Annotated in this window: 62 protein-coding genes; 33 read left to right on the top strand and 29 right to left on the bottom strand. The window is 68.8% G+C overall.

Annotated features, from left to right (window positions below; genetic code table 11):
- Positions 1–97 precede the first annotated feature (97 nt).
- From ABZU72_RS24810 to ABZU72_RS24800, 3 genes are all read right to left on the bottom strand, one after another.
- Positions 98–1,036 (bottom strand): MetQ/NlpA family ABC transporter substrate-binding protein, encoded by a 939-nt coding sequence (locus tag ABZU72_RS24810; protein ID WP_355021454.1) that lies wholly within the window; start codon positions 1,034–1,036, stop codon positions 98–100.
- A gap of 150 nt (positions 1,037–1,186) precedes the next feature.
- On the bottom strand, positions 1,187–2,032 hold the full coding sequence (locus ABZU72_RS24805; protein ID WP_355021453.1) for an ABC transporter permease: 846 nt from the start codon (positions 2,030–2,032) through the stop codon (positions 1,187–1,189).
- Positions 2,029–2,937, bottom strand: a complete 909-nt coding sequence (locus tag ABZU72_RS24800) for an ABC transporter ATP-binding protein (protein WP_355021452.1) — start codon at positions 2,935–2,937, stop codon at positions 2,029–2,031. The genes ABZU72_RS24805 and ABZU72_RS24800 overlap by 4 nt, the downstream gene beginning before the upstream one ends.
- Positions 2,938–3,069: 132 nt before the next feature.
- On the opposite strand from ABZU72_RS24800, the gene ABZU72_RS24795 reads away from it, so the two are divergent.
- The gene (locus tag ABZU72_RS24795; RefSeq protein ID WP_355021451.1) at positions 3,070–4,254 is read left to right on the top strand and encodes a histidine kinase; all 1,185 of its coding nucleotides are present in this window, start codon (positions 3,070–3,072) and stop codon (positions 4,252–4,254) included.
- Positions 4,251–4,922: a response regulator transcription factor gene (locus ABZU72_RS24790; protein ID WP_355021450.1), complete on the top strand. Its 672-nt coding sequence runs from the start codon at positions 4,251–4,253 to the stop codon at positions 4,920–4,922. The genes ABZU72_RS24795 and ABZU72_RS24790 overlap by 4 nt, the downstream gene beginning before the upstream one ends.
- Here ABZU72_RS24790 and ABZU72_RS24785 read toward each other — a convergent pair.
- On the bottom strand, positions 4,919–5,089 hold the full coding sequence (locus ABZU72_RS24785) for a hypothetical protein (RefSeq protein ID WP_355021449.1): 171 nt from the start codon (positions 5,087–5,089) through the stop codon (positions 4,919–4,921). The genes ABZU72_RS24790 and ABZU72_RS24785 overlap by 4 nt on opposite strands.
- 112 nt (positions 5,090–5,201) lie before the next feature.
- Here ABZU72_RS24785 and ABZU72_RS24780 point away from each other — a divergent pair, with 112 nt between their 5' ends.
- From ABZU72_RS24780 to ABZU72_RS24755, 6 genes are all read left to right on the top strand, one after another.
- On the top strand, positions 5,202–5,666 hold the full coding sequence (locus tag ABZU72_RS24780; protein ID WP_355021448.1) for a helix-turn-helix transcriptional regulator: 465 nt from the start codon (positions 5,202–5,204) through the stop codon (positions 5,664–5,666).
- A 5-nt stretch (positions 5,667–5,671) separates the two neighbouring features.
- Positions 5,672–6,094 (top strand): VOC family protein, encoded by a 423-nt coding sequence (locus ABZU72_RS24775; protein ID WP_355021447.1) that lies wholly within the window; start codon positions 5,672–5,674, stop codon positions 6,092–6,094.
- 49 nt (positions 6,095–6,143) lie between these two features.
- On the top strand, positions 6,144–8,510 hold the full coding sequence (locus tag ABZU72_RS24770) for an excinuclease ABC subunit UvrA (protein ID WP_355021446.1): 2,367 nt from the start codon (positions 6,144–6,146) through the stop codon (positions 8,508–8,510).
- Between the two features lie 114 nt (positions 8,511–8,624).
- The gene (locus tag ABZU72_RS24765) at positions 8,625–9,107 is read left to right on the top strand and encodes a DUF6069 family protein (RefSeq protein WP_355021445.1); all 483 of its coding nucleotides are present in this window, start codon (positions 8,625–8,627) and stop codon (positions 9,105–9,107) included.
- 39 nt (positions 9,108–9,146) lie between these two features.
- Entirely contained in the window at positions 9,147–9,617 is a 471-nt protein-coding gene (locus tag ABZU72_RS24760; RefSeq protein ID WP_355021444.1) for a VOC family protein, read from the top strand.
- A 21-nt stretch (positions 9,618–9,638) separates the two neighbouring features.
- Complete coding sequence (locus ABZU72_RS24755) at positions 9,639–9,806, top strand: hypothetical protein (RefSeq protein WP_355021443.1); 168 nt, start codon at positions 9,639–9,641, stop codon at positions 9,804–9,806.
- Positions 9,807–9,839: 33 nt separating this feature from the next.
- Here the strand turns inward: ABZU72_RS24755 and ABZU72_RS24750 are convergent, their stop codons facing one another.
- Complete coding sequence (locus tag ABZU72_RS24750) at positions 9,840–10,472, bottom strand: class I SAM-dependent methyltransferase (protein WP_355021442.1); 633 nt, start codon at positions 10,470–10,472, stop codon at positions 9,840–9,842.
- 73 nt (positions 10,473–10,545) lie between these two features.
- Here ABZU72_RS24750 and ABZU72_RS24745 point away from each other — a divergent pair, with 73 nt between their 5' ends.
- Entirely contained in the window at positions 10,546–11,040 is a 495-nt protein-coding gene (locus ABZU72_RS24745) for a GNAT family N-acetyltransferase (protein WP_355021441.1), read from the top strand.
- Between the two features lie 13 nt (positions 11,041–11,053).
- Positions 11,054–11,824: a dimethylargininase gene (gene ddaH / locus ABZU72_RS24740; RefSeq protein ID WP_355021440.1), complete on the top strand. Its 771-nt coding sequence runs from the start codon at positions 11,054–11,056 to the stop codon at positions 11,822–11,824.
- On the opposite strand, the gene ABZU72_RS24735 is transcribed toward ddaH, so the two are convergent.
- Together ABZU72_RS24735 and ABZU72_RS24730 are read right to left on the bottom strand one after the other, a co-directional pair.
- The gene (locus ABZU72_RS24735) at positions 11,815–13,188 is read right to left on the bottom strand and encodes a lipase family protein (protein WP_355021439.1); all 1,374 of its coding nucleotides are present in this window, start codon (positions 13,186–13,188) and stop codon (positions 11,815–11,817) included. The genes ddaH and ABZU72_RS24735 overlap by 10 nt on opposite strands.
- 116 nt (positions 13,189–13,304) lie before the next feature.
- Entirely contained in the window at positions 13,305–13,919 is a 615-nt protein-coding gene (locus ABZU72_RS24730; RefSeq protein WP_355021438.1) for a GyrI-like domain-containing protein, read from the bottom strand.
- 81 nt (positions 13,920–14,000) lie between these two features.
- On the opposite strand from ABZU72_RS24730, the gene ABZU72_RS24725 reads away from it, so the two are divergent.
- Complete coding sequence (locus ABZU72_RS24725) at positions 14,001–14,402, top strand: hypothetical protein (RefSeq protein WP_355021437.1); 402 nt, start codon at positions 14,001–14,003, stop codon at positions 14,400–14,402.
- Complete coding sequence (locus ABZU72_RS24720; protein WP_355021436.1) at positions 14,399–14,911, top strand: putative immunity protein; 513 nt, start codon at positions 14,399–14,401, stop codon at positions 14,909–14,911. The genes ABZU72_RS24725 and ABZU72_RS24720 overlap by 4 nt, the downstream gene beginning before the upstream one ends.
- A 7-nt stretch (positions 14,912–14,918) precedes the next feature.
- Here ABZU72_RS24720 and ABZU72_RS24715 read toward each other — a convergent pair whose 3' ends face one another.
- The gene (locus ABZU72_RS24715) at positions 14,919–16,151 is read right to left on the bottom strand and encodes a low temperature requirement protein A (RefSeq protein ID WP_355021435.1); all 1,233 of its coding nucleotides are present in this window, start codon (positions 16,149–16,151) and stop codon (positions 14,919–14,921) included.
- A gap of 40 nt (positions 16,152–16,191) precedes the next feature.
- Complete coding sequence (locus ABZU72_RS24710; RefSeq protein ID WP_355021434.1) at positions 16,192–16,701, bottom strand: DUF1772 domain-containing protein; 510 nt, start codon at positions 16,699–16,701, stop codon at positions 16,192–16,194.
- Positions 16,702–16,755: 54 nt separating this feature from the next.
- On the opposite strand from ABZU72_RS24710, the gene ABZU72_RS24705 reads away from it, so the two are divergent.
- Positions 16,756–17,112, top strand: a complete 357-nt coding sequence (locus ABZU72_RS24705) for a TraR/DksA C4-type zinc finger protein (protein ID WP_355021433.1) — start codon at positions 16,756–16,758, stop codon at positions 17,110–17,112.
- Here ABZU72_RS24705 and ABZU72_RS24700 read toward each other — a convergent pair.
- Entirely contained in the window at positions 17,109–17,315 is a 207-nt protein-coding gene (locus ABZU72_RS24700; RefSeq protein ID WP_355021432.1) for a hypothetical protein, read from the bottom strand. The genes ABZU72_RS24705 and ABZU72_RS24700 overlap by 4 nt on opposite strands.
- Positions 17,316–17,347: 32 nt before the next feature.
- Between ABZU72_RS24700 and ABZU72_RS24695 the strand changes: the two genes are divergently transcribed.
- Positions 17,348–17,770 carry a DUF1304 domain-containing protein gene (locus ABZU72_RS24695; protein WP_355021431.1) on the top strand — a complete coding sequence of 141 codons (423 nt, stop codon included), beginning with the start codon at positions 17,348–17,350 and terminating at the stop codon, positions 17,768–17,770.
- Here ABZU72_RS24695 and ABZU72_RS24690 read toward each other — a convergent pair.
- On the bottom strand, positions 17,751–18,749 hold the full coding sequence (locus tag ABZU72_RS24690) for an alpha/beta hydrolase (protein ID WP_355021430.1): 999 nt from the start codon (positions 18,747–18,749) through the stop codon (positions 17,751–17,753). The two genes, ABZU72_RS24695 and ABZU72_RS24690, sit on opposite strands and share 20 nt — an antisense overlap.
- Positions 18,750–18,833: 84 nt before the next feature.
- Here ABZU72_RS24690 and ABZU72_RS24685 point away from each other — a divergent pair, with 84 nt between their 5' ends.
- Positions 18,834–19,847: a tyrosine-type recombinase/integrase gene (locus tag ABZU72_RS24685; protein WP_355021429.1), complete on the top strand. Its 1,014-nt coding sequence runs from the start codon at positions 18,834–18,836 to the stop codon at positions 19,845–19,847.
- Between the two features lie 10 nt (positions 19,848–19,857).
- Here the strand turns inward: ABZU72_RS24685 and ABZU72_RS24680 are convergent, their stop codons facing one another.
- Complete coding sequence (locus tag ABZU72_RS24680; RefSeq protein WP_355021428.1) at positions 19,858–20,640, bottom strand: class I SAM-dependent methyltransferase; 783 nt, start codon at positions 20,638–20,640, stop codon at positions 19,858–19,860.
- A gap of 173 nt (positions 20,641–20,813) precedes the next feature.
- Here ABZU72_RS24680 and ABZU72_RS24675 point away from each other — a divergent pair, with 173 nt between their 5' ends.
- Entirely contained in the window at positions 20,814–22,175 is a 1,362-nt protein-coding gene (locus ABZU72_RS24675; RefSeq protein ID WP_355021427.1) for an FAD-binding oxidoreductase, read from the top strand.
- Positions 22,176–22,251: 76 nt separating this feature from the next.
- Here ABZU72_RS24675 and ABZU72_RS24670 read toward each other — a convergent pair whose 3' ends face one another.
- Positions 22,252–23,073: an alpha/beta hydrolase gene (locus ABZU72_RS24670; RefSeq protein WP_355021426.1), complete on the bottom strand. Its 822-nt coding sequence runs from the start codon at positions 23,071–23,073 to the stop codon at positions 22,252–22,254.
- Positions 23,074–23,177: 104 nt separating this feature from the next.
- Positions 23,178–23,738: a TetR/AcrR family transcriptional regulator gene (locus ABZU72_RS24665; protein WP_355021425.1), complete on the bottom strand. Its 561-nt coding sequence runs from the start codon at positions 23,736–23,738 to the stop codon at positions 23,178–23,180.
- Positions 23,739–23,807: 69 nt separating this feature from the next.
- Between ABZU72_RS24665 and ABZU72_RS24660 the strand changes: the two genes are divergently transcribed.
- On the top strand, positions 23,808–24,854 hold the full coding sequence (locus ABZU72_RS24660; RefSeq protein ID WP_355021424.1) for a DJ-1/PfpI family protein: 1,047 nt from the start codon (positions 23,808–23,810) through the stop codon (positions 24,852–24,854).
- Here the strand turns inward: ABZU72_RS24660 and ABZU72_RS24655 are convergent.
- Positions 24,777–25,148, bottom strand: coding sequence for a hypothetical protein (locus ABZU72_RS24655; protein WP_355021423.1), 372 nt, complete (start codon positions 25,146–25,148; stop codon positions 24,777–24,779). The two genes, ABZU72_RS24660 and ABZU72_RS24655, sit on opposite strands and share 78 nt — an antisense overlap.
- Positions 25,149–25,266: 118 nt before the next feature.
- Here ABZU72_RS24655 and ABZU72_RS24650 point away from each other — a divergent pair, with 118 nt between their 5' ends.
- Both ABZU72_RS24650 and ABZU72_RS24645 read left to right on the top strand, forming a co-directional pair.
- Positions 25,267–25,785 (top strand): pyridoxamine 5'-phosphate oxidase family protein, encoded by a 519-nt coding sequence (locus ABZU72_RS24650; protein WP_355021422.1) that lies wholly within the window; start codon positions 25,267–25,269, stop codon positions 25,783–25,785.
- Positions 25,786–25,833: 48 nt separating this feature from the next.
- Positions 25,834–26,283, top strand: a complete 450-nt coding sequence (locus tag ABZU72_RS24645) for a DUF3592 domain-containing protein (RefSeq protein ID WP_355021421.1) — start codon at positions 25,834–25,836, stop codon at positions 26,281–26,283.
- A 21-nt stretch (positions 26,284–26,304) separates the two neighbouring features.
- On the opposite strand, the gene ABZU72_RS24640 is transcribed toward ABZU72_RS24645, so the two are convergent.
- The 5 genes from ABZU72_RS24640 to ABZU72_RS24620 form a co-directional block, all read right to left on the bottom strand.
- Positions 26,305–26,835, bottom strand: coding sequence for a hypothetical protein (locus tag ABZU72_RS24640; RefSeq protein WP_355021420.1), 531 nt, complete (start codon positions 26,833–26,835; stop codon positions 26,305–26,307).
- 41 nt (positions 26,836–26,876) lie between these two features.
- Positions 26,877–27,152, bottom strand: a complete 276-nt coding sequence (locus ABZU72_RS24635; RefSeq protein ID WP_355021419.1) for a DUF202 domain-containing protein — start codon at positions 27,150–27,152, stop codon at positions 26,877–26,879.
- On the bottom strand, positions 27,149–27,517 hold the full coding sequence (locus ABZU72_RS24630; protein ID WP_355021418.1) for a DUF202 domain-containing protein: 369 nt from the start codon (positions 27,515–27,517) through the stop codon (positions 27,149–27,151). Before ABZU72_RS24630 ends, ABZU72_RS24635 begins: the two co-directional genes overlap by 4 nt.
- Positions 27,514–28,839 (bottom strand): MFS transporter, encoded by a 1,326-nt coding sequence (locus ABZU72_RS24625; protein ID WP_355021417.1) that lies wholly within the window; start codon positions 28,837–28,839, stop codon positions 27,514–27,516. Before ABZU72_RS24625 ends, ABZU72_RS24630 begins: the two co-directional genes overlap by 4 nt.
- A gap of 114 nt (positions 28,840–28,953) precedes the next feature.
- A complete protein-coding gene (locus ABZU72_RS24620) occupies positions 28,954–29,559 on the bottom strand; it encodes a TetR/AcrR family transcriptional regulator (RefSeq protein ID WP_355021416.1) in 606 nt (201 codons plus the stop codon).
- A gap of 109 nt (positions 29,560–29,668) precedes the next feature.
- On the opposite strand from ABZU72_RS24620, the gene ABZU72_RS24615 reads away from it, so the two are divergent.
- The 4 genes from ABZU72_RS24615 to ABZU72_RS24600 all read left to right on the top strand — a co-directional run bounded on the left by ABZU72_RS24615 (position 29,669) and on the right by ABZU72_RS24600 (position 35,807).
- Positions 29,669–31,225, top strand: coding sequence for an AMP-binding protein (locus ABZU72_RS24615; protein WP_355021415.1), 1,557 nt, complete (start codon positions 29,669–29,671; stop codon positions 31,223–31,225).
- A gap of 1 nt (position 31,226) precedes the next feature.
- Positions 31,227–32,411 carry an acyl-CoA dehydrogenase family protein gene (locus ABZU72_RS24610; RefSeq protein ID WP_355021414.1) on the top strand — a complete coding sequence of 395 codons (1,185 nt, stop codon included), beginning with the start codon at positions 31,227–31,229 and terminating at the stop codon, positions 32,409–32,411.
- 82 nt (positions 32,412–32,493) lie between these two features.
- Positions 32,494–34,314, top strand: coding sequence for an alkyl sulfatase dimerization domain-containing protein (locus ABZU72_RS24605; protein WP_355021413.1), 1,821 nt, complete (start codon positions 32,494–32,496; stop codon positions 34,312–34,314).
- Positions 34,311–35,807 carry a carboxyl transferase domain-containing protein gene (locus ABZU72_RS24600; RefSeq protein ID WP_355021412.1) on the top strand — a complete coding sequence of 499 codons (1,497 nt, stop codon included), beginning with the start codon at positions 34,311–34,313 and terminating at the stop codon, positions 35,805–35,807. Before ABZU72_RS24605 ends, ABZU72_RS24600 begins: the two co-directional genes overlap by 4 nt.
- Here ABZU72_RS24600 and ABZU72_RS24595 read toward each other — a convergent pair.
- The 4 genes from ABZU72_RS24595 to ABZU72_RS24580 all read right to left on the bottom strand — a co-directional run bounded on the left by ABZU72_RS24595 (position 35,804) and on the right by ABZU72_RS24580 (position 38,954).
- Complete coding sequence (locus tag ABZU72_RS24595; protein WP_355021411.1) at positions 35,804–36,307, bottom strand: DUF5994 family protein; 504 nt, start codon at positions 36,305–36,307, stop codon at positions 35,804–35,806. The two genes, ABZU72_RS24600 and ABZU72_RS24595, sit on opposite strands and share 4 nt — an antisense overlap.
- A 95-nt stretch (positions 36,308–36,402) precedes the next feature.
- Entirely contained in the window at positions 36,403–37,281 is an 879-nt protein-coding gene (locus tag ABZU72_RS24590; RefSeq protein ID WP_355021410.1) for an LLM class F420-dependent oxidoreductase, read from the bottom strand.
- A 42-nt stretch (positions 37,282–37,323) separates the two neighbouring features.
- A complete protein-coding gene (locus ABZU72_RS24585; RefSeq protein WP_355021409.1) occupies positions 37,324–38,550 on the bottom strand; it encodes an MFS transporter in 1,227 nt (408 codons plus the stop codon).
- A 44-nt stretch (positions 38,551–38,594) separates the two neighbouring features.
- Complete coding sequence (locus ABZU72_RS24580) at positions 38,595–38,954, bottom strand: helix-turn-helix domain-containing protein (RefSeq protein WP_355021408.1); 360 nt, start codon at positions 38,952–38,954, stop codon at positions 38,595–38,597.
- Positions 38,955–39,082: 128 nt separating this feature from the next.
- Between ABZU72_RS24580 and ABZU72_RS24575 the strand changes: the two genes are divergently transcribed.
- Entirely contained in the window at positions 39,083–39,433 is a 351-nt protein-coding gene (locus tag ABZU72_RS24575) for a DoxX family protein (RefSeq protein WP_355021407.1), read from the top strand.
- Positions 39,434–39,454: 21 nt separating this feature from the next.
- On the opposite strand, the gene ABZU72_RS24570 is transcribed toward ABZU72_RS24575, so the two are convergent.
- Positions 39,455–40,873, bottom strand: a complete 1,419-nt coding sequence (locus tag ABZU72_RS24570) for an aminopeptidase (RefSeq protein ID WP_355021406.1) — start codon at positions 40,871–40,873, stop codon at positions 39,455–39,457.
- A 150-nt stretch (positions 40,874–41,023) separates the two neighbouring features.
- Here ABZU72_RS24570 and ABZU72_RS24565 point away from each other — a divergent pair, with 150 nt between their 5' ends.
- Positions 41,024–41,446, top strand: coding sequence for a PPOX class F420-dependent oxidoreductase (locus ABZU72_RS24565; protein ID WP_355021405.1), 423 nt, complete (start codon positions 41,024–41,026; stop codon positions 41,444–41,446).
- Between the two features lie 65 nt (positions 41,447–41,511).
- Here ABZU72_RS24565 and ABZU72_RS24560 read toward each other — a convergent pair whose 3' ends face one another.
- A complete protein-coding gene (locus ABZU72_RS24560) occupies positions 41,512–41,946 on the bottom strand; it encodes an SPW repeat protein (protein WP_355021404.1) in 435 nt (144 codons plus the stop codon).
- Positions 41,947–42,058: 112 nt separating this feature from the next.
- Here ABZU72_RS24560 and ABZU72_RS24555 point away from each other — a divergent pair, with 112 nt between their 5' ends.
- Positions 42,059–42,412, top strand: a complete 354-nt coding sequence (locus tag ABZU72_RS24555; RefSeq protein ID WP_355021403.1) for an MmcQ/YjbR family DNA-binding protein — start codon at positions 42,059–42,061, stop codon at positions 42,410–42,412.
- Positions 42,413–42,424: 12 nt separating this feature from the next.
- Here ABZU72_RS24555 and ABZU72_RS24550 read toward each other — a convergent pair whose 3' ends face one another.
- On the bottom strand, positions 42,425–42,733 hold the full coding sequence (locus ABZU72_RS24550; protein ID WP_355021402.1) for a DUF1048 domain-containing protein: 309 nt from the start codon (positions 42,731–42,733) through the stop codon (positions 42,425–42,427).
- 1 nt (position 42,734) lies between these two features.
- Complete coding sequence (locus ABZU72_RS24545) at positions 42,735–43,091, bottom strand: DUF1048 domain-containing protein (protein WP_355021401.1); 357 nt, start codon at positions 43,089–43,091, stop codon at positions 42,735–42,737.
- Positions 43,092–43,302: 211 nt separating this feature from the next.
- Here ABZU72_RS24545 and ABZU72_RS24540 point away from each other — a divergent pair, with 211 nt between their 5' ends.
- From ABZU72_RS24540 to ABZU72_RS24515, 6 genes are all read left to right on the top strand, one after another.
- Positions 43,303–43,578 carry a Fe-S cluster assembly protein HesB gene (locus ABZU72_RS24540; RefSeq protein ID WP_355021400.1) on the top strand — a complete coding sequence of 92 codons (276 nt, stop codon included), beginning with the start codon at positions 43,303–43,305 and terminating at the stop codon, positions 43,576–43,578.
- Positions 43,579–43,674: 96 nt separating this feature from the next.
- Positions 43,675–44,424, top strand: a complete 750-nt coding sequence (locus tag ABZU72_RS24535; protein WP_355021399.1) for a VOC family protein — start codon at positions 43,675–43,677, stop codon at positions 44,422–44,424.
- A gap of 9 nt (positions 44,425–44,433) precedes the next feature.
- Positions 44,434–45,558 carry an endonuclease/exonuclease/phosphatase family protein gene (locus ABZU72_RS24530; protein ID WP_355021398.1) on the top strand — a complete coding sequence of 375 codons (1,125 nt, stop codon included), beginning with the start codon at positions 44,434–44,436 and terminating at the stop codon, positions 45,556–45,558.
- A gap of 89 nt (positions 45,559–45,647) precedes the next feature.
- Entirely contained in the window at positions 45,648–46,928 is a 1,281-nt protein-coding gene (locus tag ABZU72_RS24525) for a CehA/McbA family metallohydrolase (RefSeq protein WP_355021397.1), read from the top strand.
- A gap of 95 nt (positions 46,929–47,023) precedes the next feature.
- Positions 47,024–47,215 carry a hypothetical protein gene (locus ABZU72_RS24520; RefSeq protein WP_355021396.1) on the top strand — a complete coding sequence of 64 codons (192 nt, stop codon included), beginning with the start codon at positions 47,024–47,026 and terminating at the stop codon, positions 47,213–47,215.
- Positions 47,212–47,739, top strand: coding sequence for a MauE/DoxX family redox-associated membrane protein (locus ABZU72_RS24515; protein ID WP_355021395.1), 528 nt, complete (start codon positions 47,212–47,214; stop codon positions 47,737–47,739). Before ABZU72_RS24520 ends, ABZU72_RS24515 begins: the two co-directional genes overlap by 4 nt.
- Here the strand turns inward: ABZU72_RS24515 and ABZU72_RS24510 are convergent.
- Entirely contained in the window at positions 47,694–48,164 is a 471-nt protein-coding gene (locus ABZU72_RS24510) for a GNAT family N-acetyltransferase (RefSeq protein WP_355021394.1), read from the bottom strand. The two genes, ABZU72_RS24515 and ABZU72_RS24510, sit on opposite strands and share 46 nt — an antisense overlap.
- A 185-nt stretch (positions 48,165–48,349) precedes the next feature.
- Here ABZU72_RS24510 and ABZU72_RS24505 point away from each other — a divergent pair, with 185 nt between their 5' ends.
- The gene (locus ABZU72_RS24505) at positions 48,350–49,078 is read left to right on the top strand and encodes a peptidylprolyl isomerase (RefSeq protein ID WP_355021393.1); all 729 of its coding nucleotides are present in this window, start codon (positions 48,350–48,352) and stop codon (positions 49,076–49,078) included.
- Positions 49,079–49,157: the final 79 nt, after the last annotated feature.

The following is a 49,157-nucleotide window of genomic DNA, read 5'->3' as shown; positions in this document are numbered from 1 at the left end:
GGTCGGGAGGTTCTGCGCCCGAAGCTGCTCCACGATTCCTTAAGGAATTGCTGCCGGGGGAGCCGCACCAGCGGCTCCGCAACGTTGGCCGAGTGCGTCACTGACGCTCCTCCACCTGCTTCTCGGTGTCATCGAGCGACTTCTGCAGGTCCTCGACCGGGATCTTCACCAGCTCGGCGGTGTTGCCGGAGGTCTCGTAGACCCCCTGCTGCACGTCCTCGTTGGTCTGGAAGATCTCGACGAGCTTCTTGTAGGTCGCGTTGTCCTTGTCCTCGGCGCGTACGGCGAAGATGTTGACGTAGGGGAGCGCCTTGGGGTCGGAGGGGTCGTCGGTTGCGAGCGCGTCCTCGAACTTCAGGCCGGCGTCCTCGACGAAGTCGTTGTTGATGATCGCCGCGGCGACGTCGGGGAGCGAGGAGGCGGTGATCGAGGCCTGGACCGCCCTGACCTTCACCTTGGACGCGGCCGTGTCGACCTCCTTGACGGTGCTGAACGGGGTGCCACCGTCGGTCAGCTCGATCAGGCCCTTGGACTGCAGCAGCACCAGGCCGCGGGCCTGGTTGGTCTCGTCGTCGGGGACGATCACGGTCTCGCCGGCCTTGATGTCGTCGAGCGAGGTGTACTTCGAGGAGTAGAGACCCAGGGGATAGGTCGCGGTCGAACCGAGCGCCACCAGGTCGTCGTCGTTCTGGACGTTGTAGTCGGCCAAGAAGATGATGTGCTGGAACTGGTTGAGGTCGAGCTCGCCCTCCGACAGCGCCGGGTTGGGCTGGTTGTAGTCACCGAAGTTCTTGACCTCGAGATCGATGCCCTCTTCGCGAGCGGCGTCCTGGAAGGTGTTCCAGTAGGGGTCGTCGGCGCCGACGACGCCGATGGACACCTTGGTCAGCTCGCTGCCGGCGTCGTCGTCGCGGGTGAGGAAGAAGGCGAGGCCGCCGATCACGATGGCGGCGGCGACGACGATCCCGATGATCAGCGGGAGCTTGGACTTGGGGGCCTCGATGAGCGGGGTGGGCTCAGGCGTGTTGGAGGACACGGGTGGGAACCTCTTCTGGACGTTGAGAAATGCTGGGACAACGCGGTTGTTGTCCACCAACACAGTAGACTTAACGAAGATCACACCCGCGTACGCGGCCACACCCCGAGATCATGTCATCGACATGCCTCGAGGTGTGTTAGGCGCCGTTCACGCGAGGTCGCGTCGCCTCATCACGACCACCGCCGCGATCGCGGCGACCAGGACGTACGCCGCCACGGTGACCAGCGCCCGCTCGCCGGAGATCGCGTCGAGGACGCCCGGGGTGCCGTTGGGCCCGCCGATGATCGCGCCTGCCAACGAGCCTCCGGCGGTGCCCGGGAGGGCGTCGGTGACGGTCTCGATGCCCGGGAGCAGGCTGCCGACGCCACGGAGCAGGTTCTCCACCACCAGCGACCAGACCAGCCCCAGTCCGACGGCGAGCGCCGGCCCCTTGGCGAGCACGCCGACGAGGAACCCGAGCAGCGCCCACATCTCCAGCACCAGGAACCCGGAGCCGAAGGACTGCGCCAGGTCGCTCATGGCCGGCATGGTGATCGACTGGCCCTCGCTCGCCGCGATCGCCACCGAGACACCCGCGCACAGACCCAGGGTCGCGGTCATCATCGCGAAGATGAAGATCGTCACCGCGGTCAGAGAGCCGCCGACGGCGGCGAACCGGCTCGGCCCCTGGGTGAAGACGGTCTTCCAGGTGCCCCAGCCGAACCCGTTGCCGGCCACCAACGCACCGACCACCATCGCCAGGGCACCACCGAACATCGGCAGGCCGCTGACGATGACGTCGGGGATCGCGCTCGGCATCAGCTCGGAGAGCAGCTGGGCGTTGCTGGCGCCGTCGCCGGCGAAGTTGTCGTCGCCGGTCTTGTAGGCGACGTAGTTGAAGACGTACCCGAAGGAGAGCGACAGAGCCAGCCAGGCGCCGACGATCACCCAGATCGCCGACCACTTGCGCAGTCGCAGCAGCTCGGCGGAGGTGCTGTTCACAAAGGCGTTCATGACACGAGCTCCTTGTTGCTGGTCATCTCGAAGAAGGCGTCCTCCAGGGAACGCTCCGCGACAGTGACCTCGTGGACATCGATGGAGTGGGCGACCAGATGACGTACGACATCGGGGGCCGCGGTGACAGGAAGGTCGACCTCGAGCGTCTCGTTGCCGATGCGGCGTACGCCCTCGTCGCCGGCCATCCGCATCAGAGCCGCCAGGGCGGCGTCTTCGGGGGTGGCCCGGACGCGTAGGGTCGCGCCACCGCGCAGGTCGGCGACGGTGGACTCGCGCAGCAGGCGGCCGTTGTTGATCACACCGACGCGATCGCAGATCTCCTGCACCTCCGCGAGGATGTGGCTGGAGAGGATCACCGTCTGGCCGGCCTCGGCGAGCGAGACGACGAGGGCCCGCATGTCGGCCATGCCGGCCGGGTCGAGCCCGTTGGTGGGCTCGTCGAGGACCAGCAGGTCCGGTGAGCCGAGCATCGCGGCGGCGACGCCGAGGCGCTGCTTCATCCCGAGCGAGTAGCCCTTGAAGGCGTCCTTCGCCCGGTCGGCGAGGTCGACCATCTCGAGCACCCGGTCGACCTCGGTGTTCGGCAGCCCCTGGTAGCGCGCCAACGTGCGCAGGTTGTCGCGGCCGTTCAGGTAGGGGTAGAAGCCGGGGCCCTCGATCAGGGCGCCGATGCGGGCAGTGACCTCGGGTCGTCCGGCGGGACGACCCAGGACGCTGGCCGTTCCGGCGGTGGGCCGGATCAGGCCGAGCATCATCCGCAAGGTGGTCGTCTTGCCGGCCCCGTTGGGGCCGAGGAAGCCGTACACCTCGCCACGCATGACGGTCATGCTGACCCGGTCGACGGCGAGCCTGTCGCCGTACCGCTTGGTCAGCCCGTCGGTCTCAACCACGAGTTCGTTCATGCCTCTCACGCTCTCGTGACCGCCCCTGGGTCGCATCGGCGTCGGCGATGCTCCCGGTTACGCAGATCTGCGTAGGCGGCTGGCCGCATTTGTCGTACGCCTCGCGCGGCCGCGCGAACTAGGGTCAGGTCCATGTCCCGGATCCGTCGCCACTGGCTGCCGTGGCTGGTCGTCGTGGTGGAGCTGGTCGGCTCACTGGGCAGCAACGCCCGCACCGACACCCGGGGCCCGGCGCTCCTCGGGGCACTGCTCGCCCTCGTCGCCATCCTCCCGGTGCTCCTGCAGCGGCCTCGCGGCTGGATGCTCGCGGTCAGCGGGCTGTGCGCCGGGGCCTACTTCACCGCGGGCTATGCCGAGGGACCGATCTTCACGGCGGTGCCCGTGGTCACCTTCGCGGTGGCACTGTCGCTGCCGCCGCGACGCTGGATCGGGTGGGCGGCCGTGGCCGCGGCGCTGGTCGCCACCGGGATGGTGCTGAGTCCCGAGAGCCCCCAGTTCGACGGCGGTACCGGACGAGGGCCCTGGGGACAGGGTGGCGGCCCGGAGAGTGACCTCTCGCTGTGGCAGGCCTTCGGGCAGGTGGCGCTCATCGCCGCCTGCGGTGCGATCGCGAGTGCGCTGCGCTCGCGCAACGAGGCCCGGGCCCAACGGCAACGACGGGTGGTCAGCGAGGAACGGGTGCGGATGGCCGCCGACCTGCACGACGGCGTCGGACACGGGCTCGCGGTGATCGCGATGCAGGCCGGTGCCGCGCTGCACGTTCTCGACCGCGATCCCGAGGCGGCCCGCCGCAACCTGGAGGCGATCCGTGCCGAGAGCAAGGAGTCGCTCGACCTGCTGCGCCGGCAGCTGGCCCGGCTGACCGACACCGAGACCGGCGCCGGTCCGGCCCCGCGGGCACCGGAGCACGGGCTCGCCGACCTGCCTGCTCTCGTCGAGCGGGTGCGTACCGGGGGACTGGAGGTCTCCCTCCGCCTCGAGGTGGATTCGGCGTCGGCGGAGGCGGAGCGGGCCGCGTACGCAGTGGTCCAGGAGGGGCTCACCAACGTGCTGCGGCATGCCGCAGCGACGCGAGCCGAGGTGTCGATCGTCTCGACCCCCGCGGCCGAGATGGTCGTGACAGTCGACGACGACGGGCGGGGATCGGACATGTTGAGCGGGGAAAGGCGTCCCGGGATGGGAATTGTGGGAATGCGGTCGCGCGTGGAGGCACTTGGGGGCACCCTAGAGGCGGGGCCGGAGGTACGGGGCTTCCGGCTGCGGGCTTCCCTCCCGCTTTCAGGGTCCTCGGCGGGTGGCGCGGAGGGGCTGGCATGAGCATCACCGATCACACGCTGATCAGGGTTGCTCTGGTCGATGACCAGCCCCTCGTGCGCATGGGTCTGGCGACGATGATCGGCGCCGAACCCGACCTGGAGGTCGTCGGCGAGGCCTCCGACGGCAGCGCGGCGCTGCCGATGCTGCGCCGCACCCACCCCGACGTGGTCCTGTGCGACATCCGGATGCCGGTCCTCGACGGCCTCGGCCTGCTGGAGCAGGTCACCCGCGACCCCTCGTTGAAGGACGTACGGGTGGTGATGCTGACGACCTTCGAGCTCGATGAGTACGTCTTCGAGGCGTTGCGGCTGGGAGCGAGCGGGTTCCTGCTCAAGGACGCCGAGCCGGTCGCGCTGCTCGACGCGATCCGGGTCGTCGCCGACGGTGGCTCGCTGCTCGCCCCGACGGTGACCAAGCGGGTCATCGAGGAGTTCGGCTCCTCACGCCGGGCGGCGAACCCGCATCCGCGTCTGGGTGATCTGACCGAGCGTGAGCGGGAGATGGTCGCCTGGGTGGCCACCGGCCGCTCGAACGCCGAGATCGCCGCCGAGCTCGTGGTCAGCCCGGACACGGTCCGTACGCATGTCTCGCGCGCGATGGTGAAGCTGCATGCCCGTGACCGCGCCCAGCTCGTCGTCTTCGCGATCGAGTCCGGGCTCAAGATCTAGGCGGCGAGCGAGACGCTGCCGGGCATCACGACCGGGGCGCACGAGCACGTGTCGCTGCAGGCCAGGTAGGTGTGCACCTCGTGGCCGCATCGCGGGCACGGCAGGAAGTGCGACATCGGGAAGCTGTGTACGTTGGTGCTCTCGGGGTTCTGAACTGTGTCCCACATGACTTTCTCCTATCCGCGTTTTGTGCCTTCACCTACTCCACGAGTGTGCGCGCCCGAATTCGACACTTTTACTTCGACACGCGGCAGATTCATCAAATGGGAGGATCGGAGGGTGACGACGAAACCCGATCAGGAGCAGCGACTACGCGACCTGAAGCTGCTTCGGAAGGTCAAGGACCGGGTCGACCGGGAGTACGCGCAGCCGCTGGATGTAGAGGCTCTCGCTGCCGGCGTACACATGTCGGCCGGCCATCTGAGCAGGGAGTTCAAGAAGGCCTACGGTGAGCCGCCGTACTCCTATCTGATGACCCGCCGCGTGGAGCGGGCGATGACGCTGCTGCGGCGCGGTGATCTCAGCGTCACCGACATCTGCTTCGAGGTCGGGTTCTCCTCGCTGGGCACCTTCTCCACCCGGTTCAGCGAGCTCGTCGGAATGTCGCCGAGCGTCTACCGGGAGAGGGCCGTCGCCGGAGAGGCCGGGATCCCTCCGTGCGTGTCCAAGCAGGTCACCCGTCCGATCAGACGGAGTTCGATCAGGAATAGAGAAGCGCCAAGGCCCGATCCTTACCTAGCGTGAGCGCCATGGACATCAACATCTGCCACAGCTACCTGCCGCACACCGACCCCGAGGCCTCGCTGAGGTTCTACCGCGACCTGCTGGGGTTCGAGGTGAGGAAGGACGTCGGGTACGAGGCGATGCGCTGGCTCACGATCGGGCCGCCGGCGCAGCCCGCCGTGAGCGTCGTGCTCTACCCGCCGCTGGCCGACCCGAACATCAGCGAGGAGGAAGGCCGGGTGATCCAGGAGATGATGGCCAAGGGCACCTTCGCCAGCCTGATGCTCTCCTCCACCGACGTCGACGCCGCGTTCGAGAAGATCCAGGCCGGTATCGAGGCGAGCGGCGGCGAGATCATGTCGGAGCCGACCGACCAGGACTGGGGCATGCGGGACTGCTCCTTCCGTGACCCGGCCGGCAACACCATCCGGCTGCAGCAGGTCAAGTGAGTCGGAAATGTGCAGGCCTGGATTCACGCCTCCGACTAGCCTGATCGCCATGACCGACCCCCGCTCGAACGAGCACAGCGCAGACACTCACGACCTGATCCGTGTCCAGGGGGCCCGGCAGAACAACCTCAAGGACGTCTCGGTCGAGATTCCCAAGCGCCGGCTCTCGGTGTTCACCGGGGTGTCGGGGTCGGGGAAGTCCTCGCTGGTCTTCGGCACGATCGCGGCAGAGTCGCGGCGACTGATCGACGAGACGTACTCGACGTTCATCCAGGGGTTCATGCCCAGCCTGCCGCGGCCCGAGGTCGACGCGATGGAGGGGCTGACCACCGCCATCCTTGTCGACCAGGAGCGGCTCGGCGCCAACCCGCGCTCGACGCTCGGCACGGTCACCGACGGCCACGCGATGCTTCGCCAGCTCTTCTCACGCCTGGGGGATCCCTACATCGGCGGGGCGACAGCGTTCTCGTTCAACATCCCGACCACCAAGGTCGGTGGTGTCTCGGTCACGGAGTCGGGCAAGAAGAACGTCATCAAGCAGGAGATCTACCTCGGCGGCATGTGCCCGAAGTGTGAGGGCCGCGGCGTCGTCTCCGACCTGGATCTCGCTGCCATCGTCGACGAGTCCAAGTCGCTCAACGAGGGCGCGATCCTCGTGCCCGGCTACAAGGCCGACGGCTGGATGGTGAAGGGTTTCGCCGAGACGGGCCTGCTCGACGGGGACAAGCCGATCAAGGACTACACAGAGACCGAGCGCCACGACTTCCTCTACAAGGAGAAGGGCAAGATCAAGGCGCTCGGGATGAACATGACGTACCAGGGGCTCATCCCCAAGCTGCGCGAGTCGGTCTTCAGCAAGGACCCCGAGCAACTGCAGCCGCACATCAAGGCGTTCGTGGAGCGTGCGGCCGTCTTCGCGTCGTGCCCGACCTGCGGCGGCACCCGTCTGAACGAGTCAGCCCGCTCCTCGAAGATCAGGGGCCTCGACATCGGCGAGGTCGCCGCCATGCAGATCACCGACCTCGCCGAATGGCTGCGCGGGATCGACGAGCCGGGCGTCGCCCCGCTGATCCGGTCGCTGCTCCACCTGTGCGACTCGATGACCGAGATCGGGCTGGGCTATCTCTCCTTCGACCGGCCTTCGGGGACCCTGAGCGGCGGTGAGGCGCAGCGTACGAAGATGGTGCGGCACCTGGGGTCAGCCCTGACCGATGTGACCTACGTCTTCGACGAGCCCACCGTGGGGCTGCACCCGCACGACATCGAGCGGATGAACAAGCTGCTGCTGGACCTACGCGACAAGGGCAACACCGTGCTCGTGGTCGAGCACAAGCCGGAGACGATCGCGATCGCCGACCGCGTGTTCGACCTCGGACCGGGGGCCGGCAGCGACGGCGGGACGATCTGCTTCGAGGGGACGTTCGACGACCTGGCGAAGGCGGACACCCTCACCGGACGTCATCTGGGACATCGGGCCTCGCTGAAGGACAGCGTGCGCAAGCCGACCGGCCATCTGGAGATCCGTGGGGCGACCTCGCACAACCTGAAGAACGTCGACGTCGACATCCCGCTCGGAGTGTTGACCGTGGTCACCGGTGTCGCAGGCTCGGGCAAGTCCTCGCTCATCCACGACTCGATCCCGCGCGGAACCGATGTGGAGTTCGTCGACCAGAGTGCGATCAAGGGCTCGCGACGGAGCAACCCGGCGACGTACACAGGCCTTCTGGAGCCCATCCGCAAGGCGTTCGCGAAGGCGAACGGTGTGAAGCCGGCGCTCTTCTCCGCCAACTCGGAGGGAGCGTGTCCGACCTGTAAGGGCAACGGGATGATCTTCACCGAGCTGGGGTTCATGGAGACCGTCTCGAGCCCGTGCGAGGACTGTGGCGGGAAGCGGTTCCAGCCGCTGGTGCTGGAGTATCGCCTCGGCGAGCTCAACATCGCCGAGGTGCTCGACCTCTCCGTCGCCAAGGCGCACGACTTCTTCTCCGCGGGAGAGTCGAAGGTGCCGCCGGCGGCGAACATCCTCGGACGGATGCAGGACGTCGGGCTGGGCTACCTCAAGCTCGGCCAGCCACTCAACACCCTCTCCGGCGGCGAGCGGCAGAGGATCAAGCTGGCCATGCACCTGGGGGAGAAGGGCGGGACGTACGTCCTGGACGAGCCGACCACCGGTCTCCACCTCGCCGACGTCGACAACCTGCTGGCGCTGCTCGACAAGCTGGTCGACGCCGGCAAGTCGGTGATCGTGATCGAGCACCACCAGGCGGTCATGGCTCACGCCGACTGGATCATCGACCTCGGCCCGGGTGCCGGTCACGACGGCGGCCTGGTCGTCTTCGAAGGTACGCCCGCCGAGCTCGTCGCCAAGAAGTCGACCCTCACCGGCGAGCACCTGGCGGCGTACGTCGGGGCCTGACCTGACGCGCCGGGTGGCGCGAATCACGCCCGGTTGCGGCCGTCTGGATGCGGTCGAGGTAGTGGGTCTCTCTTAGTGTGAATTGGTTTCAGCATCAATCAAGGAGCACCCGAGATGACCCTCTACCTTCCCGAGCACAGGCGGACCACGGCGGCGGAGATGGCTCCGGTGCGGGAGCGGCCGGCGCGGGTATGGCCACGCGGGCTGGTGGCCACCGCCATCGCCGCGGTCGCCACCAGCCTGATGGCCGTGATCGCCAAGGCGGCCGGGATCGACTTCGGCAGCAGCGTGGGCGACGTGCCGCTCGCGGCGTTCCCGATGCTCACCGTCTACTGCTCGCTGATCGGCATCATCATCGCCGAGGTGATGATCCGGGTGGCAACGATGCCCCGCTCGACCTTCCAGATCACCATGATCGTGCTCACCGGGCTCTCGTTGGTCCCCGACGTGCTGCCGTTCTTCGAGTTCGATCTGGCCTTCGTCGGCGTCCTGTGCCTGACCCACATCGTCGCCGCCGCGATCGTGGTCCCCATGATCGCCGGGCGGATGGAGGAGCGCCGCGGCCTCGGTCTGCCCGCTCCTGCTCATCGTCGATAGCGGACGCCGACCGTCCTGATTCGGTGTCATGGTGGAGCCATGGCACTCGAGACCCGCACCTTCCAGGTCACCTTCGACGCGCACGACCCACGCGCGCTCTCCACGTTCTGGCGGGACGTCCTCGGCTACGTCCATCCGGGTCCACCGGGGGTCGAGGTCGCCGAGGGCAGCGAGCCGCTGGATGCGTGGGACGAGTTCCTCGCTCGTGTCGGGGTACCGGAAGACCAGCGCAACAACGCTTCGGCGATCGAGGATCCGGCAGGCGCCGGTCCGCGCGTCTTCTTTCAGCGCGTGCCGGAGTCGAAGACCGCCAAGAACCGCGTCCACCTCGACGTCCGGGCCGCTCCCGGGCTGCAGGGTGAGGACCGGATGGCCGCACTCGAGGCGGAGTGCGAGCGCGTCGTCGCGCTGGGAGCCACCCGCGTCCGCCGCTTCGAGCCCGACCCGCCGATGAGCCTCGGCTTCATCGTCATGCAGGACCCCGAGGGAAACGAGTGGTGCCTCGACTGAGCTTCTCCCTATCCGCCGGGCATGAAGATCAGGGCGGCTGTCGTCGATGACGCCGAGGCGTTGACCGACCTCCATCTCGACGTGTGGGAGGAGGCGTACGCCGGTCTGATGCCCGACCGGATCTTCGCCGAGCGGAGATCTCTGCGGTCGGTGAGGGTCGGCATCGAGCGCAGGATGGTCCGCGGCTGAGGACCTACCCTCGGCGTGAAAAGAATTTTTCTTTCACGCCGGTAGGGCACGGCGGGCGAGCAGGGTCGAATCGTCGATCTGGACCGGGACGCCGTCGCGGATGGTCAAGCGCGGGCGCTGCTCGACGACGACCGGCTCGAAGCCGCCGGGGAGGCCGGGGACCAGGTCGGAGGCGAGGAACATCGCGTTGTGGTGGCCGTGGCGCGCGAAGACCTCGGAGGGCGCGTGGCCGACGACGAGGAGGTGGCCCCCGGGCGCGACCGCGGTGGCCAGGCGGCCGGCGACCTCGACCATGCTCCCGTCGGGGGTGTGCAGGAAGTGGCACGTGACCAGGTCGAACTCGCGGCCCTCGGCGTCGAAGGTGCGCGCGTCGACCTGCCACCAGGACGTACGGTCCGCGACCCCGGCGCCCTCGGCATGCCGCCTCGCCCGGGCCAGCCCGTTGGCCGAGAAGTCGGCGCCGGTGACCGTCCAGCCCTGCTGCGCGAGCCAGATGACGTCGCCGCCCTCGCCGCAGCCGACATCGAGCGCCGTGCCGGGCGTCAGTTCGGAGATCTCGGCGACGAGCTGCGGGTTCGGGTTGCCGCTCCAGACCTTCTCCTCGCCGGCGTAGCGCTCCTCCCATGACTCCGGCTCGAACATCCTGCGTCCCTCGTCCTCGCTCATGGGCTCAATCTAGCCTCCGCCCCCGTCAAAACCTGGTGCGTTCGGAGCATGCAGTGTGGTTGCCTGACCGGCGATGATCACGCTGAGCGAACCACCCCGCCTGGTCCGTCCGACGACGGCCGTACGCACCTCCTATCTCACGGGCGAACAGGCCGACTGTCTCCTGCGCGGTACCGACACCGACTGGCTCGGGCCGGCCAGCAAGGACTTCGACGCGTTCGTCGCTGCCCGGGACCATGACAAGGAGCGCTGGGACGTGATGTCGACGGTCTACTGGTACGTCTCCGAGGAGCACTATCTCGGCACCCTCGTCGTGCGCCACACGCTGACCCCCGAGCTCGCCGTCGACGGCGGTCACATCGGCTACCACGTCGTCGCGCCGTGGCGGCGCCAGGGCCACGCGACCCGCATGCTCGAGCTCGGTCTGGAGAAGGCCCGCGAGCACGGCGTCTCGCGTGCCCTGCTCACCTGCGTCCCCTCCAACGAGCCGTCCCGGCGGGTGATCGAGAAGAACGGGGGCGTGCTCGACGAGCAGCTCGGCAACGAGCTCCGGTTCTGGATCGGGTAGGGATACTTCACCCATGCACGCTCTCGTACGCCGCCCCTCGCCCCGCCTCGCCGAGGGGCTCGTCACCCACATCGAGCGGAGCCCGGTCGACGTCGGCCTCGCCCAGGAGCAGTGGGAGACGTACATCGCGGCGATGCGCTCCGCCGGCTGGACCACCCACGAGGTCGATCCCGCCGACGACTGCCCGGACTCGGTCTTCGTCGAGGACACGATGGTCGTCTTCGCGGACCTGGCGGTGATCAGCCGGCCGGGTGCCCTGGAACGGCGCCCGGAGATCGACGCGGCCGAGCACGCGGTCCGCTCGCGGGGCTACCGGATCGCCCACATCGAGGCGCCCGGAACTCTCGACGGCGGCGACGTGCTCAAGCATGGCGACACCGTGTGGGTGGGGGAGGGCGGGCGTACGAACGCCGAGGGGGTCGCTCAGCTCCGGGCACTGCTCGGACCGCTGGACGCCGAGGTCGTCGCCGTCCCCCTCACGAAGGTGCTCCATCTGAAGTCGGCCGTCACCGCGCTGCCCGACGGCACCGTCATCGGCCACGAGCCGCTGGTCGACGACCCGAGCGTGTGGGGAGCCCGGTTCCTGCCGGTCCCGGAGGAATCGGGCTCCCACGTGGTCGTCCTCGACTACCGCACGCTGCTGATGGCCGCCTCGGCACCGCTGAGCAGAGCGATGTTCGAGGAGCGCGGCTACACGGTCGTGCCGGTCGACATCTCCGAGTTCGAGAAGCTCGAAGGCTGCGTCACCTGCCTGTCCGTGCGGCTACGCACGGCTCAGGGCTGAACGGGCATCGACGCGCAGTTGGACCCGGCGGCGACACCCTTGACCCGGTCGGTGACCCAGTTGATCGCGGCGGTCTGGTCGACGAGCAGCGGGGTGACGTGGTTGGTGACCAGCCCGTCGCCGAGGTTGGGCAGGATGACCGCCTGGTAGGTCACCTTCGCTCCCCGACCACACCAGTCGACGGCCAGCTGCCGAGACTGCTCGTGCGGGACGATGTCGTCCTGGGTGCCGGTGGCCAGGCGTACCGGGATCCGCGGGGCCACGTGCCCGAGCTTCTGCTCGGAGATGATCGACCGCACCGCCGGCTCGCGCTCGATGATGTCGTCGAGGCTCTCGCCGGTCTTGGTCCAGCTGGTGCTCCGCTGGAACGGGTAGCCGAAGATCCCGTCCGCGACGCACGCCGTCGAGAGGTCCTCCAGCGCCGCCTGACCTGCCTCGTTGAGGTTCTCGTCCAGGATCGGCCGCAGCTCCGGGTTGGACTGGGCGAGACCGTTGATGGTCCAGGCCAGCGCCGCCACCAGCGCCGAACCGTCGATGCCGACCGCGGTCGCGCGCAGGTCGGCGGGCGGAGCGCCGACGTAGGCGCCCACGAGGTTGATCTCGGGAGCGTACGTCGAGGCGAGCTCGGAGGCCGACCCGGTCGCACCGCCGCCCTGGCTGTAGCCATAGAGCGCGACCCGAGACCCGGCGGTCACCGATGCGTCCGGGACCTCTCGCGCTGCGCGCGCGGCGTCGAGGACGGCATGACCCCCTTCGACCCGGTCGACATAGGTGTGGAGCCGGTCGGTGGCGCCCAGGCCGACGTAGTCGGTGACCATCACCGCCACGCCGCGCGCCAGGAGACGGTAGATCCCGATGTCCTCGTAGCCCACCGAGACGGTCTTGCCGTTGAAGAGGATCGGGCGCTCCAGGCCGAGCGAGGCCGAGCACTGGTCGCCCTGGCCCATGGTGCCGGGCGCGACGACCACGAGCGGCCGGTCGCCGGCACCGCTCCAGGCCGCGAACGGCTCGATGTAGGCGCCGGTCACCGCGGCCGGGGCGCCGTTGTTGTCGGTCGTCTTGTACATGACCCGGGTCGCGGTGCCGGGCAGCGAGCCGATGCCCGGGATCGAGAGGCCGACGCCGAGGGGGAGGGGCTCGGTGCGTACGAGCGCACCGTCGGCGTCAGGAAGCGTTGCCGGTGGGTTGTAGAACTCCGGGATCTCGACGCCGCGGGAGACGACGGCGGTGCTCTGGTCGGCGGCCTCGGCCGGCGAGGCCAGGGCGGCGGGCATGACGGCGGCGACGGCCAGAGCCGTCACCAGGGTGCGTACGGCGTGCTTGCCGGGACGCTTCACGAACAGCCTCGATGCGTGCTGAGCCATGGGGGACTCTCCTCACGTGAGCGGGACCGCTGCGTCCCGAGTTACTGAAGAGTAATGTGAGCACGGTCACGCTGACAAGAGTTTCAGTCCACACTTGTACACCGAGATTCGCGGGCCTACGAGACGACCGGCTGGCGCAGGATCGTCCGGAGCTTCGCGGGCTCCACCCGCCGCGGGTCACCCAGATAGATCTCGTGGTGCTTCCCTGTCATCCGCAGCCCGTTCTCGGGGATGAACCGCTCGTGCAGCTCCTCGAGCACCGGGCCCTCGTCGTCGTAGGACCCGATGTGCAGCGTCTGCACGCAGGTGCCTTCCGCGAGCGTCTCCAGGCGCACCTTGCCCAGGCTCGCCGGGCGGTCCTTGGCGCCGACCTTCGCGACCGCCTCGTCGAACATCTGTGCGGTCACCCAGTCGGGCGTCATGATCATCGCTGTCCAGTCCCATTGCGACTTGTCCCGTTCCCGGGTGAACACGTCCATGTCCTCGGCCCACCACAGCGCCTCCAGCGGCGGCACCACATAGTCGCGGCCATCGTTCTTGCTGGTGAACTTCAGCTTGTACGCCACCGGGTAGAGCGCCGCGAGCGCATCGGCGTACTCCTGGGAGGTGTTGGGATCACCGTGCCCGTCGACCATCAGGTAGGGGAGTGGCGGCACCTCGAGCACCCGGAACTCACCCTGACGTGCCCGATAGCTGTCGAGCGTCTTCTTCAGATCCACCTTCGCCGCCATGGGGCCATGATGTCGCGCCACGGACGCCGACGGACGCGAAACTCGCGTGCCGCCGCCGACGTCTGCGCCTACGCTCCGGACATGGCAACCGTGGCGGACGTCCGCTGGCTCGGCTCGAGCCTGGAGCGGTCCTACGAGGTCTTCGTACGCGGCCGGCTGAAGTTCCGGGTCGGCTCGATCGTCTATGTCGCCTTCTCCCTGGACGAGACCGAGATGGGGTTCGGCTTCCCGAAGGAGGAGCGTGCCGCGCTGGTCGCGAGCGCGCCCGACAAGTTCCACCTGCCCCGCGAGTCGGAGATGCGGTTCAACTGGGTGGAGTCGTCCCTGGCCGCGCTCGACCCGATCGAGGCGTGCGAGTTCGTCGTGGACGCCTGGCGCCTCTGCGTGCCGAAGAAGGTCGCCGCCGCCTACGACCTCACCCATCCCGACGGCCCCGGACCCGACCGTCCGGAGACCGGGCCCGAGACCGGGGGAGAGCGATGATCCTGGCCAAGGAGCGTGACCCGCGCCTGATCACGGTCCGCCGCGGTGGCACCCTCACCGAGGCGGACCACCAGCTGCTCGCGCTGTGGGCGGCGACCTGCGCAGAGCACGTCCTCCCGCTCTTCGAGGCGGAGTGCCCCGACGACCCGCGGCCACGGGAGGCCATCGAGGCCGCGCGGGCCTGGACCCGCGGCGAGCTGAAGATGATGGAGGCGCGTGCTCTCGGCGGTCACGCCATGGGCGCGGCCCGGCCCTTGCGCGGGGCTGCCCGCAACGCCGCCTACGCCGCCGGGCAGGCCGGCGTGGTCGCCCATGTCGCCGCCCACGACCTGGGGGCGGCTGCGTACGCGATCAAGGCTGTACGCGACGCCGCGCCGCCCGGCGAGGCCATCGAGGCCGGGCGCCGGGAGTGCCGCTGGCAGCGCGAGCAGCTCCCGGAGCCCATCCGCGAGCTCGTCCTCGACGATCAGCGGATCCGCAACGAGATCTGCTGGTCGGTCTTCGACTGAGGACGTCTCAGAGAGCCTCGACATCGGCGGCAACGTGGCGATAGCCCCACGATTCGTAGACGACGACCGTCACGTAGGGCGCAGCGGCGATGATCAGCAGCGACCAGCCGAGCGAGACACCAGCTGTTGCCGCGACCACCCCAAGCGCCAGGACCGCGAGCATGCCGAGGGCCAGGTTGACGTGCAGCATGTCGACGCGCCTCATCAGCGCTGAGTAGATGCCGAAGTAGGCGATCGTGAAGACTGCCAGCGGGATCGCGACTGAGAGCACCGCCCCGAGCACGCCGATGGTCGCCTCGCCCTCCATGACGTACGCCGCCACATGGATGCCACCGCCGAAGGCTGCCACCGAGGCGAAGATGATGATGTGGCCGTAGGCGAAGATCCAGGCCCGTTGTCGATGGCGCTCGATGAAGTGCGCGAACGGAATGATGTAGTAGTCCCACCAGATCCCGAAGGCCAACAGCGTGCCGGCGACCACGAGCAGGATCGACTCCTGCGACCAGCCGACATGCTCGACCGCCGAGGCCACTGCCGCGACTGTTCCGAGGATGACCTCGCCCAGCGTGATGATGAGCAGTAGCCCGTAGCGCTCAGCGATGTGCTCGGCATTCCACGGCATGCCCCAGCGGCGTTTGGCGTAGATCGGGCCGATCATCTCGATGCCGTAGAAGACGACCGACGCGAGCACCACCAGTGCCACCGAGCTCGTCTGGGCCACCGCGAGGCCCACCCAGCCGATCTGCGCGACGAGGATCGAACCGGCGTAGGTGAGCGCGGTATTGCGGTAGGCGGGGGACTGCGACGCGGCCCGGAGCCATTGGGCGACCATCGCGACGCGCATCACGACGTAGCCCCCGACCAGGACGCGGTTGTCGAGCACTCCGCCGTGGTCGATCGACTCGAACAACGGCGCCACGCCGAGGGCCACGACGATGGCACCGGCCATCTGCACGATCGTGAGAGCGCGGAAGACCCAGTCGTCGGTGTCGAACCCGGAGGCGAACCACGCGAAGTTGATCCATGCCCAGCAGATAGCCACGACGGTGAACAGGAACCCGCCGATCGCGGGCCCCAGGTGTTCCTCGGCGACCAGGTGAGCGAACGCGTTGCCGGCTTGCGCGAATGCGACGACGAACGCCAGGTCGAACAGCAACTCCAGGGGAGTGGCGGAGCGGCCCTTCTCGTTGGGGTCGCGTCCGCTCATCCGCATCAGCCGGTGAGGTTGCACCGCAGTCATGGCGAAGATCTTGCCACCACCGCGGCGTCTCGGCGAGAGGTCAGGCCGAGAGTCGACCCTGGAGGAACAGGCTCCACGCGAGGCAGCCGAGTGCGGCAGTCGTCGTGAGGGTCCGTACGACATTCCAGCGGACCCATCTCGCCTCGTCGAACGCCTCGCGGACCTGGCCGAGGTCGGCGATCCGGTCCGGTGATCCCGCCGCCTTGAGCGCGTCGTTGAGCGGGAGGTGGACTGCGATGGTGATGACGAAGGCGACCAGGTAGAGAACCAGCGCGGCCACCACCCACAGCAGCAGCCGGCGCACGTCGGACCCGAGGGACAGCGCCACGACCAGCGCGGTGAACGCGAGCGAGCCGAGGAACCCGCTCGCCATGAACCAGGGGTTGATGATCGCGCGGTCGAGCGCCTGGAACGAGCCGACGAACGTACGGTCGTCCGTGGCTTTCAGACCGGGCATGATCGTGTGCGCATAGAGAGCGAAGTAGCCCGCCATCAGGCCCATGGTCATGGTCGCGGCGACCAGCGCCAGGGTTCGCAGATCCTCGATCACGCGGCCAGACAATCGGGTTTCGGAGACGGGGGCCATCGAATTACCGTCGACCACATGGATCAACCGCGCGAACGGCTCGAGGCGGAGCGCCGGCAGACGCTCGCGCGCCTGGCGGACCTCAGCGCCGACTTCGACGCCGTCGTCGCGGCCTCGCGCGACACCAACGCCGATGACGAGCACGATCCCGAGGGTGCGACGATCGCCTTCGAACGATCCCAGGTGCAAGCGCTCGTACGTCAGGCGCGCGAGCATCTCGCCGAGATCGATGCTGCCACGGAGCGCGTGGACGCGGGGACGTACGGGACCTGTGAGGACTGCGGCCGGCCGATCGCCGAGGGTCGGCTCGAGGCGCGCCCGGTGGCGCGCACCTGCATCAACTGCGCCGGGAAACCGAGGGCACGGCTGCGCTAGCGGCGATGCCGACCGGGCTGGTCACGCATCTCGACGAGATCGTCATGGATCCGGCGTGCGCGCCGTCTCTCCAGCCTCGCCAGCAGGAAGCCGGCGGCGGCCGCGAGCACCATCAGGACGACGAGCACTACAACCGTGGTGCCCACCATGTCCAGGACGTTGCTCCCCATGGCGAGCAGGTACCCGATCGCGGCAGCGCCCATGCGCGAGGATCGGTTACTGTCAGCCTCAGCTGGTGCTCGAGCACCCAACCGGGAAGAGGTCTGTGATGGTCGTTGCTGGATTGGTGCTCGCCGCCCTGGCCGCCCTGGTGCACGTCTACATCTTCGTCATGGAGTCGTTGACCTGGACGAGCCCGAAGACGCGGGCGGTGTTCGGGATCGGCGCCGAGGAGGCCGAGGCGACCAAAGAGCTGGCTTTCAACCAGGGCTTCTACAACCTGTTCCTCGCCATCGTCACCGCGGTCGGCATCGTCCTGTACCCGGTGTGCTCCGCAGCGGTCGGCTCGGCTCTGGTCTTCGCCGGAGCCGGCTCCATGGCGGCCGCCGCGGCAGTGTTGTTCATCTTCTCGCCCGACAAGCGCAGCGCGGCTCTCAAGCAGGGCGTGATCCCGCTGCTCGCCGTCGTGGCCCTGGCGATCAGCGTGGCTCTGAGCTAGCCAGGAACTCGAGCAGGAGCTGGTTGGTCTCCTCGGGGCGCTCCTGCTGGAGCCAGTGACCACACCGGGGGAGTAGCACCGATCGAGTGAGTCCCGGCAGGGTCTGGTCGAAGCGTTCGATCTGGCGCCTGCCGGTGATCGCGGGGCCGTCGTACTCGCCGGCGACGAAGAGCGACGGCACCCTGATCGGCACGTCGCTGAAGGCCGCCAGATCCTCCCAGTCGCGGTCGATGTTGCGGTAGCGCGCGAGCGGTCCGAGGAAGTCGGAGTCGGCGAACTCGCGGGCGTAGAAGTCGACGTCGGCATCGGTCAGCCACTCAGGCATCGTGGTGGGGTAGACGAACTGGTCCGAGAGCCGGTCGCCGCGGGGAACCAGCCCTAGCGCCCCGCGGGGATCACCGCCGGCGGCGAGTACGCCGTCGCCCGAGATCGAGTAGTAGATACCGAGCAGCCAGCGGCGTACGTCGGGCAGGATCTCGGCCTCGACGACACCCGGGGTCTGGAAGTAGGAGATGTAGAAGTCTTCGTCGTCGCCGCCGGCCTGTGCCATCGCCTCTGTGGGCCGACGGCGTCCGGAGGGGCTGAACGGCACCGACAGACCGGCTACGGCGGTGAACACGTCCGGCCTCAGCTGAGCCGTTGTCCAGGCGATGGGAGCGCCCCAGTCGTGCCCGACGATGGTGGCCGTCTCCGCGCCCAGGGCGTGCACCAGGCCGACGTTGTCGCCGACATGACGCAGCATCCGGTAGTCCTCGATGGCGGTCGGTTTCGAGGAGCCGCCATATCCACGTACGTCGATCGCGACCGCCCGGTAGCCCGCGTCGGCGAGCGCGGCGATCTGGTGGCGCCACGAGTACCAGGACTCCGGAAACCCGTGCACCAGGATCACGAGCCGGCCGTCCGCCGGCCCTGACTCCACCCAGTGCAGGTCGATTCCGTTGACGTGTTCGGTGCGGTGAGTCACAGCGGTGTCGGCCACGGCTGGAGTCTGCCACCTCGCCAGAATTCCGCGATAGTACCCCCTATCGCAGAAATGTTCGAAAAGACTGTAATATCGGGGGATGTGAGCGTACCTGACGATGGTGTGATGTTCGGCGATGTCGTCGAGGACTTCCTGACAGACCGGGCCACACTCACGCGCCGCGGGCTCAACGACAAGTCGCGCAACGCCTACCGGCAGGACATCGCCGCCTGGGCGCGGCAGTTGCATGTCGACGCGGGCGGCGAGCCTGATGCCGATGTGCTGGCGCTGGTGTCGATCTCGGCGCTGACCGACCAGAACGTACGCATCGCCTACAGGTCGCTGCGGGAGAGCTCGGCCGCGGCGACCTGTCAGCGCCGCGTCGGCACGCTGCGGCTCTTCACCCACTGGCTGCAGCTCGAGGGACACCTGCTGGTGGATCCGACGCTGCGTATCGAGGCACCCGAGCGGCCCAGCCGGCTGCCGGCGGGCTGGAGCGTCGACGAGCTCCGCCGCCTGGCACGGGTCGCTTCGACTCCACGCGAAGGCACTGACCGGCGCCGCTGGCCGGCTCGTGACAGGGCGATCTTCGCGGTGCTGGTCACCACCGGCGTACGTGCCGCGGAGCTGTGCGGTCTCACCATCGGCTCCATCCGGCGCGAACCCGACGGCGAGACGCTGGTGCGGGTCATCGGCAAGGGCGATAAGCAGCGCAACCTGCCGCTGCCGCCCGAGGCCGTCGATGCGGTCGACCTCTACCTGGTCGAGCTGGAGGCCCGTTTCGGCGCTCGCGACGCGGCCGACAGCCTGTTCGTGCTGACCTCGGGCAAACAGCTGCGACCTGGCGCGCTCAACCACCTGGTCGAGACCTGGATCCGTCTGGCCGGCGTCCCGAAGCAGCCTGGCGAAGCCGCGCACGCGTTTCGGCACAGCGCCGCCAAGGGACTGATCCGTTCCGGCGTACCGGTGCCTGCGGTGCAAGGGTTGCTCGGTCACGAGGACCTCAAGACCACCGGGATCTACGTCAAGGCGACAGCCGCCGACACGCGCGACGCCGTGCTGCTGTCGCCGGCGCGCGAAGTGCTGCGAGAGACGGCTGTGCCGCCGTCTGACTGAATCTGGTTGATCACTCGTGTGGCTTGACCGCGCGGGTTGCGATGTAGGCGGACAGGTGCTGGGCCGTGACGTCTGCGTGGTGCGGCGCTTCGCTGAGGTGCGTGAGGATGAACCCAGCGGCCAGCTGCCCGCCGATCTGCTCGCTCAGCGAGTGGCTGTACTCGATCGGGCCGTTCCCGTACGCGCGCATCCGGTCGGCCTCCGAGAGATCGAGCGAGCTGAACGGCAGCCGGTGACGTACCACCAGCTCCCGCCGGTCGAGCGCCACCTCGTCGAAGATGTAGACGTCCGGGTTCATGAATCCGACCATGAGCGTCCCGCCGGGGCGCAGCACGCGGAACGTTTCCCTCCAAACGGGCGTGAGGTCGGGGCAGAACACGTTCGACACCGGGTTCACGATCACGTCGAGGCTGGCGTCGTCGAAGACACCGAGGTCGCGCATGTCGCCGAGGACGGTACGAAGCTCCAGGCCGTCACGAGCGGCGACCTCGTCATCGCGGGCCAGCTGCTTGGGCGAGTTGTCCAACACGGTCACCGTGGCGCCCGCCGCCGCGAGGACCGGACCTTGCTGGCCACCGCCGGAGGCTAGGCAGAGCACTCGGGCACCAGCCAGCTCGGACGGGAACCAATCACGCGGGATCGGCTCGTGACCGATCAGAACCACCGACCAGTCGCCTTGACGTGCCTTCGCGATGACCTCGGGACCAACCGGCCGCGACCATTCGTTGTCGTTGTCGACCAGTTCGTCCCACGCGACGCGGTTGTGTGCGGTCGGGTCGAAGTCTTCACTCACAACAGCGAACCCTAACGCCCCTGTTTCGACCAATGGGTTAGTCGCCGATAATGCACATTATGTCAACTGACGTCCCTTGAGTCCCTCATACGGCCGTCCCCCGCTGTACCGGAACTCGATGACGTGGCGTCGCCGGAGTGGTTGCCACGACTGCGTCGGATGACGCTGAAGTCATGACATCCATCAACGAACTTCGCAAACAAGTGACGCGGGTCGTCGCACCCGACGATCCCGACTACGAAACGGCTCGAGCCGTCTGGAACGGAATGATCGACCGTCGTCCGGCCGCTGTCGTGCCGGCCGCGAACGTCGACGACGTCATCGCCGCAGTGAACTTCGCACGCGACACCGGCCTGGCGCTGGCCGTACGTGGCGGCGGGCACAGCTCGCCTGGTTACGGGACGATCGATGACGGCTTGGTCATCGACCTGTCCCCCATGCGTTCCGTCGAGGTCGATGCCACCGCGCGGACCGCTCGCGTGGGTGGCGGCGCGACACTGGCGGACCTCAACGACGCCACCCACGCGCACGGCCTGGCCGTGCCTGGCGGGATCGTGTCGACGACCGGCGTCGGCGGCCTCACGCTCGGCGGCGGCATCGGCTACCTCACGCGCGGTTTCGGTCTCTCGATCGACAGCCTTCGCTCAGTCGACGTCGTCACCGCGGACGGACAGCTCCGTCGCGCCAGTGAGTCCGAGAACGCCGACCTGTTCTGGGCGCTCCGCGGAGGCAGCGGCAACTTCGGGGTCGTCACGAGCTTCGAGTTCGACCTGCATCCCGTGGACCAGGTCGTCGTCGGACTCTTCTTCTACGAGCTGGAGCACGCGGGCGATCTGCTGCGGTTCTTCCGCACGTGGATCCCCGAAGCGGACGAACGCTACGGGGCTTTCCCAGCGTTCCAGGTGGCCCCTCCCCTCCCATTCCTCCCGGAGGACCGCCACGGCGACACGCTCTGCGCCGCCGTCGTCCACTGGAGCGGGCCCGTCGAGGAGGGCGAGGCGGCGATGCAGCCGTTCCGTGACTTCGCGCCGCGCGTCGGCGAGATGGTCGGGCCGATGCCGTATCCGTGGCTCAACAGCGCCTTCGACGACCTGTTCCCCCATGGCGTACGCAGCTACTGGAAGGGCAACTACGTCACCGAGCTGACCGACGAGGCGATCGAGGTGCACCTGGCCCACGGCCCCAAGGCGCCGAACGCGAGCTCGACGATGCACCTGTACTCGATCAACGGGGCTGCCTCCCGTGTCGGCGCGACGGACACCGCGTTCTCCTACCGCCACGCGACGTTCTCGACGGTCATCGTCTCCGCCTGGCCGGACGCCTCCGACGACGACGCCCACATCGCATGGGTCCGCGACTACGCCGCCGCGCTCACGCCGCACTCCGAGGCCGGGGGCTACGTGAACTTCATGTCCGACGACGACCAGGGCCGCGTCACCGACACCTACGGCAGCAACTACGCGCGACTCAGGAAGGTCAAGCAGGCCTACGACCCGGAGAACCTTTTCAGCCACAACCAGAACATCACGCCCTGACGACGCCGGCTCGCCGGCGCCAGGTCGTGGCGCGGGACCACACGAGGCGGTACCGCGCCACGGAGTCGCTACTCGCTCACTTCTTGATGAAGGCGAGGATGTCCTGGATCAGCTCCTGCTGGTACGCACCGAAGATCCCGTGCGGGGCGCCCGGGTAGACCTTGAGCGTGCCGTCCTTGACCAGCTCGATCGACTTCAGCGCCGCGTTCCCGATCGGCACGATCTGGTCGTCGTCGCCGTGCGCGATGAAGATCGGCACATCGAGAGCCTTCAGGTCCTCGGTGAAGTCGGTCGCCGAGAAGGCCGCAACACACTCGTACGCCGCCTGGATCCCGGCGAGCATCCCCTGGCGCCAGAAGTCGTCGATCGCGCCCTGCGACGTCTCGACGCCGTCGCGGTTGAAGCCGAAGAACGACGGCGCCAGCTCGCGGTAGAAGTTCGAGCGGTCGGCGAGCACGCCGGCCCGGATCCCGTCGAACACGTCGATCGGGAGCCCCTCGGGGTACGCCTCGGTCTGGAGCATGATCGGCGGGACCGCACCGATCGTGACGACCTTGGCGACGCGTCCGTTGCCGTGCTGGGCCGCGCAACGGACGACCTCTCCCCCGCCGGTCGAGTGGCCGACGAAGACCGCGTCGCGCAGGTCGAGATGCTCGACGAGCTCGGCGAGGTCGCGCGCGTAGGTGTCCATGTCGTTGCCCTGCCAGGGTTGGGCGGACTTACCGTGGCCACGGCGGTCGTGGGCGATCACCCGGTAGCCGGCGTCGGCGAGCGTCTTGCGCTCGAGCGACCAGGCGTCCGAGCTGAGCGGCCAGCCGTGGCTGAACACGATCGGCTGACCGGTCCCCCAGTCTGAGTAGTGGATGTCGGTGCCGTCGGACGTGGTGAAGAAGGGCATGGTGCTCCTGTTGGATCGGTGAGCGAGGACGCCACAATCGTCGCCGCATACACCTCCCCGAGTCGCCTGCCCGAACGGCCGCGAATCCCTCGGAAACGGACGCGTCAGGCCAGGACGAGCCGGTCGACGTAGGCGTTTGCCGACTCGCGCAGCTCTCGCCGCGACGTCGCCGTGGCCCCGGCCTGGATCAGAGCCTGCGAGAAGAGCAGGATCTCGCGCGCCAGCGTGCCTGCTCCGGTGCCGGTTCCGATGCGGGCCGCGATCCGCTCCTCCATCACGTCGAGGGTCCGCCTGCAGATGTCGACCACCTCGGGGTCGCGGTCGGCGAGCTCTGCCAGCGACCGCACCATGAGGCAGCCGAGGCGCCGCGGATCTCCGGTGCAGTCGTCGGCGATGCGCAGCAGGTAGCGGCGTACGGCTTCACGGGCTCCGCCCTCCCCCGCCAAGGCGTCGGTCGTCAGGGTGATCCTGCCGCCGCAGTAGGCCTCGAGGGCGGCGAGGAAGAGGCCGCGCTTGCTCCCGAACGCCGCGTAGATGCTGCCGTTGCCCGCGCCGGTGTGCTCGGCGAGGTCATGCATGGAGGTTCGCTCGTAGCCATGCTCACGGAACACGTCGAGCGCTGCGTCACGTACCGCCGTGACTGAGATCTCCCGAGGTCTGGCCATTCCCCGAATGTACCGGTCTTCATGACCACCGTTATGGAATACTCAATCCATAACCTGGAGAGGATGTCGATGGCTGGTACGAGGCGACGGATCGGGTTCCTCCTTTTCGACGGTGTGAAGGCGCTGGACTACGTCGGTCCCGCAGAGGTCTTCGTGGAGGCGAACCAGGCGACAGAGGCGTACGAGGTGGTCCTGCTCTCCCCTTCGGGCGACGCGGTGACCTCGTCGATCGGCGGCGGTGTCGCCGTGAGTGCCGCCGCAGCCGACGCCCCACCGCTCGACACACTCATCGTGCCGGGCAGCGAGCGTGCGCCGTCGGCCTTCGTGACCGACGAGCTGCTCACCGCCGCGCAGATCCTGGCCGGCCGGGCCAGACGCGTCGTGTCGATCTGCAGCGGGGCGTTCGTGCTCGCGGAGCTCGGCCTGCTGGACGGGCGCAGCGCGACCACCCATTGGAAGTTCACCGATGACCTGGCACTCCGGTTCCCCCTCATCGACGTGCAGCCGGACCGGATCTTCGTACGTGATCGCCACGTCGCGACATCCGCCGGCGTCGCCGCCGGCATCGACCTTGCGCTGGCCCTGGTCGAGGACGACCTCGGCGCGGCAACAGCGCAGCGGGTCGCGCAGGGGCTCCTGGTCTACCTGCGGCGCTCGGGCGGACAGACCCAGTTCTCCGCTCCCCTGCGCGCTCTGGCCGTGCCCGAAAGCCCGGTGCGCGTCATCACCGAGCTCATCGCCCAGGACCCGTCGTACCGGCACAGCGTCATCTCGCTGGCGCGTCACGTCAGCATCAGCCCGCGCCACCTCACGCGCCTCTTCCATGACGAGGTCGGGATGAGCCCAGCCGAGTACGCCGCCAGCGTACGTTTCGATCTGGCGCGGAGCTGGCTGGAGGCCGGCCGCTCGGTGGCGCAGGCGGCCTCGGATGCCGGTTTCTCGAGCGCCGAGGCCCTCCGCCGCACCTTCGTCGCACGCCTGGGTATCTCACCCTCGGCCTACCGCCGCGGCATCCGCACCCAGATCGGAGTCACAACGTCAGGACCGGCGACTCTCACCTTCGCGCAGGGCAAGGATCGTGCGGGCGTCGGCAGCCGTAGCGACCGCCAGCGCTGACGCGGCGATCTTCGGCCCGAGATTGCCCTCGCTGCGCGCGAGGCTCACGCAGTACGCCGCGATCGCCACGTTGAGCCCGGCGCGAGCCGCCATCCACGGCAGCCGGCGGCGCCCCGCCAGCAACCCGGGCACCAGCGCCAGGTCCGCGACACCGATCGCTCGCAGCGCCGTGGGGTGATCACCGAGCTTCAGCGCCCGGCCCACCTGCTCCGGCGCGAGGAGGATCGCTGCCCCGATCGGCAGCGTGGCCAGTCCTACGAATGCGGCCGAGCGCCGCGCACTCTCGTGGTCCATGAGAACCATCTTGTCCGACGGCTGGTGATCTCGCGCGCGGGATGTAGAGACGATGGGAACGTCTCCGTTCATGGAGTGAATGCGACCAGCCGAGGTCGCCACATCCGAGGAGACGCAGATGTCGAACACCATGCAGCCCGGCGAGATCGACGAGGTCCTCAGCCGTCCGCTGAGCCAGGAGCTCCTGGCGCGGGACCTGACCCGACTGGCGTACGTCGCCAAGGACGGCACCCCGAGGAACGTCCCGATCGGGTTCGCCTGGAACGGCTCAGAGGTCGTCATGTGCACCACGCCCAACTCCCCCAAGCTCATCTCGCTGCGCCACAACCCGGTCGTCGCCCTGACCATCGACACCGAGGTGCACCCGCCCAAGATCCTGTTCATCCGTGGCATGGTCGAGCTCGACTACGTCGACGGGATCCCCTGGGAGTACCTCCAGATGAACGGCTCCTACCAGATGACGCCCGAGCAGCGGGTCGTCTGGGAGGCCGAGGTCCGCTCGCTGTACGAGCGCATGGTCCGGATCGTCGTCACCCCGACCTGGGCGAAGGTGATCGACTTCGACACCACGCTTCCGACCCAGGTCGAGGAGCTGGTCCAGCAGCGCGCCGAGCGGGAGGCCTCCCGATCCCGGTAGGGCTTCCCGCGAGCCGTTGCACTCCTCTGGCCTGTCGTGCGTGGTTCCATGACGACCATGGTGATCGGTTGGGGGTTCTTCTTCGGGGGTCTGCTCTTTGCCGCGTTCGGCATCTGGTTCGTCGTCTGGGGCGTGATCCAGCGCCGGCGGCTCAGAACCTGGACGCCGGCGACAGCGACGATCCGCGAGTTCGAGACCCGCAGGGTGAGCAGCGGACAGCATGGCTCGCGGACCAAGCTGATCGCGCACTACGAGTATCGGGGCCCCAACGGCGAGGAGTACGCCGGCGAGGGCGCCCTGGACAACCAGCGGTTCGCGGTCGACGGTTCGGCGCTCCCCCTGGCGATCGTCATCGATCCGCTGGACCCGAGTCGCTCGATGGTCGGATCCGAAGGCGCACCCATCGGCTGCCTGGTCGCGATGGCGATCCCGTTCACAGTGTTCGGCGGTGTCTTCGCCATGATCGGCTGGGCACTGACGGGTGTGACGGTCGTCTGAGCGACCCGTCGGTGGGTGCCGCTAGGACGAGCTCGACGAGCCGGACCCGTCGGGGCCCTTGGCCCGCACCTTCTCGACGTTGACCAGGGACTCCTGCAGCTCGGTGAGCCAGTCGCCCGTGTGCTGCTGGACGAGCTTGACGCACCAGCCGAGCGCGTCGCTGCGGCTGCGGGCGACGCCGCCGGAGACGAGCAGGTCGAGGACCGCACGCTCGGGCTGGCGCAGCCGGGTCATCACCGGCGCGGAGACGGTGGTGAACATGTGCCGCTCTCCCCCGACCTCCACGCCCCAGGAGACCTTCCGGCCGAACCTTCGCTCGGCCTGCCGCGCAACGGCCATCCGGTCCTCACGGGTGCGCTCGCGAAACTCGCTCGCCCGCCCCTCGTTCGCGGCAGCCATCTCTTCGTCCGAAGCGCCCTCGGCTGTCTTCGGCTCCTTGATCCGCCCGACAACGGTGATCTCCTCGCGGTCGACCACCACATCGACGATCTCGTCGTACACCCCATCGGGCAGTCGTCCGGTGAACCACCCGCGCAACTCAGTTGTAAGCATGTAATCATGCTTACTCGGCGACTCGCCGATTTCAAGGGGAGCTACGTCAGTCCAGCGATCCCGGCCATCTCGACGACTGCGATCGCGGCAGCGACCGCCGCGGTGACGTGGACGCGGCGGCGCCCCAGGAGCAGGTACGCCGCCAGCGCGGCCACCACCAGCGCCGCGCCGAGGCGCCACCACAGGTGGCCATCGGCCAGCGGGTGGCGGACCACCACGAGCGCGGCGACCACGAGTGACAGCTGCGTACGCCGCCAGGCGAGCTCGGTCCGCTCGGGCTGCAGTCCCGGGTCGCCGCCCACGCCGGCGCCGCTCACACCAGCAGGGCCATCGAGACGAGCGCGACCGAGCCGAGCACACCGAAGACCAGGGGAAGCGGTGCTCGGCGGGTCGGCAGGGCGTCACGCCTGCGGATCGCCCGCTCGCTGCGTACCCAGCTCCACCAGGACCACGCGGCACAGCCGGCCGCGAGGATCGCGAGACTGAGCGGAGCGAGCACGGCCAGGGCCGTGCCGCCGCCCACCTCGAGAGTGTCGACAGCGACCGCGACGGCGAGGAACGCCAGTGAGGTGCGGATCCAGGCCAGGAACGTACGCTCGTTGGCCAGCGTGAACCTGACGTCGGGCTCGTCGGTCGAGCTGTAGAGCCAGCTGTCCAGCCGGCCTCGGCATTCGCGGGTCACGAGGCAGGCTGCGTGACAGCCCCGGCCTCGGCGTCCGTGTCGGTCCGGGAGTGGCGACCGGTCACGCCGGGGACGAGTGCCGCGGTGACGGTGAACAGGACCGTCGCCACCCAGGCGATCGTCATCCAGCGTTCCCAGCCGCCTGTCGCCTCGACCACTCGCGGCGCGAAGAGGACCGTCGCCAGGATGAAGGTGCGGTTGAGCAGGTGATTGAGACCGAAGGCTCGGCCCTGGATGTCGGGGTGGACCTCCTCGACGTGCTCGGAGAAGCTCGCCATCCACGGTCCGAAGATCGACGCGAGCGCCACGCCGACACCGACGAACAGGACGATCACCACGCTCGCGGACGCCTCGCTCCCCTGGCCCATGAGCGCCAGGAAGGCGCCGAGGAAGATCGTGGCGGCGACACCGCCGCCGACCATGAGGGCCTTGCGGCGCTGCGTACGGTCCGAGATGCGGGCGAAGACCAGGCTCATCGCCAGGTTGCTCAACCAGAAGACCATCGTCATCGCCGAGGCGGCACGGACCGAGACGCCGAACTGCTGAACGAGCATCGTCTGGGCGTAGGCGTTCATGGTGGCCAGCAGGACATAGAGGAACGACATCGCCAGCACGTGGGTCCAGAAGGCGCGGCGCGCGAGGAGGAGGCCCAGACCCTTCCCGCCCTGCGGAATCTCGACGGTGTGGGCCTCGCGTTCGGTGAGGCGTACGGCGCGGCGGACCTCCGGGGCGAGGTCACGCAGGGTGAGGGCGACCACGATGGCACCGACCAGAGCGGCGCCGGCCATGATGAACAGCTGTGAGCGCCACTGGTTGCCGAAGACACCCAGGGTCGCCGAGGCCACGGCGGCGGCGAAGAAGTTGGCGCCGACCGAGCCCCAGCTCCAGAAGGCGAACGCCTGCGCGCGGCCCATCCGCGGGGTGAAGTCGCGGATCAGTGGTTGGGTGCCGGCGACGGCGACGCCCTCGACGAACGCGAGCACGATCCTGGCGAGCGCGAAGTGGGCCACCGAGTCCGCGGTCGCCATGAACAGGCAGGCGGCGGCGGAGAGGAACATGAACGGCACCAGGATCCTCACCCGGCCGACGCGGTCGGCGAGCTCCCCGCCGAGGTAGCCGGCGAGGGCACCGAAGATCAGCGACGCGGCCGTGATGAGGCCGTACGTCTTGAGCGACATCCCGAGGTCGTCGAGCAGCAACGGCAGAACGGGGGCCAGCTGACCCTCGAACGCCGAGATGAACAGGGCGAGCACGACTACAGCCAGCAGCACGCGACGGCGCGCTCCGACTGGGTACTCGGTGAGCAGGGTGCGGTAGGACACGGAGATCCGCCCTTCAAGATATTAGACAGAGCGTCTAGTAACGGTCGTCACGTCCGACTGTAAGGTCAGTGACCCGCGACACACAAGACACCCTGTCCAAATCCGCACCGCCACTCAGCGCGCGCCCGGATCGAATCCCGTCGCCCAGAAGCGTCCGCGGCGCGAGAGCTCGACGAGCGTCTCGACGACCTGGTCGGTGGCCGGCCGCGGCTCCGGGGCATCCAGCCACCACAGCAGCACGGCCACCTGCTCACCGACCCACGCCCGCGCCAGCACCTGAAGATCCACGCGCGGGCGGACGGCGTGTGCTTTCACCCGAGCCGTGAAGATCTCGTGGGCGGTGGTGCTCCAGGCGTCCTCGAACGCCCGCAGGCCGCGCCCGTCCCCTTCACCCCGCAGGATCATCCGGTACGCGTCGGGCTGCTCGGTCGCATGCCGGAACACCTCGGCCACCGGCTCGCCGGTGAACCCGGCGTCCTCCGGGGCCAGCACCTCGGCCAGTCGCTCCTTCAGGTCCAGGAGGACCGATGACACCACGTGGTCGTAGAGCGCCTCCTTGTCCTTGAAGTGTGTGTAGAAGGTCGCCCTGCCCACGTCGGCCGCAGCGACGATGTCCTCCACCGTCACCGCGGCGTAGCCACGCTCGAGCACCAAGGAGACGAGCGCATCGCGGAGCGCTCCTCGCGTTCGCCGGCTGCGCCGGTCCTCAACCACGGTCATGGGCACTGTTCTAGCACTTTGCCGAACGGCTGGACTGTTTCTGGACACACTGTCTATGATCTCGGTGACCGCGCTCACAGCAGCGAACCCGACAACCAGGAGGGCATCCGTGAATCTCGGCAGCTATCTCACCCGCACCGCGACCTTCACCCCCGACGCCACCGCCCTGGTCTCCGGCACCGACCGATGGACCTACCGCCAGCTCGAGGACGACACCAACCGGCTCGCCGCTGCCCTCATCGCCCGCGGCTGCACGCCGGGCACTCCCGTCGCCACCCTCGCCACCAACCGAGGCGAGCTCGTCGTCGCGGAGATGGCGATCTGCAAGGCGGGCGCGCTCCGCGTCCCGATCAGCGCCCGACTCGCCGCCGCCGAGGTCGAGCACGTGCTCCTCGACGCGGCCGTGAAGGTCGTCTTCACCGGCGGCGCCTACCTCGAGCTGGTCCGCAAGATCGTCGACGCTCATGGCCTGGAGTGTCTGATCATCGATCTCGACAACCGCGCCACCGTCGCCGCCGCGTACGACGCGCTGCTCGCCGAAGGCTCCACCGACCCGGTCGCGGTCGACGTCGACGAGGACGCTCCGGCCGTCCTCAACTTCACCTCCGGCTCGACCGGGACTCTGAAGGCGGCGGTGCAGACCGTCGGCAACCGGCTGGCCAACATGCGCAAGCTGGCGATGAACCCCTACGGCTCGCTCTCTGCCGAGGCCGTCTATCTCGCCCCCGGACCGATCACCCACGCCAGCGGCATGGTGATCCTCGGCTGCTTCTTCCGCGGCGCGGCCGTGGTCGTGCTGCCGGCGTTCGAGGTCGAGGCCTACCTCGACACGCTCGAACGCGAGCGGGTCACCCACACCTTCGTCGTGCCGGTCATGCTCAACCTCGTCCTTGCCTCCCCCACCCTGCGCGAGCGCGACCTCTCCGCGCTGCAGAGCATCACCGTCGGCGGCGCCCCGGTCAGCCCGGCTCGGCTGCGCGAGGCCGTCGAGGCCCTCGGTCCGGTGGTCAACCAGGGCTACGGCCAGGGTGAGACGACCAGCGCGATCACCTTCCTCAGCTCCGAGGACGTCGTCCGCGGCATCGAGTCCGACCCGGAGCTGCTGCTCTCCTGCGGCCGCCCGGTCTACGACACCGAGGTGATCGTGGTCGACGACGACCACAACCCGCTGCCCGCCGGCGAGATCGGCGAGATCGTGGCGCGCGGCCCGGACTGCGTCCGGGAGTACTTCCACGCACCCGAGGCGACCGCCGAGACCTTCCGGGACGGCTGGGTGCACACCGGCGACCTGGGCCGGATCCGTGAGGACGGCTTCGTCTTCATCGTGGACCGGAAGAAGGACATGATCATCTCGGGCGGCTACAACGTCTACTGCTCCGAGGTCGAGGCCGCGCTCTACGAGCACCCGGCCGTCAGCGAGGCCTGCGTCGTCGGCGTGCCCAGCGAGAAGTGGGGCGAGACGGTGAAGGCGTACGTCTCCCTCGCCGCCGGCACCATCGCGACCGAGGAGGAGCTGCGCGACTTCTGCCGGACGCGTCTCTCGGGGGTGAAGGTGCCCCGGATCATCGAGTTCGCCGACGCACTCCCCCTCAACCGCAACGGCAAGGTCGACCGGCGGGCGCTGCGCGAGCGCGACTGGGCCGGCACCGAGCGGAAGGTCGGCTGAGATGACCTTCTCCCTCAACCCGTCCTACCCCGACAACCCGCGCCTCGACGAGCTGGTGACCCGGCTGCGCGACTACCTCGAGGGTGAGCTCGCCGACTACGAGAGCGGCCTCGGCCTCGGCCCGGAGACGCCGCTGGACCGCTCGATGCTGGAGCCGGTCTGGCAGCGCAGCCGTGAGCTCGGCTTCTACGGCATCCATCTGCCCGAGTCGCTCGGTGGGCAAGGTCTGAGCTTCACCGAGCTCGCCGCGCTCAAGGAGGAGATCGGCGCGTCCGGTCGCCAGCTCGCCACCAGCGTGCTCGGTGACATGGGTGGACCGCTGCGGGTCGGAGCCATCTTCGAGCACGCGACCGAGCACCAAGTAGAGAAGTACCTGATGCCGGTCGTCCGCGGTGAGCGCGCCTGCTGCTTCTCGATGACCGAGGACGACGCGGGTTCCGACGTACGCCGGATGCGGACCACGGCCACGCCCACCTCGGGCGGCTTCCTGGTCAGCGGTCGCAAGGTGTTCAGCACCGGCGGCACCTTCGCCGACTTCGCGATCCTGGTGGCCCGGATGGCCGGCGAGGAGGAGTCGTACGCCGCGTTCTTCGTCGACCTCGACTCCCCCGGCTGCCGGGTGCTGCCCGGCGACCTGCCGCTGTCGGGTCAGAACATCGAGAGCGACGTGGTGCTCGAGGACTGCTTCGTGCCGCAGGAGAACCTGCTCGGCGAGGTCGGCCAGGGGCTGCGGATCGCGCTCGGCCGGGTCACCGCCAACCGTCTGCTGCACTGCCCGACCGCGCTCGGTGCCGCCCGCCGCGCGCTCGCGCTGGCGCTCGACTTCGCGGCACACCGCACCGTCTTCGACGGGCTGCTGCTGGAGAAGCAGGCGATCCAGCACCGGCTCGCCGACATGGCCACCGACTACTACGCCGCCCGGTCGATGACCTATGACGCCCTCGCAGACCTGGACGCCGGCAAGCGCCCACGCATCGAGTCGTTCATGTGCAAGCTGTTCGTGGCCGAGCGGTCCTTCGAGATCGCGGACGCGGCGCTGCAGCTGCACGGCAAGGCCGGCATGGTCCGTGGCGCGGAGATCGAGGTGATCTGGCGGCGGCTGCGGATGTTCCGGGTGCTGACCGGCTCCTCGGAGATCCAGCGCAACGGGGTCATCCGCGACCTGGTGAAGTCGCTGGGGGCGTGATGAGCGAGCGTCAGCGAGCGACCAACGAGTCCTTCATCGGGCCGCGTCCGTATTCTGGCGTTTGCGCTACGGGGGTGGCCCGATGACCGATTTCCACCAGGAGGAGGCCGATGCCCGCCGTGGGTTCGTCGCCGCGCTGAAGCCCGGCGTCGTGTCCAGGGCCGACGGCACCGTCGCGTTCGACGCGGAGGCCGACGCCTTCCTCGACTCTCCCGCTCCGGCCACCGCACACGCCGGGCTGTGGCAGCACAGCCGGCTGACCTCGCTGCAGGGCCTCTTCGAGGTCACCGACGGCATCTACCAGGTCCGCGGCCTCGACCTCGCCAACCTCACGATCGTCGAGGGCGATCGCGGGATCATCGTCATCGACACCCTCACCACGGCCGAGACCGCGACCGCCGCGCTGGGGTTGTACCGCGAGCACCGTGGGGACCGCCCGGTCACCGGGGTCGTGCTGACCCATCCCCATGCCGACCACTTCGGCGGCATCGGCGCCGTGCTCGCGGCGGCCGATGGTGACGTACCTGTCGTGGCGCCGGAGGGGTTCCTGGAGCACGCGGTCTCGGAGAACGTCTACGTCGGTCCGGCGATGGGCAGGCGGTCGGGCTTCATGTACGGCACTCTGCTGCCGGTCGCGCCGGACGGACATGTGGGCTGTGGTCTCGGTCCGCGGCTCGCGTCCGGGACCATCGGGCTGGCCGAGCCGACCGACTCGATCACCCGGACCGGCGAGACGCGCGTCATCGACGGCGTGGAGATGGAGTTCCAGCTGACGCCGGGCAGCGAGGCGCCGGCGGAGATGAACATCCTCCTCCCGGGCCGCAGAGCGCTCTGCCTGGCCGAGAACGCCGTCCACACCCTGCACAACATCGTCACGCTGCGCGGCGCCGAGGTGCGCGACGCCCGGTTGTGGGCGCGCTATCTGACCGAGGCGATCGACCTGTTCGCCTCACGCTCCGATGTCGCGTTCGCGACGCATCACTGGCCGACCTGGGGCGCGGGGCGGATCGAGGCGTTCCTCGCCGGGCAGCGTGACGTCTATGCGTACCTGCACGACCAGACCGTACGTCTCATCAACCGTGGCCTGACGCCGAAGGAGATCGCCGAGGAGCTGGTCCTGCCGCCGGCCCTCGACTCGCAGCCGTCGACGCGCGGCTACTACGGCTCGCTGAGCCACAACGTGAAGGGGATCTACCAGCGCTATCTGGGCTGGTACGACGCCAATCCGGCCCACCTGTGGGAGCTGCCGCCGAAGGCGGAGGGCGAGCACTGGGTGCGCCTGCTGGGTGGTGCGGCCGCGGCCGTGGAGCACGCCGCGACGCTCGTCGCCGGCGGTGACGCCAACGACCTGCGGTTCGCCGCCACCCTGCTCAACCATGTGGTCTTCGCCGAGCCATCGGAGCGCTCTGCGCGAGAGCTGCTGTCCGAGGTCTACACCCGGCTCGGGCACGGCGCCGAGAACGCCACCTGGCGCAACATCTACCTGACCGGTGCCCGCGAGCTGGTCGACGGCCCGAAGGTGCCGCCGCGCGGTGGTGGGCGCGGGCTGCTGGCAGCCCTCACCGTCTCGCAGCTGCTGGACTCGCTGGCGATCCGCGTGGACGGTCCTCGTTCGTGGGACCTCGATCTGCGCATCGACTGGCATCTCACCGACCACGACGGCACTCCCGAGGGTGGCTGGTGGCATGCCCGGCTGCGCAACGGTGTGCTCGTGCACCGGCGTGACAGCGCCGCCGACCCGGCTGCCGGCCTCACCCTGACGCTCACCCGTCCCCAGCTCGCCGGCCTGTTGGGCAGGCGGAGTCTCGACGGGATCGAGCACTCCGGTGACCTCGGCGTGCTCCAGCGGCTGCTGGGGGTGCTCGAGGCACCCGAACCGGCATTCCCTATCGTGACCGCGTGACCGACGACACACCCGCCACGGGACTGACCGAGCTCCACGCCCGCCGCTTCCTGACGACGGACGCGGCGCGAGCCGACAAGATCGCCCGGTGGCACGCCAAGGGGCGGCGTACGGCTCGGGAGAACATCGCCGATCTGGTCGATCCGGGCTCGTTCGTCGAGTACGGAAGGTTCATCACCGCAGCCCAGGAACGCCGCCGTGACCTGGCCGAGCTCGTCGTCGAGACGCCCGCCGACGGGATCGTCGGCGGGACTGCCACCGTCGCCGGGAAGCCGTGCGCGGTGCTCTCCTACGACTACCTGGTGATGGCCGGCACCCAAGGCATGCGCGGGCATCGCAAGTCCGACCGGCTGATCGAGGTCATCGGGCGGATGCGGCTGCCGGCCGTCTTCTTCACCGAGGGCGGCGGCGGTCGTCCCGGCGACACGGACATCCCGCTGGTCTCCGCGCTCGACGTCGGCTCGTTCGCGCTCTGGGGTGAGCTCGAGGGCGTCGTACCGCGGATCGCCGTCGTCTCCGGACGCTGCTTCGCCGGCAACGCGGTCCTGGCCGGCTGTGCCGACCTCCGCATCGCTACCCCGGACGCCAACCTCGGCATGGCCGGGCCGGCGATGATCGCCGGCGGCGGGCTCGGCAGCTTCGCACCCGAGGAGATCGGGCCGGTCAAGGACCAGACCGCCAACGGCGTCATCGACCTGCTCGTCGAGGACGAGGCGGCAGCCGTCGAGGCCGTACGCAGCATCCTCTCCTACCTCGAGCCCAGCGCCGACGGCGGCGAGGCCGGCGACCAGACCGATCTGCGGACGCTCCTCCCCCACAACGACCGCGAGGCCTTCGACGTACGTCCGGTCGTCGAGGCCCTCGCCGACATCGACTCGGTGACCTGGCTCCGTGAGGCGTACGCACCCGAGCTGGTGACAGCGCTGGCGCGAATCGACGGGATCGCGGTCGGCGTGATCGCCAACCAGTCGACCCACCTTGCCGGTGCCCTCACCAGCGACGCGTCGGTCAAGGCCGCAGACTTCCTCGCGCTCTGCCAGCGCTGTGGCCTCCCGGTGGTCTCGCTGGTCGACACGCCGGGTTTCATGGTCGGACCGGAGGCCGAACGCGGCGGCCTCGTCCGTCACGCGTCCCGGATGGTCGTCGCCGGCGCCCAGCTGTCGACCCCGCTGGTCGGGGTGATCCTGCGCCGCGGCTACGGGCTCGGCGCGCAGGCGATGCTCGGCGGCAGCACCCACCGCCCGCTGCTCACCGTCGCCTGGCCCGACGCCCACCTCGGCCCGATGGGCTTGGAGGGAGCGGTACGCCTCTCCATGGCCGCCGAACTCGCCCAGATGCCCGAGGCCGAGCGTGAGGAGCGGGTCACCGCACTCACCGAGGAGTACCGCAAGCAGGCCAGCGCGCTCAACGCCGCGCGGATGTTCGAGATCGACGATGTCATCGACCCTGCCGAGACTCGCAGCGTCATCGCCGCCACGCTACGCCGCGCCTAGGACGCACCGCCTTCGTCGTCCCAGATCTGCTGGCCGATCTCGCTCTGGTCGGGACCGTCGAGGCCCAGCAGCTGCGCCGGGCTGTAGGTGTTCCGATCGTCGGCCGCCTGCTCCATGATCCTCTCGGCGCGCTCGGGGGCGGTGTCGTGAGGCACCACCAGCAGACGCAGCCGGTCGCCGGTGGCCATCGAGAGCACCACGAGGTGGGTGTCGTCGGACGGGAACGAGCCGACCTTCACGATCCCGCGTGCGGCACGGACCTTGCGGACGCTCGGCGCGCCAGCGACCGAGTCCCAGTCGGGCCGGGAGAACAACAGCCGCGAGATCCGGCCCACGCGATGGGGAAAGTGATCGACGAGATCGGCGACCTCGGCCTGAAGGTCGCGTGACTGCGGCCACCAGGCTCCGTCGAGCGGACCGGACGAGAAGCTGTTGTCCAGGCGGATCCGAAGATCGACGCGAACCGCGGTGATGAGTTCTACTGTCGGTGACGTCGTCATGACGCCCACCCTTCGTGCAGCCCTGCGGACTCAACGAGTCCGGCCGGCAGCGTGGTTAGAACAAGTGTACTACGCCCCCAGCCGGATCCGTCTTCCTAGACCTCCTTCAACCGCGGCACCAGGTCGACGAGCGAGGTGGTCCACGGCACCGGGTCGACATACGGCGTCGGCATCAGCCCGACGAGCGTGATACCCAGAGCGGCGTACTCCTGCATCGACTTCAGGAAGGCGTCCGGGTCCTCGACCGAGGGGCCTTGGAAGAGGATGGTCTTCTCGATCGCGTCGTAGTCGGTGCCGACGTCGTCGCAGTGGCCGCGGAGCACCTCGAGCTTGTGCTTGACGGTCTCGACCGCCTCGGGGCCGGGGCCGCCGAAGAGGTTGGTGCCCTGTCCGTACTTGGCGACCAGGCGGAGCGTCTTCTTCTCGCCTCCCCCGCCGATCAGGACCGGGACCGTCCCGTTGACCGGCTGCGGGAGCGAGATCGTCTCGGCGAGCTGGTAGTGCTTGCCCTCGTAGGCGCCGTCGTTCTCCGACCACATCTGGCGGCAGATCTCCAGGGTCTCCTCCAGGCGCTCGAACCGCTCCGCGGTCGGCGGGTACGGCACGCCGAGCCCCTGGTGCTCACGCTCGTACCACGCCGCCCCGATGCCCAGCAGCGCGCGGCCACCGGAGAGCCGGTCGAGTGTGGTGACGATCTTCGCGAGCAGCCCGGGGTGGCGGTAGGTCACTCCGGTGACGAGCAGGCTGAGACGAACGTTGTCGGTGATCCCGGCCAGGTAGCCCAGCGTGGTGTAGCCCTCGAGCATCGGTTCGAAGGGGCCGCCGGCCTGCTCCATCTGGAACCAGTGGTCCATGACGGTGAACAGGTCGACGCCGCCCTCGTCCGCGATGCGGGCCGTCTCGGTCAGCTTGTCGGCCAGCGTGGTCTCCCACTCGGGGTGGGTGAACGTGAAGTAGTGGAGTCCAAGATCCATACCTCTGACGCTATGTCTTCGAGCGCGCTCGAAGACAAGCCCTTAGACGTGACGGGCCATGCGCAAGGGCGAGGCGATCACGACAACCGCAGCGAGGACGAACATTGCGACCGCCACCCACAGCGCCTGGCGGAGCCCCAGCAGCTGTGCCACCAGCCCGCCGGACAGGGCACCGATCACGGCACAGGTGCGGTTGGCGGACCGGATGGTCGCGTTCATCCGCCCCTGCAGATCGTCCGGCGTCACAGACTGTCGATACCCCAGTGAGTTGGCGTTCTCGATTCCCATCCCGAACCCGGCCATCATCTGAGCGACGCCGAGTACGACGACGCCCACTGCCGTGTGTGGCGCCAGCGCCGCGCACCCCCACGCCACCGGTCCGACGACGAATCCGAGCACCACCGCTCCCCCGGCACCGAGGCGACGCCCGGCGCTCACCGCGAGCAGTGCGCCGGCAAGGCCGCCGACACCGGCGAACGCGAGGACGACGCCGTACGTCACCGCCCCGAGCCCCAGTTCGCGCATCGCGAACGGAGCGAAGGCGGTCACGGCCATCGCGTTGCCGATGAACCAGACGTGCGTGGAGATCGCGTGTGGCGCGAGGGTGCGGTGGCGGTAGATGAAACGTACGCCGTCGGCTATATCCCGCATCACGTGGGCCGGAGTGCTCGCGCGGCGCGGCAGCGACGGCTCCTCGACGCGCAACCGTGCGTTCATCACCGCGCCGACGGCACAGGTGAGCGCATCGGCGAGGACTGTGAACGGCGCCCCGATGACCGCGACCATGCCTCCACCCAGCGCCGGTCCGGAGGTCATGGCGGCGGTGTCGCCCTGGTCGATGCGGGCGTTGGCCGAGAGCAGCGCGCTCTTCGGAACCAGTCGTGGCAGGAAGGACTGCCTGGCCGCGAGCTCGAGTACGGAGAGAGCGCCGACCACAAAGAGCACGGCGGCCACGATGGGCAGCGTGAGTGCGTCAGCCGCCCACAGCAGCGGGATGGCGAGCAGAGCCACCGCCTGCAACGCGTTCGACCACACGAGTAGGGGCTTGCGCCTGACCCGGTCGACGAGGACGCCGGCGAAGAGTCCCAGGAAGGCGTATGGCAGCACTCTGGCGGCGTTGACGATGCCCACCTCGGCAGGCGTCGCTACAAGCACCTGCACGATGAGCACCTGGATCGCGACCGTCGAGACTGCTGTGCCGAACGAGCCCGTCGTGGAGGCTGTCCAGTAGCGGACGAAGGCGGGAAGCCGCATCGCCTCGTCGCTCACGCGGCCTCACCCTACCGAGGAGCCACCGAATCACGATGAGCCAGTTACGGTCTGTTCGACTCGCGCTCCGGCAACGCTGCCAGGTGCTTGTGGCCCCAGTCCCCCAGCGGTTGGAGGGCGGCGATCAGCTCCGCCCCGGCCGGGGTCGGACGATAGAGGACCTGCACCGGCGTCGAGGGGATCACCTCTCGCACAATGAAGCCGTCGCGCTCGAGTTCCTTGAGCCGCAGGGCCAGCATCCGGTCGGAGATGCCCTCGACAGTGCGCCGGTATTCACCGAAGCGGCGCGCACCGCCCACAGCCGCAAAGAGCACCGCGCCGGACCAGCGTTGTCCGACGCGCTCGAGGGTGCGCTGGAAGACGGCGCACGACCTACCTTCGACCTGCACGTCATTGGTTGTCACTTACTCAGGATAAGTTGCTAACACCCTGGTTGCAACGCCGAGTTGCACCGCACAGACTCTGCGGTTGTCGGCCCATCGACCGGCCTCAAGATCGTCCGCGGACGCGGGTCAGCCAAAGGAGTACACGCGTGTTCATCGCGTACATCGTCGTCTCGTCCCTGCTCGCGCTCGCCTGCCTGGCATCCGGGACGACCAAGGTGACCAGGCAGCCGGCCCTGGTCGAGCAGCTGGGTGGCCTCGGCGTCGCCGCCAAGTACGTACCGGTTCTGGGCGTTCTGCTCGTTCTCGGTGCCATCGGCCTCATCGTCGGCAACTGGGTCGGCGCCCTCGGCGTCGCGGCAGCGGGGGCGCTCGCGCTCTACTTCATCGGCGCGATCATCACCCACCTGCGTGCCGGCGACGCCAAGGGCTCCGTGCCCACGGTGGCTCTCACCGTCGTCTCCGTCGCGGCGCTCGTTCTCCGGGTGCTGTCGCTCTGATCCCGGAGACGCCGGCCCAGGTCAGCGCAGCAGCGGCTCCCGCTTGAGGTCACGCTTGTCGAGCTTCGCGTCGTAGGTGGCCAGCGGCTTCGCCTTCGACGCGTCGGCCTCGACCGTGGCGGTCGCGACGCCGGCCCACTCCAGGATCCGGGCGGTGGCGAGCTCACGCTCGTCGGCGACCAGGCCGGCCACGTTGGCACCGTGGTTCATCCCAGGCGCGGTGAAGACGTAGGAGTCATCGGCGAAGATGCCCGGGCGGAAGCGCTCGGCGCCCCACGGGTCGGCCTCGCCGTAGACGAAGAGCATCTGGTTGGCGTGCTTGCGCACCCAGGAGTCGACGTCACGCATCGCCGACGGGTCGAACCGCATGTCGATCTCGCGCGGGACGAAGCTGCGCGGCGGCTGGTAGCCGTAGCGGATCAGCTCGTCCTCGATGTGCGGGAAGCCGATCGTCGGCGCACCGAGCTCGGTGCCGGCCTGGTAGTAGTAGGGCGTGTAGGGGCTCAGGCCCTGGTCGGTGTAGAAGCTGAAGCCCGAGTAGTAGTTGATCGAGTCCCAGATCGCCTGGTCGCTGGCGGTCGCCGCGTCGGCGGGGATGTTCGAGCACTCGGCGGTGCCGGCGTACTGCCAGAAGGCCCAGACGTAGTCGAGCACGACCATCTCGTACGCAGCGTCCAGGCTGCCCACGGTGTCGAAGGTGTAGCCCTCGGTCTCGGCGAGGTCGGCGTAGGTCGCCTTCAGTGCCTCGCGGCGGACGAGCGCCTCGCGCTGGACGCCGTTGAGCCGGTCGCGGCAGTCCTCGGTGCCGACGGTGGCGAAGAACTCGTCGTAGGCGGAGTCCTCGCGGTTGACCACGTCGTTCGGCGCGACGTAGGCGACGATGCCGTCCATGTCTCGGGGGTAGAACCGCTCGAAGTAGGTGGCGGTCATGCCGCCCTTGGAGCCACCGGTGGCGAGCCAGTTGGCGGAGTAGATCGGCTTCAGCGCCTTGAAGATGGCGTGCTGGTCGCTGGCGGCCTGCCAGATGTCGAGGTCGTCCCAGTCGGCCGGGGCGGGTCGCGACGGGGTGAAGAACCGGTATTCCATCGAGACCTGGTTGCCGTCGATGATGCGGGTCGGCTCGCTGCGGCCGGGGTTGGTCGAGACGTTGTAGCCGCTGGTCTGGAACACGGTGGGGCGGGCGGTGTCCTTGTGCAGCACGGTGAACCGCTGCTGGAAGGTCTCACCATGGGGCCGCCGGTGGTCGACCGGCTGGGTGAAGTTCAGGACGAAGTAGCGGTAGCCCTGGACGGGCTTCTCCTGGATCAGGCTGACGCCCTCGATGGCGAGCAGGCGGTCGAGGATGTCGTCCTCGGCGGCTGTCGCGGGGCTGGCGGGTGTGACGAGGAGCAGGGATACCAGCCCCATCGCCACCAGAATCCGGCCGATCAATGCACGCATGTGGGGTCTCCTTCGGTGCGGGTCCTCGGCAACCTAGCCGACCTGCGCGTGGGGCACCTCTGAATTAGGAACCGGGAAGGAAGTCGTGTCCGGTTGCCTTCTAGAAGGCAACGACCACACGGGCGACGCCCGACGAGGAGGCGCTTCACCATGACGTTCGACGCACACGAGCTGCTGGCCACCACCCGCCACGGGATCCTGGCCACGATCAAGGCCAACGGCCTGCCACAGCTCTCACCCGTGTGGCAGTTCTACGACCGCGAGCGCAGCGAGATCCTGATCTCCACCCGCGAGGGGCTGGTGAAGACCAAGAACCTCCGCCGCGACCCCCGCGCAGCGATCGAGGTCGACGGCCCGGGAGGGCGGTCCTGGGCGACGGCCGAGGGCACGGTCACGCTGACCGGGCCCGGCGCCTCCCTCGACAGCCCAGAGGTCGACGCGCTCGTCGACTACTACCGGCGCGGCGCCGGCGAGCACCCCGACTGGGACGAGTACCGCGAGGTGATGGTCACGGACCGCCGCGTACTGATCACCATCACGGTCACGAAGGTCTACGGCGCGGACCTCGGCTGATCCGGCGGCCGGAAGGGCCGGCCGAGCGCTCCTCGCTCGGCCGGTCGGTGACGGTTTCCGCGGGGCTACCTACGCGGATTGAACAACGTGCCGAACCCGGACGCACCGAGTCCGCACAGCATGATGACGGCTCCGACGATGACGTTGGAGGCGATCATTCCAGTGGTGGTGTCGACGCCGTTCATGAGCCACGGCGAGACGATCGCCCAGGCACCCATGAGCGGGACGGTCCAGGCCAGACCGTGTGTGCGGCCGAACGCCGACGCGAAACCGAGCGCCAGCAGAGCGACAGCGAGACCGATGATCAGGTTGCTGACCATCAGTGGTGATGCCGTGGTGTTGAAGCCCACGACCCACGGCGATATGGCCAGATAGAGACCGGCCATCATCGTGACACCGTCGACCACCTGAGCGGTGGCGGAGGAGCCGGTCAGATCGAACCGGTCCCGGAGTGCCGCGATGTCGGGATGTTCCTGGATAGACAGGTTTTCAGACGACATTTCTTGTTCACCTCCTTAGCCCAAATGCCAGAGGCAACGACTGTCTCTGCCACTCATTCTAGGCCCGCTAGGACGCAATGAACCCTCCTCGAGCGGTGGCAATATGGTCGCCATGGACGTGACGTCGCTGCAGGCCTACTGCCTCACCAAGCCCGGTGCCTGGCCGGACAACCCGTGGGACCACGAGCACCCGGTGATCAAGGTCGGGCCCGGTGAGCGCGGCAAGATCTTCGCGTTCCTCGGGGCCGCGAAAGTGGGGCTGAAGTGCGGGCCGTCCCGGGAGATCGCCGACGAGTGGCTGCTGCGCTACCCCAACGACGTGACCGTCACCGGCTACATCGGCCGCTCGGGGTGGAACGACCTCGCCTGGGGCGGTCAGATCCCGGACGAGGAGATCCTGGAGGCGGTCGACGAGTCGTACGAGGTCATCGTCGCCAAGCTGCCGAAGAAGCTTCGCCCGCACTGATCTCGCCGCGCGCTACTTCTTGCCGGCCGACTCCTGATAGAGGTCGGCGTATGTGGGGGTGTCCTTGATCAGCTCGTCACAGAAGGCAGCGACGTCGGAGCCGATGAGTTCGGTGACCCCCTTGCCCGAGGCTGCGCCCTCCTCGAAGAAGTCGACGATGCCGGTCAGCAAGGTCCCCTCGGCGAGACCGACGGGGCCGACCTTGAAGAGATACTTCTGCATCTCCTTGTAGACGATCTGGTAGTCCTCCGGGAGCGCCTTCACCCGTGCCAGGTGCGCTCGCCACTGCTGCTTGCCCTCGATGATGTCTCGAATACTCATGTCAGCCTCCCAGACGGCTCAGTTTGCGCGCGACGCTGCGGTTGAGTTGGTCGCGCCACTTGTCGCGGTAGGTCCGCGCCCCTTCTCCCCCGGCCAGCGCCTCACAGAATCCGGGGATGTCGTCGCCGAGCACGTCATCGATGCTCTGGCCCTCGGCCGCCGACTCCTCCAGCAGGCCGAGCACCCCGTCAGCGATCGGGGTGAGGCTGCGACCGGTGAAGTCGCCGTACGGCAGCAGGTTTGCCGTGATCTGCTGCCACCCGGCTCGGTAATCGGGTGGCAGCGCCTCGGCCCGGGCGTTGAACGCCTCCCAGTCCCTGTTGAGATCACTGCCGGTGATCTTCTCCCAGAACGTCATACCCCGCACCTCTGTCATCTTGACCTCCAGGTCGTACCTAGTACTACTGACTACCGCTACAAAGTATCACTGAGTAGCGAAGTTGGCCAGCGTTGAGGCGTTCGCCCGGAGGCGTCCTGAGGCCTGAGCCCGGCATGCCGGGCTTGAATGAGGCCGATCTGTGAGGAATGGTGGAGCGGGTACTCCGTACCCAACCATGGAAGATCTCGACATGCTTCAGCTGACCGAGAACGCCACCACCATCGTCCGCTCGATCTCCGAGCAGTCCCAGGGCGCCGGCCTCCGGCTCGCCTCCAACGCAGAACCGGACGGCGCATTGAGCGCCGCTCTCGTCCCGACCGCCGAGGCGGAGGACCAGGTCATCGAGCAGGAGGGTGCGCGGGTCTTCCTCGACCAGGGCGCTGCCGCCGAGCTCGACGACAAGGTCCTCGACGCCGGGATGGACGACTCCGGCAACGTGCAGTTCGGGATCTCGCTGCAGGGCTGATTCCGTGCTACGCCGGGGTGTGCCGCAGTCGCGGTGCACCCCGGCGTACGTCATTTTCGACCACATCCGCGTTGTCGCACGCGTAGGGTCGCGGACATGAGCACCACCGGCGCACCTGCCTGGTTCCACCTCTTCCTCGACGTCCCTCGGGAACGATGGGAGGAGGCGGTCGGATTCTGGTCGGCTGCGACAGGATGGGCCATCTCGCCGCCGAGGGGCGAGGACGGCCAGTTCGTCACGCTCGTGCCGCAGACGGGCGATTCCTGGCTGAAGATGCAGGCTCTCGACGACGGCGAGCCACGGATCCACGTCGATCTCGATGCCGCCGATCGTGAGGCAGCGGTGGAGCGGTCGGTGTCGCAGGGAGCGAGTCCGGCATGGACGTACGACGGGGTTCCGGTGATGCGCTCCCCCGGCGGCATGCTCTTCTGCCACACGCTCGGCGAGGGAACTCAGCCACGCTTCGCGCGCTCGGAGCCGGAACGGGTGCTCGACCAGGTGTGCATCGACATCCCTCGCTCCCGCTGGGAGGAAGAGGTCGCCTTCTGGGCCGCGGTCACCGGGCGCAATCCCGAGCCGGCCAAGACCCCTGAGTTCGTACGCCTCGCCGACCCCGATCCGCACGGCGGGCTCCGGATCCTCCTGCAGCGGCTCGAGGACGAGGACGGTGAGGTCGGGGCGCATCCCGACGTCGCGGTCGCCAACCGGGCCTCGGAGACCTGCCGTCACGAGGCGCTCGGCGCGGACACGGTCGGCGTCTTCGAGTGGTGGACGGTGATGCGCGCGCCGTACGGGCAGATCTACTGCCTCACCGATCGCGACCCGGTGACCGGCCGCGTCCTCTAGCCTGGAGGGATGCGCCTCGCATCGTTCAACGTCGAGAACCTCTTCGCCCGGCCGAAGGCGATGGACGCCGACGAGGCCGATGCCACGACGCGGCGAGCGGTCCTGACCGCTCACGCCCGCGTCTCCACGCTTCTCGCCCAGCCCAGCTATCAGGGCGTTGAGCAGGAGATCTTGGACAACCTCGAGAAGCTGGGGCTTCTGAAGAGCGACGAAGGCGAGTTCGCGCGGCTGCGGAAGATGCGTGGCAAGCTGCTCAAACGCCCGCGCTCGGGGCCGGTGCAGCTGGTCGCGCAGGGGCGCAACGACTGGGTCGGGTTCGTCGAGCTCAAGACCACCGCCGTCGACGAGGTCGCCACAGAGAACACGGCGCGCGTCTTCGCCGAGCTGCGGGCCGAGGTCGCGGTGGTCGTCGAGGCCGACGACCGGCCGGGGCTGCACATGTTCTCCCAGACGCTGCTGCCGGAGGTCGGCGCCGAGGCGTACGAGCAGGTGATGGTCGTGGAGGGCAACGACGAGCGCGGCATCGACGTCGGCGTGATGGTCGGTGACGGCTACCGCCTGGTGCAGCTGCGCACCCACATCTTCGACCGCGACGAGGAGGGCGTGATCTTCTCCCGCGACTGCTGCGAGTATCACCTCGACGCTCCCAGCGGCGCGCGGATCGTGGTCCTCGCCAACCACTTCAAGTCCAAGGGCTATTCCGAGAAGGGCGACCCGCTCGGCGCCAAGCGGCGCGGCCGGCAGGCGAAGCGGGTCGCGGAGATCTACCGGGGCCTGCTCGAGGAGGGGATCGAGCACGTCTGCGTAGCCGGCGACCTCAACGACTCCCCCGCCAGCGAGTCGCTGAAGCCGCTGCTGTCGGTCGAGGGGCTCGCCGATGCCAGCGAGCACGAGCACTGGGACTGGAACCACCGACGCGGAACGTACGGTTCCGGCAACGAGGACGCCAAGATCGACTATCTGCTCCTCTCCCCCGCGCTGCGCGCGAAGCAGACCGGTGGCGGCGTCTTCCGAAAGGGCGTGTGGCACGGGCCGCGGACCAAGGATCCGTGGGACCTGTTCCCGACGCTGACCGCAGAGCAGCACGCCGCCTCCGACCACGCCTGCCTCTACGCCGACTTCACCGACCTGTGATCTGAAAACCTCCCGTACGCCGCTGGGATCTGCGTGAAATAGGGGCCATGTGCCTCGGACACGGACAGCAGCACGGGACTCTTCGGTCGATGAGCAGGCCGCTCACGCGGCGCACGGCGCTCGGAGCGGCGGGAGCCGGGCTCCTGCTGGCGTCAATGTCCTCCTCGTACACGGGTGCCGCGGCCTCGGCGACCGCCCGGGCCGGCGTCGGGGCGAGCCGGCTGTCGCGGCTCTCCTCCGGGACCACGCTGGTCCACGCCGATCTGCACAACCACACGCTGATGTCGGACGGCGACGGTGACCCTGACCTCGCCTTCGACTCGATGCGGAGCGCCGGGCTCGACGTCGCGGCGCTCACCGACCATGCCACGGTCTCCGACCACATCCTGGGTGATGCGCTCGCGGGGCTGCTGCCGGCGGCGTACAAGCAGATCGGCGGCATCACCCGCTCGGACTGGGCCCGGACCCGCGAGCTGGCCGATGCGGCCAACGCCGACGGCACCTTCACCGCGATCCGAGGCTTCGAGTGGTCGGAGCCGTTGTTGGGTCATATCAACGTGTGGGGAAGCGAGCACTTCACCGACGTCGTCGACGTCGGCGCGATGCGGCCGTTCTTCGACTGGCTGATGCGCTCGCCTTCCACCCCGCTGATCGACGGCGGGTCTGACGGGATCGCCGGGTTCAACCACCCCGGGCGCGAGCCGTTGCGGTTCCAGGAGTTCCGCTACGACGCGCGGGCGCGGGAGCGGATGGTGTCGCTGGAGATGTTCAACCGCGGCGACGACTACCTCTTCGAGGGCTTTGCCGACGGCCGGACCTCTCCCCTGTGCCAATGCCTCAACGCCGGCTGGCGCACCGGGATCAGCGGGGTCACCGACGAGCACGGCACCGACTGGGGCCACCCGGAGGGCAAGGGGCGCACCGGGCTGTGGGTCGCCTCCCACGACCGCGCCGGCGTCTTCGAGGCGATGCGGGCGCGGCGCTTCTTCGCCACGCGTACCTCGGGACTCCGGGTCGACGCGGTGGCCACGCTGGGCGGCGTCGAGCACCGGATGGGCTCGGTGATACCCGGCCGCGGCGGCGACATGCGGTTCACGCTCGACCTGGCTCGCGACGAGGAGTGGGTCGGCCGGGAGCTCCATCTGCAGGTGCTGCGTCCTGGCCCGTCGGTGCCCGTCGTGGCCTCCGTCGTGGCGTTCCGCGTAGGCGACCCGGTCTCGGTCACCGTGCCGGTCTCCGTCGACGACGGCGACTGGGTGCTGCTGCGGGTCAGCGACCCGACCCAGGCCAACGCGACCCCGGGGCCGGACGGCCATCCCTGCAACGACCTGGGCATCGCCTACACCAGCCCGTGGTGGCTGCAACCCTGACGGGTTTCCTGAGAAGGCGGCCCGCAGCCTGAAGATGCGCTGAAGGCGGGCGTCCTGGCGGTGGTTGCGGGCCTCGGCTGTGGCACGCTGGCGACGTGAACGAGGTGTGGTACGTCGTCGGGCTGGTCGCGGTCTCCGTGGCCGTGCTGGCGCTCGGGGTGTGGTTCGTGCGGCGTGAGATCAGGGACGAGGTCTCGCCGGCGCCGGTGCTGTGGGCCGGCTACGCGGTCGTGGCGGCGTTCGTCGTCTTCGGCGTGCTCCGCACGTCGTGGGTGGTGCTGTCATGAGGACTCGCGCTGATCTGTTGGGCTGGATCGGCCTCGCCGGCCGTCTCTACCTCGGCTTCGTGTTCCTCGCCGCCGGGCTTGCCAAGCTGCCCGAGCCTGCGATCACCGAGCAGGCGGTGCGCGGCTACCAGCTGCTGCCGTGGCAGCTGGCCCCTGCGTACGCCATCGCGATGCCGATCGCCGAGATCGTCCTCGGCGCGCTGCTGATCCTCGGGCTGTTCACCCGGACGGCGGCGGTGGCGACGGCGCTCGGCCTGTGCTCGTTCCTCGTCGGGATCACCTCGGCCTGGGCCCGCGGGCTCAACATCGACTGCGGCTGCTTCGGGGGCGGCGGCGCCTCGGCCGATCCCGCCTATCTCGCCGACACCCTCCGCGACCTGGGCTGGCTCGCGATCGCGGTCTACCTGATCGTCGTACGCCGCACCAAGCTCGCCCTCGACAACCTGCTGTTCCGACGCGGCGCCCCGCCGGTCAACGACTACAGCGACAGCTCGAAGAAGACCGAGTTGGGGTCGAGCACGTAGCTGCCGAAGGGCGGGCACTCGGTGAAGCCGTTGCCCGCGTAGAGGCGCCGGGCGGGCTCGTAGAAGTCTTCGGTCCCGGTCTCCAGGAGCACCCGGCGGCCGCCACGTGACGTGGCCTCGGCCAGCAGGTGGCGCAGCAGCGCGGTCGCGACGCCACGACCACGGGCGGCGGCAGTGGTGCGCATCGACTTGAGCTCGTAGTCACCCTCGCCGAGCGACTTCAGCGCGCCGCAGCCGACGAGCTCGGCGCCCTCCCAGGCCGACCAGAACGCGATCTCGGGCACCTTCAATGCCTCGAGGTCGAGCGCGTGCACCGACTCGGCCGGCGTCACCGCGTACATGTCCTCGAGGTGGTCCTCCAGGAGCCGGATCACCTCGGGCCGGGTCAGGTCGTCGAGCTCGAAACGCAGGGAAAGCACGGGCACGACTGGAGGCTATCCGAGCCCCTCCCCTGTCGTGGCGAGTGGGTGAGGTGGGGCTGGTGCAGTATCGCGGCGGACGACTAAGTTGTGCGATAGTGCGTGGCCTCAACGCTGGCAGAAGATGCCGCCGGCATCGCCACGCGGGGTCCGTCGCTGGATCGTTCGGACCGCTCCCCTAGCATCTGGGCATGCCTTCTCGTGCGCTCCCGGCCGTTGCCGCCGCTGCCCTGCTCCTGACGCTCTCCGCCTGTGGTTCCGACGACGGCGGGTCCGGTTCCGGCGAGGCCACGGAGAGCAAGGGTCCGAAGTCGAGCGAGTCCAGCGACTGGAAGTCGATCGTGAAGCCCGGCTCGACGAGCTGTGATTACGCCGAGGACCCGATGGGCGCCTCCAAGGAGGTGGACCAGCCGGAGAAGACCGCGCAGTACACCGGCAAGGTCGCAGCCACCATCAACACCTCCGTCGGCCCGCTCGCGATCACGCTCGACGCCGACAAGGCGCCCTGCACGGTCAACTCGTTCCTCTCGCTGGCCTCGCAGGACTACTACGACGGCACCAGCTGCCACCGCCTCGGCGCCAACCCCGGCTTCGAGCTGCTGCAGTGCGGCGACCCGACCGGCCAGGGCACCGGCGGCCCCGGCTACACGATCCCCGACGAGTTCGAGGAGAGCGACACCTTCCCCGCCGGCACCCTCGCGATGGCCAACACCGGCCAGCCCAACTCCGGCGGCAGCCAGTTCTTCATGGTCTTCGGCGACACCCAGCTCCCGCCCGCCTACACCGTCTTCGGCACCCTCGACGAGGCCGCCATCAAGACCCTGCAGGAGGTCGGCGAGGCCGGCGTGGGCGAGGCCGGCCCCGACGGCACCGGCGCCCCCAAGACCCCTGTCGAGTTCGAGACGATCACCGTCGGCTGACCCAACCCTGCCGAGTCGGCGCGATAAAAGAGCCATAGGCGTTTTCGCAATCCCGCCAGATGTTGTTGCGCTGCAACAG

Origin of the sequence: Nocardioides sp. NPDC004968 (genome assembly GCF_040608935.1) — a bacterium.
GTDB lineage: Bacteria > Actinomycetota > Actinomycetes > Propionibacteriales > Nocardioidaceae > Nocardioides.
Note: the sequence above shows the minus strand (reverse complement) of the source record. Positions and strands in the feature narration are given on the sequence as shown.

Excerpts from the sequence above, each read along its gene's own strand:
- ABZU72_RS24775 (WP_355021447.1), top strand. The coding sequence starts at position 5,672 with ATGGACATCAACATCTGCCACAGCTACCTGCCGCACACCGACCCCGAG.
- ABZU72_RS24550 (WP_355021402.1), bottom strand. The coding sequence starts at position 42,733 with ATGAGTATTCGAGACATCATCGAGGGCAAGCAGCAGTGGCGAGCGCAC.
- ABZU72_RS24700 (WP_355021432.1), bottom strand. The coding sequence starts at position 17,315 with ATGGGCGCTGCCGCGATCGGGTACCTGCTCGCCATGGGGAGCAACGTC.
- ABZU72_RS24505 (WP_355021393.1), top strand. The coding sequence starts at position 48,350 with ATGCCTTCTCGTGCGCTCCCGGCCGTTGCCGCCGCTGCCCTGCTCCTG.
- ABZU72_RS24665 (WP_355021425.1), bottom strand. The coding sequence starts at position 23,738 with ATGGCCAGACCTCGGGAGATCTCAGTCACGGCGGTACGTGACGCAGCG.
- ABZU72_RS24705 (WP_355021433.1), top strand. The coding sequence starts at position 16,756 with ATGGATCAACCGCGCGAACGGCTCGAGGCGGAGCGCCGGCAGACGCTC.
- ABZU72_RS24785 (WP_355021449.1), bottom strand. The coding sequence starts at position 5,089 with ATGTGGGACACAGTTCAGAACCCCGAGAGCACCAACGTACACAGCTTC.
- ABZU72_RS24760 (WP_355021444.1), top strand. The coding sequence starts at position 9,147 with ATGGCACTCGAGACCCGCACCTTCCAGGTCACCTTCGACGCGCACGAC.
- ABZU72_RS24735 (WP_355021439.1), bottom strand. The coding sequence starts at position 13,188 with ATGGCTCAGCACGCATCGAGGCTGTTCGTGAAGCGTCCCGGCAAGCAC.
- ABZU72_RS24670 (WP_355021426.1), bottom strand. The coding sequence starts at position 23,073 with ATGCCCTTCTTCACCACGTCCGACGGCACCGACATCCACTACTCAGAC.
- ABZU72_RS24790 (WP_355021450.1), top strand. The coding sequence starts at position 4,251 with ATGAGCATCACCGATCACACGCTGATCAGGGTTGCTCTGGTCGATGAC.
- ABZU72_RS24555 (WP_355021403.1), top strand. The coding sequence starts at position 42,059 with ATGGACGTGACGTCGCTGCAGGCCTACTGCCTCACCAAGCCCGGTGCC.
- ABZU72_RS24750 (WP_355021442.1), bottom strand. The coding sequence starts at position 10,472 with ATGAGCGAGGACGAGGGACGCAGGATGTTCGAGCCGGAGTCATGGGAG.
- ABZU72_RS24650 (WP_355021422.1), top strand. The coding sequence starts at position 25,267 with ATGTCGAACACCATGCAGCCCGGCGAGATCGACGAGGTCCTCAGCCGT.
- ABZU72_RS24530 (WP_355021398.1), top strand. The coding sequence starts at position 44,434 with ATGCGCCTCGCATCGTTCAACGTCGAGAACCTCTTCGCCCGGCCGAAG.
- ABZU72_RS24560 (WP_355021404.1), bottom strand. The coding sequence starts at position 41,946 with ATGTCGTCTGAAAACCTGTCTATCCAGGAACATCCCGACATCGCGGCA.
- ABZU72_RS24610 (WP_355021414.1), top strand. The coding sequence starts at position 31,227 with ATGACCTTCTCCCTCAACCCGTCCTACCCCGACAACCCGCGCCTCGAC.
- ABZU72_RS24640 (WP_355021420.1), bottom strand. The coding sequence starts at position 26,835 with ATGCTTACAACTGAGTTGCGCGGGTGGTTCACCGGACGACTGCCCGAT.
- ABZU72_RS24655 (WP_355021423.1), bottom strand. The coding sequence starts at position 25,148 with ATGGACCACGAGAGTGCGCGGCGCTCGGCCGCATTCGTAGGACTGGCC.
- ABZU72_RS24805 (WP_355021453.1), bottom strand. The coding sequence starts at position 2,032 with ATGAACGCCTTTGTGAACAGCACCTCCGCCGAGCTGCTGCGACTGCGC.
- ABZU72_RS24540 (WP_355021400.1), top strand. The coding sequence starts at position 43,303 with ATGCTTCAGCTGACCGAGAACGCCACCACCATCGTCCGCTCGATCTCC.
- ABZU72_RS24565 (WP_355021405.1), top strand. The coding sequence starts at position 41,024 with ATGACGTTCGACGCACACGAGCTGCTGGCCACCACCCGCCACGGGATC.
- ABZU72_RS24800 (WP_355021452.1), bottom strand. The coding sequence starts at position 2,937 with ATGAACGAACTCGTGGTTGAGACCGACGGGCTGACCAAGCGGTACGGC.
- ABZU72_RS24745 (WP_355021441.1), top strand. The coding sequence starts at position 10,546 with ATGATCACGCTGAGCGAACCACCCCGCCTGGTCCGTCCGACGACGGCC.
- ABZU72_RS24515 (WP_355021395.1), top strand. The coding sequence starts at position 47,212 with ATGAGGACTCGCGCTGATCTGTTGGGCTGGATCGGCCTCGCCGGCCGT.
- ABZU72_RS24535 (WP_355021399.1), top strand. The coding sequence starts at position 43,675 with ATGAGCACCACCGGCGCACCTGCCTGGTTCCACCTCTTCCTCGACGTC.
- ABZU72_RS24770 (WP_355021446.1), top strand. The coding sequence starts at position 6,144 with ATGACCGACCCCCGCTCGAACGAGCACAGCGCAGACACTCACGACCTG.
- ABZU72_RS24595 (WP_355021411.1), bottom strand. The coding sequence starts at position 36,307 with ATGACGACGTCACCGACAGTAGAACTCATCACCGCGGTTCGCGTCGAT.
- ABZU72_RS24620 (WP_355021416.1), bottom strand. The coding sequence starts at position 29,559 with ATGACCGTGGTTGAGGACCGGCGCAGCCGGCGAACGCGAGGAGCGCTC.
- ABZU72_RS24525 (WP_355021397.1), top strand. The coding sequence starts at position 45,648 with ATGAGCAGGCCGCTCACGCGGCGCACGGCGCTCGGAGCGGCGGGAGCC.
- ddaH (WP_355021440.1), top strand. The coding sequence starts at position 11,054 with ATGCACGCTCTCGTACGCCGCCCCTCGCCCCGCCTCGCCGAGGGGCTC.
- ABZU72_RS24545 (WP_355021401.1), bottom strand. The coding sequence starts at position 43,091 with ATGACGTTCTGGGAGAAGATCACCGGCAGTGATCTCAACAGGGACTGG.
- ABZU72_RS24675 (WP_355021427.1), top strand. The coding sequence starts at position 20,814 with ATGACATCCATCAACGAACTTCGCAAACAAGTGACGCGGGTCGTCGCA.
- ABZU72_RS24725 (WP_355021437.1), top strand. The coding sequence starts at position 14,001 with ATGGCAACCGTGGCGGACGTCCGCTGGCTCGGCTCGAGCCTGGAGCGG.
- ABZU72_RS24765 (WP_355021445.1), top strand. The coding sequence starts at position 8,625 with ATGACCCTCTACCTTCCCGAGCACAGGCGGACCACGGCGGCGGAGATG.
- ABZU72_RS24590 (WP_355021410.1), bottom strand. The coding sequence starts at position 37,281 with ATGGATCTTGGACTCCACTACTTCACGTTCACCCACCCCGAGTGGGAG.
- ABZU72_RS24720 (WP_355021436.1), top strand. The coding sequence starts at position 14,399 with ATGATCCTGGCCAAGGAGCGTGACCCGCGCCTGATCACGGTCCGCCGC.
- ABZU72_RS24795 (WP_355021451.1), top strand. The coding sequence starts at position 3,070 with ATGTCCCGGATCCGTCGCCACTGGCTGCCGTGGCTGGTCGTCGTGGTG.
- ABZU72_RS24755 (WP_355021443.1), top strand. The coding sequence starts at position 9,639 with ATGAAGATCAGGGCGGCTGTCGTCGATGACGCCGAGGCGTTGACCGAC.
- ABZU72_RS24730 (WP_355021438.1), bottom strand. The coding sequence starts at position 13,919 with ATGGCGGCGAAGGTGGATCTGAAGAAGACGCTCGACAGCTATCGGGCA.
- ABZU72_RS24645 (WP_355021421.1), top strand. The coding sequence starts at position 25,834 with ATGACGACCATGGTGATCGGTTGGGGGTTCTTCTTCGGGGGTCTGCTC.
- ABZU72_RS24660 (WP_355021424.1), top strand. The coding sequence starts at position 23,808 with ATGGCTGGTACGAGGCGACGGATCGGGTTCCTCCTTTTCGACGGTGTG.
- ABZU72_RS24570 (WP_355021406.1), bottom strand. The coding sequence starts at position 40,873 with ATGCGTGCATTGATCGGCCGGATTCTGGTGGCGATGGGGCTGGTATCC.
- ABZU72_RS24715 (WP_355021435.1), bottom strand. The coding sequence starts at position 16,151 with ATGACTGCGGTGCAACCTCACCGGCTGATGCGGATGAGCGGACGCGAC.
- ABZU72_RS24605 (WP_355021413.1), top strand. The coding sequence starts at position 32,494 with ATGACCGATTTCCACCAGGAGGAGGCCGATGCCCGCCGTGGGTTCGTC.